59 protein-coding genes (2 of these 59 running past the window's edge) are annotated in these 54,446 nt (G+C 73.9%); 34 read left to right on the top strand and 25 right to left on the bottom strand.

Going from position 1 to position 54,446, the window contains the following annotated elements; all coding sequences use genetic code 11:
• Window positions 1-527 carry the 3' portion of a GNAT family N-acetyltransferase gene (locus IO39_RS22560; protein WP_043626619.1) on the top strand. The gene continues 4 nt to the left of window position 1, outside the view, so only the last 527 of its 531 coding nucleotides appear in the window; the start codon falls outside the window, past its left edge; its stop codon occupies window positions 525-527.
• Window positions 528-573: 46 nt separating this feature from the next.
• Here the strand turns inward: IO39_RS22560 and IO39_RS22555 are convergent, their stop codons facing one another.
• A complete protein-coding gene (locus IO39_RS22555) occupies window positions 574-1,038 on the bottom strand; it encodes a MarR family winged helix-turn-helix transcriptional regulator (RefSeq protein WP_211267114.1) in 465 nt (154 codons plus the stop codon).
• Window positions 1,035-1,712, bottom strand: coding sequence for a LysE family translocator (locus IO39_RS22550; RefSeq protein ID WP_043626893.1), 678 nt, complete (start codon window positions 1,710-1,712; stop codon window positions 1,035-1,037). The genes IO39_RS22555 and IO39_RS22550 overlap by 4 nt, the downstream gene beginning before the upstream one ends.
• 139 nt (window positions 1,713-1,851) lie before the next feature.
• Here IO39_RS22550 and IO39_RS22545 point away from each other — a divergent pair, with 139 nt between their 5' ends.
• Entirely contained in the window at window positions 1,852-3,189 is a 1,338-nt protein-coding gene (locus IO39_RS22545; protein WP_043626612.1) for an aminotransferase-like domain-containing protein, read from the top strand.
• 21 nt (window positions 3,190-3,210) lie between these two features.
• Here IO39_RS22545 and IO39_RS22540 read toward each other — a convergent pair whose 3' ends face one another.
• A complete protein-coding gene (locus IO39_RS22540) occupies window positions 3,211-4,209 on the bottom strand; it encodes a MurR/RpiR family transcriptional regulator (protein WP_043626610.1) in 999 nt (332 codons plus the stop codon).
• 65 nt (window positions 4,210-4,274) lie between these two features.
• Here IO39_RS22540 and thrC point away from each other — a divergent pair, with 65 nt between their 5' ends.
• The 9 genes from thrC (at window position 4,275) to IO39_RS22495 (ending at window position 11,835) form a co-directional block, all read left to right on the top strand.
• Window positions 4,275-5,339, top strand: coding sequence for a threonine synthase (thrC, locus tag IO39_RS22535; RefSeq protein ID WP_052423223.1), 1,065 nt, complete (start codon window positions 4,275-4,277; stop codon window positions 5,337-5,339).
• Between the two features lie 174 nt (window positions 5,340-5,513).
• Window positions 5,514-6,161, top strand: coding sequence for a DNA/RNA non-specific endonuclease (locus IO39_RS22530; RefSeq protein ID WP_043626604.1), 648 nt, complete (start codon window positions 5,514-5,516; stop codon window positions 6,159-6,161).
• A gap of 91 nt (window positions 6,162-6,252) precedes the next feature.
• On the top strand, window positions 6,253-6,861 hold the full coding sequence (locus tag IO39_RS22525; protein WP_043626601.1) for a biotin transporter BioY: 609 nt from the start codon (window positions 6,253-6,255) through the stop codon (window positions 6,859-6,861).
• Between the two features lie 7 nt (window positions 6,862-6,868).
• Window positions 6,869-8,242, top strand: a complete 1,374-nt coding sequence (locus IO39_RS22520; protein ID WP_052423222.1) for a class I adenylate-forming enzyme family protein — start codon at window positions 6,869-6,871, stop codon at window positions 8,240-8,242.
• Window positions 8,242-9,408, top strand: coding sequence for a thiolase family protein (locus tag IO39_RS22515; RefSeq protein WP_043626598.1), 1,167 nt, complete (start codon window positions 8,242-8,244; stop codon window positions 9,406-9,408). Before IO39_RS22520 ends, IO39_RS22515 begins: the two co-directional genes overlap by 1 nt.
• A gap of 43 nt (window positions 9,409-9,451) precedes the next feature.
• Window positions 9,452-10,123, top strand: a complete 672-nt coding sequence (locus IO39_RS22510) for an energy-coupling factor ABC transporter ATP-binding protein (RefSeq protein ID WP_043626887.1) — start codon at window positions 9,452-9,454, stop codon at window positions 10,121-10,123.
• Window positions 10,120-10,725: an energy-coupling factor transporter transmembrane component T family protein gene (locus tag IO39_RS22505; protein ID WP_052423221.1), complete on the top strand. Its 606-nt coding sequence runs from the start codon at window positions 10,120-10,122 to the stop codon at window positions 10,723-10,725. The genes IO39_RS22510 and IO39_RS22505 overlap by 4 nt, the downstream gene beginning before the upstream one ends.
• 139 nt (window positions 10,726-10,864) lie before the next feature.
• Window positions 10,865-11,218: an ArsR/SmtB family transcription factor gene (locus tag IO39_RS22500; protein ID WP_211267113.1), complete on the top strand. Its 354-nt coding sequence runs from the start codon at window positions 10,865-10,867 to the stop codon at window positions 11,216-11,218.
• Window positions 11,215-11,835 carry an SRPBCC family protein gene (locus tag IO39_RS22495; RefSeq protein ID WP_043626592.1) on the top strand — a complete coding sequence of 207 codons (621 nt, stop codon included), beginning with the start codon at window positions 11,215-11,217 and terminating at the stop codon, window positions 11,833-11,835. The genes IO39_RS22500 and IO39_RS22495 overlap by 4 nt, the downstream gene beginning before the upstream one ends.
• 24 nt (window positions 11,836-11,859) lie before the next feature.
• On the opposite strand, the gene IO39_RS22490 is transcribed toward IO39_RS22495, so the two are convergent.
• Window positions 11,860-12,645, bottom strand: a complete 786-nt coding sequence (locus IO39_RS22490; RefSeq protein WP_052423220.1) for an SDR family oxidoreductase — start codon at window positions 12,643-12,645, stop codon at window positions 11,860-11,862.
• Window positions 12,646-12,739: 94 nt separating this feature from the next.
• Between IO39_RS22490 and IO39_RS22485 the strand changes: the two genes are divergently transcribed.
• Complete coding sequence (locus IO39_RS22485; protein WP_043626589.1) at window positions 12,740-13,330, top strand: TetR/AcrR family transcriptional regulator; 591 nt, start codon at window positions 12,740-12,742, stop codon at window positions 13,328-13,330.
• Between the two features lie 310 nt (window positions 13,331-13,640).
• Here IO39_RS22485 and IO39_RS22480 read toward each other — a convergent pair whose 3' ends face one another.
• From IO39_RS22480 to IO39_RS22470, 3 genes are all read right to left on the bottom strand, one after another.
• Entirely contained in the window at window positions 13,641-13,877 is a 237-nt protein-coding gene (locus tag IO39_RS22480; protein ID WP_157548762.1) for a hypothetical protein, read from the bottom strand.
• Window positions 13,841-14,368, bottom strand: a complete 528-nt coding sequence (locus tag IO39_RS54665; protein WP_157548760.1) for a hypothetical protein — start codon at window positions 14,366-14,368, stop codon at window positions 13,841-13,843. Before IO39_RS54665 ends, IO39_RS22480 begins: the two co-directional genes overlap by 37 nt.
• Window positions 14,369-14,550: 182 nt before the next feature.
• Entirely contained in the window at window positions 14,551-16,038 is a 1,488-nt protein-coding gene (locus IO39_RS22470; RefSeq protein WP_043626580.1) for a cellulase family glycosylhydrolase, read from the bottom strand.
• A 214-nt stretch (window positions 16,039-16,252) separates the two neighbouring features.
• Between IO39_RS22470 and IO39_RS22465 the strand changes: the two genes are divergently transcribed.
• On the top strand, window positions 16,253-17,521 hold the full coding sequence (locus IO39_RS22465; protein WP_169789094.1) for an ROK family transcriptional regulator: 1,269 nt from the start codon (window positions 16,253-16,255) through the stop codon (window positions 17,519-17,521).
• 397 nt (window positions 17,522-17,918) lie between these two features.
• On the top strand, window positions 17,919-18,857 hold the full coding sequence (locus IO39_RS22460) for an RNA polymerase sigma-70 factor (RefSeq protein WP_043626577.1): 939 nt from the start codon (window positions 17,919-17,921) through the stop codon (window positions 18,855-18,857).
• 162 nt (window positions 18,858-19,019) lie between these two features.
• Here IO39_RS22460 and IO39_RS50860 read toward each other — a convergent pair whose 3' ends face one another.
• Window positions 19,020-21,365 carry a winged helix-turn-helix domain-containing protein gene (locus IO39_RS50860; RefSeq protein ID WP_084773280.1) on the bottom strand — a complete coding sequence of 782 codons (2,346 nt, stop codon included), beginning with the start codon at window positions 21,363-21,365 and terminating at the stop codon, window positions 19,020-19,022.
• Window positions 21,366-21,744: 379 nt separating this feature from the next.
• On the opposite strand from IO39_RS50860, the gene IO39_RS56815 reads away from it, so the two are divergent.
• Window positions 21,745-24,864 carry a hypothetical protein gene (locus IO39_RS56815; protein WP_211267112.1) on the top strand — a complete coding sequence of 1,040 codons (3,120 nt, stop codon included), beginning with the start codon at window positions 21,745-21,747 and terminating at the stop codon, window positions 24,862-24,864.
• Window positions 24,865-24,966: 102 nt separating this feature from the next.
• Here the strand turns inward: IO39_RS56815 and IO39_RS56085 are convergent, their stop codons facing one another.
• Both IO39_RS56085 and IO39_RS22445 read right to left on the bottom strand, forming a co-directional pair.
• A complete protein-coding gene (locus IO39_RS56085) occupies window positions 24,967-25,143 on the bottom strand; it encodes a hypothetical protein (protein ID WP_169789093.1) in 177 nt (58 codons plus the stop codon).
• Window positions 25,144-25,281: 138 nt separating this feature from the next.
• Window positions 25,282-25,758 carry a MarR family winged helix-turn-helix transcriptional regulator gene (locus IO39_RS22445; RefSeq protein WP_043626574.1) on the bottom strand — a complete coding sequence of 159 codons (477 nt, stop codon included), beginning with the start codon at window positions 25,756-25,758 and terminating at the stop codon, window positions 25,282-25,284.
• Window positions 25,759-26,001: 243 nt separating this feature from the next.
• Between IO39_RS22445 and IO39_RS22440 the strand changes: the two genes are divergently transcribed.
• Window positions 26,002-26,640 (top strand): NAD(P)-dependent oxidoreductase, encoded by a 639-nt coding sequence (locus IO39_RS22440; RefSeq protein ID WP_043626571.1) that lies wholly within the window; start codon window positions 26,002-26,004, stop codon window positions 26,638-26,640.
• A gap of 65 nt (window positions 26,641-26,705) precedes the next feature.
• Here IO39_RS22440 and IO39_RS22435 read toward each other — a convergent pair whose 3' ends face one another.
• Together IO39_RS22435 and IO39_RS22430 are read right to left on the bottom strand one after the other, a co-directional pair.
• Entirely contained in the window at window positions 26,706-27,818 is a 1,113-nt protein-coding gene (locus tag IO39_RS22435) for an SWIM zinc finger family protein (RefSeq protein ID WP_043626568.1), read from the bottom strand.
• A 61-nt stretch (window positions 27,819-27,879) separates the two neighbouring features.
• The gene (locus IO39_RS22430) at window positions 27,880-30,630 is read right to left on the bottom strand and encodes an SCO1167/SCO6262 family helicase (RefSeq protein WP_211267111.1); all 2,751 of its coding nucleotides are present in this window, start codon (window positions 30,628-30,630) and stop codon (window positions 27,880-27,882) included.
• Window positions 30,631-30,731: 101 nt separating this feature from the next.
• Between IO39_RS22430 and IO39_RS22425 the strand changes: the two genes are divergently transcribed.
• The 5 genes from IO39_RS22425 (at window position 30,732) to IO39_RS22405 (ending at window position 35,008) form a co-directional block, all read left to right on the top strand.
• Complete coding sequence (locus IO39_RS22425) at window positions 30,732-31,349, top strand: DedA family protein (protein ID WP_043626566.1); 618 nt, start codon at window positions 30,732-30,734, stop codon at window positions 31,347-31,349.
• On the top strand, window positions 31,333-32,526 hold the full coding sequence (locus tag IO39_RS22420; RefSeq protein ID WP_052423216.1) for a sensor histidine kinase: 1,194 nt from the start codon (window positions 31,333-31,335) through the stop codon (window positions 32,524-32,526). Before IO39_RS22425 ends, IO39_RS22420 begins: the two co-directional genes overlap by 17 nt.
• Window positions 32,517-33,161 (top strand): response regulator, encoded by a 645-nt coding sequence (locus IO39_RS22415; protein WP_043626563.1) that lies wholly within the window; start codon window positions 32,517-32,519, stop codon window positions 33,159-33,161. The genes IO39_RS22420 and IO39_RS22415 overlap by 10 nt, the downstream gene beginning before the upstream one ends.
• Before the next feature lie 132 nt (window positions 33,162-33,293).
• Window positions 33,294-34,073 (top strand): LLM class flavin-dependent oxidoreductase, encoded by a 780-nt coding sequence (locus IO39_RS22410; RefSeq protein WP_052423215.1) that lies wholly within the window; start codon window positions 33,294-33,296, stop codon window positions 34,071-34,073.
• Between the two features lie 23 nt (window positions 34,074-34,096).
• Window positions 34,097-35,008: a PHP domain-containing protein gene (locus IO39_RS22405; protein WP_043626862.1), complete on the top strand. Its 912-nt coding sequence runs from the start codon at window positions 34,097-34,099 to the stop codon at window positions 35,006-35,008.
• Window positions 35,009-35,103: 95 nt separating this feature from the next.
• Here IO39_RS22405 and IO39_RS22400 read toward each other — a convergent pair whose 3' ends face one another.
• Entirely contained in the window at window positions 35,104-36,096 is a 993-nt protein-coding gene (locus IO39_RS22400; RefSeq protein WP_043626561.1) for a S66 family peptidase, read from the bottom strand.
• 323 nt (window positions 36,097-36,419) lie between these two features.
• Between IO39_RS22400 and IO39_RS22395 the strand changes: the two genes are divergently transcribed.
• From IO39_RS22395 to IO39_RS54655, 3 genes are read left to right on the top strand one after another with little or no spacing between them, the layout of a single operon-like run.
• Window positions 36,420-36,962 carry a dihydrofolate reductase family protein gene (locus IO39_RS22395; protein WP_043626558.1) on the top strand — a complete coding sequence of 181 codons (543 nt, stop codon included), beginning with the start codon at window positions 36,420-36,422 and terminating at the stop codon, window positions 36,960-36,962.
• A 2-nt stretch (window positions 36,963-36,964) separates the two neighbouring features.
• Entirely contained in the window at window positions 36,965-37,366 is a 402-nt protein-coding gene (locus tag IO39_RS22390) for a hypothetical protein (RefSeq protein WP_043626556.1), read from the top strand.
• 33 nt (window positions 37,367-37,399) lie between these two features.
• Window positions 37,400-37,573: a hypothetical protein gene (locus IO39_RS54655; RefSeq protein ID WP_157548758.1), complete on the top strand. Its 174-nt coding sequence runs from the start codon at window positions 37,400-37,402 to the stop codon at window positions 37,571-37,573.
• A 145-nt stretch (window positions 37,574-37,718) separates the two neighbouring features.
• Here the strand turns inward: IO39_RS54655 and IO39_RS50855 are convergent, their stop codons facing one another.
• Window positions 37,719-38,468 (bottom strand): hypothetical protein, encoded by a 750-nt coding sequence (locus IO39_RS50855; protein WP_157548756.1) that lies wholly within the window; start codon window positions 38,466-38,468, stop codon window positions 37,719-37,721.
• Window positions 38,469-38,639: 171 nt separating this feature from the next.
• On the opposite strand from IO39_RS50855, the gene IO39_RS22380 reads away from it, so the two are divergent.
• From IO39_RS22380 to IO39_RS22355, 6 genes are all read left to right on the top strand, one after another.
• A complete protein-coding gene (locus IO39_RS22380) occupies window positions 38,640-38,942 on the top strand; it encodes an ArsR/SmtB family transcription factor (protein ID WP_043626553.1) in 303 nt (100 codons plus the stop codon).
• Window positions 38,939-39,493 (top strand): SRPBCC domain-containing protein, encoded by a 555-nt coding sequence (locus tag IO39_RS22375; RefSeq protein WP_043626550.1) that lies wholly within the window; start codon window positions 38,939-38,941, stop codon window positions 39,491-39,493. Before IO39_RS22380 ends, IO39_RS22375 begins: the two co-directional genes overlap by 4 nt.
• Before the next feature lie 88 nt (window positions 39,494-39,581).
• Complete coding sequence (locus IO39_RS22370) at window positions 39,582-40,466, top strand: DUF2268 domain-containing putative Zn-dependent protease (protein ID WP_043626548.1); 885 nt, start codon at window positions 39,582-39,584, stop codon at window positions 40,464-40,466.
• 10 nt (window positions 40,467-40,476) lie between these two features.
• Window positions 40,477-41,235, top strand: coding sequence for a MerR family transcriptional regulator (locus IO39_RS22365; RefSeq protein ID WP_043626546.1), 759 nt, complete (start codon window positions 40,477-40,479; stop codon window positions 41,233-41,235).
• 122 nt (window positions 41,236-41,357) lie between these two features.
• Complete coding sequence (locus tag IO39_RS22360; RefSeq protein WP_043626544.1) at window positions 41,358-42,101, top strand: TetR/AcrR family transcriptional regulator; 744 nt, start codon at window positions 41,358-41,360, stop codon at window positions 42,099-42,101.
• The gene (locus IO39_RS22355) at window positions 42,098-42,523 is read left to right on the top strand and encodes an SRPBCC family protein (protein ID WP_043626541.1); all 426 of its coding nucleotides are present in this window, start codon (window positions 42,098-42,100) and stop codon (window positions 42,521-42,523) included. The genes IO39_RS22360 and IO39_RS22355 overlap by 4 nt, the downstream gene beginning before the upstream one ends.
• A gap of 135 nt (window positions 42,524-42,658) precedes the next feature.
• Here IO39_RS22355 and IO39_RS22350 read toward each other — a convergent pair whose 3' ends face one another.
• On the bottom strand, window positions 42,659-43,369 hold the full coding sequence (locus tag IO39_RS22350; protein WP_157548755.1) for a CTP synthase C-terminal region-related (seleno)protein: 711 nt from the start codon (window positions 43,367-43,369) through the stop codon (window positions 42,659-42,661).
• 70 nt (window positions 43,370-43,439) lie between these two features.
• On the opposite strand from IO39_RS22350, the gene IO39_RS22345 reads away from it, so the two are divergent.
• Complete coding sequence (locus IO39_RS22345) at window positions 43,440-44,360, top strand: LysR family transcriptional regulator (RefSeq protein ID WP_043626535.1); 921 nt, start codon at window positions 43,440-43,442, stop codon at window positions 44,358-44,360.
• Window positions 44,361-44,498: 138 nt separating this feature from the next.
• On the opposite strand, the gene IO39_RS22340 is transcribed toward IO39_RS22345, so the two are convergent.
• From IO39_RS22340 to IO39_RS22320, 5 genes are read right to left on the bottom strand one after another with little or no spacing between them, the layout of a single operon-like run.
• The gene (locus IO39_RS22340; RefSeq protein WP_043626531.1) at window positions 44,499-45,830 is read right to left on the bottom strand and encodes a serine hydrolase domain-containing protein; all 1,332 of its coding nucleotides are present in this window, start codon (window positions 45,828-45,830) and stop codon (window positions 44,499-44,501) included.
• Window positions 45,831-45,890: 60 nt separating this feature from the next.
• Window positions 45,891-46,850, bottom strand: coding sequence for a CE1 family esterase (locus IO39_RS22335; RefSeq protein ID WP_052423213.1), 960 nt, complete (start codon window positions 46,848-46,850; stop codon window positions 45,891-45,893).
• Window positions 46,851-46,878: 28 nt separating this feature from the next.
• On the bottom strand, window positions 46,879-47,205 hold the full coding sequence (locus IO39_RS22330) for a DUF1048 domain-containing protein (protein WP_043626528.1): 327 nt from the start codon (window positions 47,203-47,205) through the stop codon (window positions 46,879-46,881).
• A gap of 1 nt (window position 47,206) precedes the next feature.
• A complete protein-coding gene (locus IO39_RS22325; protein ID WP_043626524.1) occupies window positions 47,207-47,563 on the bottom strand; it encodes a DUF1048 domain-containing protein in 357 nt (118 codons plus the stop codon).
• Window positions 47,560-47,886, bottom strand: a complete 327-nt coding sequence (locus IO39_RS22320) for a PadR family transcriptional regulator (RefSeq protein WP_043626521.1) — start codon at window positions 47,884-47,886, stop codon at window positions 47,560-47,562. The genes IO39_RS22325 and IO39_RS22320 overlap by 4 nt, the downstream gene beginning before the upstream one ends.
• Window positions 47,887-48,160: 274 nt before the next feature.
• On the opposite strand from IO39_RS22320, the gene IO39_RS22315 reads away from it, so the two are divergent.
• Window positions 48,161-48,565: a type II toxin-antitoxin system PemK/MazF family toxin gene (locus IO39_RS22315; RefSeq protein WP_043626518.1), complete on the top strand. Its 405-nt coding sequence runs from the start codon at window positions 48,161-48,163 to the stop codon at window positions 48,563-48,565.
• A gap of 203 nt (window positions 48,566-48,768) precedes the next feature.
• Here IO39_RS22315 and IO39_RS22310 read toward each other — a convergent pair whose 3' ends face one another.
• Window positions 48,769-49,476 carry an alpha/beta fold hydrolase gene (locus tag IO39_RS22310; RefSeq protein WP_245642139.1) on the bottom strand — a complete coding sequence of 236 codons (708 nt, stop codon included), beginning with the start codon at window positions 49,474-49,476 and terminating at the stop codon, window positions 48,769-48,771.
• Between the two features lie 58 nt (window positions 49,477-49,534).
• Between IO39_RS22310 and IO39_RS22305 the strand changes: the two genes are divergently transcribed.
• The gene (locus IO39_RS22305; protein ID WP_245642137.1) at window positions 49,535-50,482 is read left to right on the top strand and encodes a helix-turn-helix domain-containing protein; all 948 of its coding nucleotides are present in this window, start codon (window positions 49,535-49,537) and stop codon (window positions 50,480-50,482) included.
• Window positions 50,483-50,613: 131 nt separating this feature from the next.
• Here IO39_RS22305 and IO39_RS22300 read toward each other — a convergent pair whose 3' ends face one another.
• From IO39_RS22300 to IO39_RS22290, 3 genes are all read right to left on the bottom strand, one after another.
• On the bottom strand, window positions 50,614-51,186 hold the full coding sequence (locus IO39_RS22300) for a dihydrofolate reductase family protein (RefSeq protein ID WP_043626509.1): 573 nt from the start codon (window positions 51,184-51,186) through the stop codon (window positions 50,614-50,616).
• 141 nt (window positions 51,187-51,327) lie between these two features.
• Complete coding sequence (locus IO39_RS22295) at window positions 51,328-52,164, bottom strand: metalloregulator ArsR/SmtB family transcription factor (protein ID WP_043626507.1); 837 nt, start codon at window positions 52,162-52,164, stop codon at window positions 51,328-51,330.
• A 196-nt stretch (window positions 52,165-52,360) separates the two neighbouring features.
• Window positions 52,361-52,900 (bottom strand): PadR family transcriptional regulator, encoded by a 540-nt coding sequence (locus IO39_RS22290; protein WP_043626504.1) that lies wholly within the window; start codon window positions 52,898-52,900, stop codon window positions 52,361-52,363.
• 148 nt (window positions 52,901-53,048) lie between these two features.
• Here IO39_RS22290 and IO39_RS22285 point away from each other — a divergent pair, with 148 nt between their 5' ends.
• Entirely contained in the window at window positions 53,049-54,191 is a 1,143-nt protein-coding gene (locus IO39_RS22285; RefSeq protein WP_043626501.1) for a serine hydrolase domain-containing protein, read from the top strand.
• A gap of 48 nt (window positions 54,192-54,239) precedes the next feature.
• On the opposite strand, the gene IO39_RS22280 is transcribed toward IO39_RS22285, so the two are convergent.
• A protein-coding gene (locus IO39_RS22280; RefSeq protein WP_043626498.1) for a MerR family transcriptional regulator crosses the window boundary here: on the bottom strand, window positions 54,240-54,446 show its 3' portion. The gene runs 198 nt beyond the window's last position; the window shows 207 of its 405 coding nt (coding positions 199-405); its start codon lies beyond the right edge, outside the window; it ends in the stop codon at window positions 54,240-54,242.

Raw genomic sequence — 54,446 nt, 5'->3', positions numbered from 1 at the left:
ACCACACCATCGCCCGCCTGTCCGCCGAGGACTTCGAGCACCACGTCAAGGACCTGGCCGAGCTGCTGGCCGACGCGGTGGACGACGGAGCCTCGGTGGGATTCGTGGCGCCGTTCGGTCACGAGGCCGCCGAGGCGTGGTGGCGGGCCCAGGCCCCGGCGGTGGCCGCCGGCAGCCTCATCGTGTGGACCTGCCACCTGGACGGCGCCCTGGCCGGCACGATCAGCCTGTCGCTGCCGGCCAAGCCCGCCGCCCGGCACCGCGCCGAGGTCGTCAAGCTGATGGTGCACCGCGACGCCCGCGGGCGCGGCCTGTCGCGCGCGCTGCTGGCCACGGCCGAGCGGGCGGCCCTGGAGCTGGGGGCCGAGCTGCTGCTCCTGGACACCGAGACCGGCAGCACGGCCGAGCGCGTCTATCTCACCGGCGGCTGGACCCGCTTCGGCGTCGTCCCCGAGTACGCCGCCTCCCCGGACGGCGTGCTGCGCGACTGCAGCTTCTTCTACAAGCGGCTGACCGCCGCGGCCTGAGCCCGGACGGCGCGGTCCGGGCCGCGAACCACCGGCCTTCACGGGGTCAGCGCGGCTGGTCCGGCTCCAGGAAGACGGTGGGCACCTTGTGGTCGCTCACGATCCGGCCGAGCAGCCCCGCGAGGGTCTCACGCTCGCCGGGGGCGAAGCCGGCGGTCAGCTCCTCGACGCGGCGGCAGGTCTCGGCGTAGAACTTCTCGGCCAGCCCGGCCCCGCGCGGGGTCAGCGCCACCCGCACCGCGCGCGAGTCGTCGGGGTCGGGCGTGCGCTCGACCAGGCCGTTGCGCTCGGTCCGGTCCACCAGGCCGGTCAGGCTCGACTTGGCCAGGCCCAGCGTCGCGCCCAGCTCGCTCATGCCGTACGGCTGCGCCATCAGCACGCACAACAACTGGCCCTGCTGCTGGGTGAGGCCGTGCTCGCGGGCCGACTCGACGTAGACGGCATTCACCAGGAACGTCGAACGCACCAGCGCGGCCACCACTCCGATCGCACCGTCGGCTTGCTTGCTCACCCGCCCAGAGTAACAAATTCGTGGGACGAACTACCGGTCGGGCCGCCGGCGCTTCCCAGGGCCAGCGCGACGGCCAGGACGCCGAGCAGGCCGCCCATGACGATCCGCTGCGTACGCAGCCAGGAGGGGCGGGCCGCGAGGAAGCCCGCGACGGCCCCGGCGGCCAGCACGATCGACAGGTTCACCGAGACGGCCACCGCGATCTGCGCGCCGCCCAGGATGAGCCCCTGGCGCAGCACGTCGCCCCGGGACAGGTCGACGAACTGCGGGATGACCGAGACGTACAGGATGGCGATCTTGGGGTTGAGCACGTTCGTCATCAGCCCCATCGTGAACAGCCGGCGCGCGGAGTCGGCGGGCACGTCGCGTACGGCGAAGACCGACACGCCGCCGGGCCTGACCGTCTGCCAGGCCAGCCAGAGCAGGTAGAGCGCGCCAGCGATCCTGATGGCGGTGAGCAGCTCCGGCATGGCGGCGAACAGCAGCGCCAGCCCCAGGTTCGCGGCCACCAGGTAGACCAGGAACCCGGCGGCGACCCCGCCGAGCGCGACGGTCCCGGCCCGGCGGCCCTGGCTGATGCTCCTCGACACCAGGTACATCATGTTCGGGCCCGGGGACAGCACCATCCCCAGCGCCACCGACACCACCCCGAGCAGCGCGCTCTCCTCGACCATCGTCACCCCTCGTCTCCCGGCGGGAACGGCCCCGATCGCGCCGACAGGGGAAAGCTATTTCTTCACAGCAATTCGGTGCAATATGTGGAATTGAACTCGGAGCAATTCTGTGTTTGACTCGGGCCGGGAGGAGACATCCATGGACGACTACCGGCGGGTGGCCGACGACGTGGCGGCCGACATCGCGGCCGGGCGGCTGCGGCCGGGCGACCGGCTGCCCCCGCAGCGGCAGTTCGCGCGGCAGCGCGCCATCGCCCCGTCCACCGCCGCCCGCGTCTACAAGGAGCTGGTCCGCCGGGGCCTCACGGTCGGCGAGGTCGGGCGCGGCACGTTCGTCAGGGCCGCCGCCCCGCGCGCCGACCCCGCGCTCGCCGAACCGGCTGGCAGCAGGGTCGACCTGGAGCTCAACCACGCCTTCGTGCCCGAGCAGGCGGCCCTGCAGGCCGAGGGCCTGGCCCCGCTGCTGCGCCCCGACGTGCTCGCGGCGGCCATGGGCCCGGCCGGCGCGGCCGGCACCCCGGCGGCCCGGGCCCAGGTCGCCGCGCTGCTGGCCCGCGAGGAGTGGCGGCCGGAGCCCGAGCGCGTGCTGTTCGCCGGCAACGGCCGCCAGGCGATCGCCGCCGCCATGGCCGCGCTGGCCTCCCCCGGCTCCAGGGTCGGCGTGGAGGAGCTCACCTACCCCGTCGTCAAGGCCATCGCGAGCCGTCTCGGCGTCACGCTCGTGCCGCTGGCCGCCGACGCCGCCGGGCTGGTGCCCGCGGCCGTCGAGGACGCGATGCGCAAGACCCCGCTCGACGCCGTCTACCTCCAGCCCACCCTGCACAACCCGCTGTCGCTCACCATGCCCCTGGAGCGCCGGGCAGAGCTGGCCGGCGTCCTGGCGCGGCTGGACCTGCCCGCGATCGAGGACTCCGTCTGGTCCTTCCTCCGCCCCGAGCTGCCGCCGCTGGCCGCGCTGGCCCCCGAGCGCACGATCCTCGTCGACAGCCTCTCCAAGCGGCTCGCCCCCGGCCTGACGCTCGGGTTCGCCGTCGTTCCCGGCCCGCTCGGCGCGGGCGTCGCCGCCGCCCTGCGCTCCGGCGCGTGGACGCCGGCCCGGTTCGCGCTGGAGGCCGCCACCCGGTGGCTGAGCGACGGCGCGGTCGCCACGGTGGCCGGCGCCAAGCAGCGGCAGGCCGCCTCCCGGCAGCGGCTCGCCGGCCGGCTCCTGGGGGAGTTCGCGGTGCGTGCCGACCCGCACTCCTACTACTGCTGGTGGGAGCTGCCGCCGACGTGGCGGGCCGACACGTTCGTGGCCGCCGCCGCGCGCCAGGGCATCGCGGTCACGCCCGCCGCGGCGTTCGCCGTGGGCGCGCACCGCACCCCCAACGCCGTACGCCTCGGGCTGGCCTCCCCGCCCGACGAGATCCTCGCGCAGGCGTTGTCCACCCTCGCCGCCCTGGCCCGTTCCACCCCGGACGACCTGCTCACCGACTGACGAGCCGGGCCGTCCCCAGGGTCAGAGCGTCTGGGTGAGGGCGTCGAGGTCGGCCAGGCGGCCGGCCGGGGCCAGCCGGGCGGCCGTGGCGACCAGCAGCAGCTCGGTGACGGCGATCTCGTGGGCGAGCGGCGCGATCGGGCCCGCGGCCTCGCGCGGCAGGCTGATCAGCACCTCCGCCTCGGCGGCCAGCGGCGACCGCCAGGCGTCGGTGACCAGCACCAGGCGCGCGCCCCGGGCCCGGGCCGCCCGGACGAAGCGGGCGGTGCCGGGGGAGTAGCGGCGGAAGTCGTAGGCCACGACCACGTCGGAGGGGCCGAGGTCCAGCACGGCACGGGCGCGGGCGGGCGCGGACTCGGGCACGCGGTGCGCGCCCCTGCGCAGGCTGGCGAGCTGGCGGATCAGATATTCGGCGGCCAGCTCGCTCAGCGGGCCGCCCAGCGCCCACACCGTCCCCGCCTCGGCCAGCAGGGCGGCCACCTTCCGGTAGAGCGGCTCGGGAACGGCCGCCAGCGTGCCGTCGAGCCCGGCCCGCAGCTCCTCGGCGGCCCGCCCCAACGCGGCCCGGCCGCCCGGCCCCTCTGAGCCGCCCGTGGCGCCGGGGCCATGGTCCGTGGGGGCGGCTCCGGCCAGGGCGCCGGAGCCACGCTCTGCGGGGCCGGCTCCGTCCGGGGCATCGGAGGCCGCTCCTGCCGCGCCTGCTCCGTGCGGGCTGGGCGGGGCGTCGCGGGGCTCGCCGGCGGGCGGGCCGCTCTTGGTGACGTACTCCAGCAGGCGGGAGCGGTCCCGGGCCCCGTCCCGTACGGCGGCCTGGAAGTCGGCGAAGCCGGCGTAGCCGAGGCGGTCGAACAGGCGCGAGGCCGTCGGCGGGCTGACCCCGGCGCGCTCGGCCAGCGCCCGCAGCGAGCCCAGCGCCGCGAACGGATAGTCGTCGAGCAGCACCCGCACGACGGCCCGCTCGCCGGGCGGCAGCTCGGGGTAGACGGCGCCGAGCCGGGCCGCGATCGCATCGTTCTCCACAATGACAAATGTTACAGCAACCACCGTTTGACGAAATATCCGGAACAAGTGTTACGGTGCGGGGCATGACAACCTGGCACGGCCTCATCGACAGCCCCTACCGGCGCTGGTTGCCGGTCACCCCGGAGACCCCCGCCATCTCGCTCAACGAGGGCAACACGCCCCTGCTGCGCTCGGCGCACCTGTCCGGCCTCACCGGCTGCGAGGTCTGGCTCAAAGTCGAGGGCGCCAACCCGACGGGCTCGTTCAAGGACCGCGGCATGACGGTGGCGATCAGCCGGGCGGCCGAAGCCGGCGCCGAGGCCGTCATCTGCGCCTCCACCGGCAACACCAGCGCCTCGGCCGCCGCCTACGCCGCCCGCGCCGGCGTGACGGCCGCCGTCCTGGTGCCCAGGGGCCGCGTGGCGCTGGGCAAGCTGAGCCAGGCCGTGCGGTACGGCGCCGAGATCGTCGAGATCGACGGCACCTTCGACGATTGCCTGCGTGTGGCCCGCGAGCTGGCCGCCCACCACCCGATCGCGCTGGTCAACTCGGTCGGCAACGAGCTGCGCCTGGCCGGGCAGCGCACCGTGGCCTACGAGATCGCCGACGCCCTCGGCGGCGCACCCGACGTGCACTGCCTGCCCGTGGGCAACGGCGGCAACATCACCGCCACCTGGGGCGGCTACCGCACCTACCACGAGGCGGGCCTGTCGGCCACGCTGCCGCGCATGTGGGGCTTCCAGGCGGCCGGCGCGGCCCCGCTCGTGCACGGCGAGCCGGTCGCCGTGCCCCGCACGGACGCCACCGCGATCAGCGTCGGCCACCCCGCCACCTGGGACGGCGCCGTCGCGGCCCGCGACGAGTCGGGCGGGCTGATCGCCGCGGTGACCGACGAGCAGATCTTCGCGGCGTACCGGATGCTGGCCCGCCGCGACGGCGTCTTCGCCGAGCCGGCCTCGGCCGCCGGCGTGGCGGGGCTGCTCGACCGGCACGCCAGGGGAGAGCTGGAGCCGGGGCTGCGCGTCGTCATCACGCTCAGCGGCAACGGGCTGAAGGATCTCGACGCCTCCATGCGCGACGGCTACACCGCCACGGAGACCTCCGCCGCCACCGCGGACGTGGCCCGCGCCCTGCGCCTGGCCGCCTGACCTGCCGCCGACCTACCTGCGGCAACCACGAACAGTAACCATCAGGCAACGTTATGTGATTCGCGTCACGGGCACGAATATCGCGACAAAGCCGACGAGGCGGCCGATACGGCGATTTGCCGTCCCCTCCATCGGCTGGCGCCGGCGATCCCCCCATTCCGAGAGGAACGCCCCGTGCCCGCGACCGGAATCCTGCCTGCCCTGAGACGTGCGAGCGCCGCCGCCCTGCTGCTCACCGCAGGGGCGGCGGCCCCGCTGACCACGCACTCGACCGCGCCCGACGCCGCCCCCTGCGAGCGGCTCCTGAAGCCGGACCACACCTACCGCGCCAACCGCCAGACCTTCACCACCGACGACACCGGACGCCCCGTCGAGGCCCTGGCCGAGAACCTCGTGGACCGATCGGCCCCGCGCGGCGAGTGCCAGAGCACGGTCGGCAACTGGGCCGGTGCGGGCGACTGGAACGGTGGCCACCTCATCGCCGCCTCCTTCCACGGCGTCAGCATGCGTTACAACCTGGTCCCGCTGCGGGGCCGGCAGATCAACCAGGGCCTGATGAAGCAGGTCGAGGACGGCGCCCGCGCCTGCCTGGAGGGCGACGGCTCCGTGTCGGGCTACCGGGTGCGCCTGCACTACCCCGACCGCGAGGCGCTCGCGCCCGACCGGATCGAGATCACCCTGTCGCCCCGGGTGTCGGGCGTGTCCCGGCAGCTCACGTTCACCCTGCCGAACCAGGTACTGTCCGCATCAGACTTCAAGAACCGGCAGGAGCGGATAACCGAGACGTTCCGGGCGGCCCGTTGCGGCAGCAGCCGGTTGTGAAGGAGGTATCGATCGCTCGCAGATGATCGGGGGCAATGTTGTGGGATACCTCCATGCCTGAGCGTGGCCGTTCTGGTGTGGGATCGACCCCATGAAGGATGAAGGAAAACAGCGCCGCCTCGCGACGCAGACGCTGGCGAGGGTGGCCGTGTTCGCGGCGCTCATCGGGGTGCTCGGCCTGCCCGGCACGCTGAACGTCTTCGGCAACGTGGTCCCCATCACGCTGCAGACGCTGGGCGTCATGCTGGCCGGGGCGATCCTCGGCTCCTGGCGCGGCGCGCTGGCCGTCGTGGTGCTGCTGGTGCTGGTGGCCGCCGGGCTGCCGCTGCTGGCCGGGGGCCGGGGCGGGCTCGGCGTGTTCGCCGCGCCGTCGGCCGGGTTCCTGGCCGGGTGGGTGTTCGGGGCGGCGGCGACCGGCTGGCTGGTGGAGCGGGCCGGCCGCGACCCGTCCGCCGTCCGCCTGTTCGCGGCCTGCGTGGTCGGCGGCATCGGTGTGGTCTACCTGTTCGGCATCCCCGTGCAGTCCATGATCACCGGGCTCTCGCTGGGGAAGACGGCCCTGCTCAGCGCGGGCTTCCTGCCCGGCGACCTGATCAAGGCGGTGCTCGCGGCCGTCGTGGTCAGGGGCACCCAGCGGGCCTACCCGGACGCGGTGCCCGCCGTGCACCAGGAGCGCATGCGCGCCGCCAGGGGGCGTTGACCCCTCGATGCCCGTAGCACGACACGTGATGGCCCACGCCGCCGAACGCCCTGACCGGCCGGCGGTGTGCGGCCCCCGCAGCGAGCTGACGTACGCCGAGCTCGCCGACCGGATCCACGGCGCCGCCCGCCACCTGCTGCGACGGGGCATCGGCCCCGGCACGCTGGTGGCGGCCGGCCTGGCCGACCCCGCCGACCTGCTCGTCGCCGTGCTGGCCGCCGACCTGGCGGGCGCGACCCCGCTGGCCGGCGACCACTCCTGGGACCGCGAGCGGTGGGCCCTGCTCACCGGCCCGCTGCTCACCGGCCCGCTGAACGCCTTCCCGCTCGACGCGCCGCTGCCGTACGAGCCCGGCGACCCCGTGCCCGTCCGGGCCCGCCCCGATGACCTGGCCTGGGCCTGCTTCAGCTCGGGCAGCACCGGCAGGCCGCGCGCCATCGTGCGCACGCGCGCCTCCTGGACCGGCTCCTTCCCCCACCTGGACGAGCTGACCGGCATCGGCCCCGACGACGTGGTGCTCGTGCCCGGCCCGCTGGTCTCCTCCCTGTACGCCTTCGCCGCCCTGCACACCCTGGCCACCGGCGCGACCGCCGTCGTTCCCGGCCGCTGGCCGGGCGGCGCGCTGGCCGGGCACCTCGCCCGCGCCACGGTGGTGCACGTGGTGCCGCACCGGCTGCCCGACGTGCTGCGCCACCCGGGCGCGCTGCGCGTGGCCGTGGTCGGCGGCGCGGCGCTGGACCCCGGCGCGCGGGCCACGGCGGACGCGGCCGGGGTCCGGGTGGTGGCCTACTACGGTGCCACCGAGCTGTCGTTCGTGGCCGTGGACGCCGACGGCGGCGGGCTGCGCCCGTTCCCCGGGGTCGAGATCGAGGTGCGCCCCCGCGCCTCCGACGGGCTCGGCGAGGTGTGGGCGCGGTCGCCGTGGTCGGCCGAGGGCTACCTGGGCGGCGTGACCGGGCCGCTGCGCCGCGACGGCGACGGCTGGCTGACCGTGGGCGACCTGGCGGAGCCGTACCGGGCAGGGCAGGTGTTGCGGCTGCGCGGGCGCGGCGACGGCGCGATCCAGACCGGCGGCGCCACCGTCGTGCCCGAGGACGTCGAGGAGGTGCTGCGGAAGGTGCCCGGCGTGGGCGACATCGTGGTGATCGGATCGCCGCACCCGTCACTCGGCGCCGTGGTGACCGCGGTCGTCGAGGCCGAGCCGGCGCCGCCGCGCGCCCTGCTGGAGGCCGTGGCCAGGGGCGGGCTGGACGCGGCGCAGCGGCCCCGCCGCTGGTACACCGTGCCGAGCCTGCCGCGCACCCCGACGGGCAAGCCCGCGCGGGCCCTGGTCGCGGCCCGGTTGGCGGGCGGCGACCCCGGCATCAGGCGGCTGGTCTGATGGGCGAGGCGCCCGTGGTGGTGGCGGCGCGGCGCACGCCGATCGGCACGGCCGGCCACGCGTTCCGGGACCTGACCGTCGACCGGCTGGCCGCCCCCGTGATCGCCGCCGTGCTCGCGGACCTGGACGGGACGGCGGAGCCGGCGGGATCAGCCGGGCCGGCGGGCGCGCGGGTGGACGACGTGGTGCTGGGCAACTGCATGGGGCCCGGCGGGAACGTGGCCCGCGTGGCGGCGCTGCGTGCCGGGCTGGGGCACGAGGTGCCCGGGCTGACCGTGGACCGGCAGTGCGGCAGCGGCCTGGCCGCGATCCTGGTGGCCGGGCAGGCGGTGCGCGCGGGGGAGGCCGAGCTGGTGGTCGCCGGCGGGGCGGAGAGCGCCTCGACCGCGCCGCTGCGGACGTTCAGGGGAGCGGAGACGCCCTACCCCCGGGCGCCCTTCGCCCCCGACGGCCACCCCGACCCCGACATGGGGCCGGCGGCCGAGGCCCTGGCGGCGGCGTACGGCGTCGATCGCGAGCGGCAGGACGCCTACGCCCGCCGCAGCCACGCCCGCGCGCTGGCCGCCCGGCAGGCGGGCCGGTTCGCGGCGGAGATCGTGCCGATCGAGGGCCGCTCCGACGACCAGCGCCCGCGCCCGCTGCGGGCGGCGTCGCTGGCCCGCCTGCCTGCGGCGTTCGTGGCGGAAGGTACAGTGACGGCCGGTAATTCCTCCCCGGTCAGCGACGGCGCCGCGGCCGTGGCCATCGTGCCCGAGCGGCTGCGCGCGGGACGTCCGGGGCTGCGGCTGGTCGCCGGGGCCGTCGTCGGGTGCGATCCCGCGCTGCCCGGGTGGGGGCCGGTGCCCGCGATCCGGCGGGTTCTGTCACGTACGGGGGTGGACTTGGAGCGGGTCGCGGCGGTGGAGATCGTGGAGGCGTTCGCGGCGCAGGTGCTGGCGGTGACCGACGCGCTCGGGCTCGATCCGCTGGGCGCCGACGACGGGCGCGTGTGCGCGGACGGCGGGGCGCTGGCGCTGGGCCACCCGTGGGGCGCCACCGGCGCGGTCGTGGTCACCCGGCTGTTCGGCCGGCTCGTCCGCGCCGCCGCCCCGCCCGGCACGCTGGGCCTGGCGGCGGCCGCGGTCGGCGGCGGGCTGGGCGTGGCCGCGCTGTTCGAGGTGGCCTGAGGTGAGCATCGACCCTGAGGTGCGCATCGACCCCGAAGTGCGCATCGACTTCGCCGACGTGCACGTACGCCTCGGCACGCGCGACGTGCTGCGCGGCGTCACCGCGTCACTGCCCGAGCGGCGCGTCGGCGTGGTGGGCGCCAACGGCTCGGGCAAGAGCACGCTCGCCCGACTGATCAACGGCCTGGCGCTGCCCACGTTCGGCAGCGTCACCGTGCTCGGCCTGGACACCCGCCGCCAAGCCGCCAGGATCAGGCGCCGCGTCGGGTTCCTGTTCACCGATCCCGACGCGCAGATCGTCATGCCGACGGTGGCCGAGGACGTCGCGTTCTCGCTGCGCCGCAAGGGCCTGGCCCGCGAGGAGGTCGACCGGCGGGTGACGGAGGTGCTGTCCCGGTACGGCCTGGCCGGCCACGCCGACCATCCCGCCCACCACCTGTCGGGAGGCCAGAAGCAGCTTCTGGCGCTGTGCGCGGTGATGGTGCTGGAGCCGGACATCCTGGTCATGGACGAGCCCACCACGCTGCTGGACCTGCGCCACTCCCGCCAGGTCGCGGCCCTGCTGCGCGACATGCCGCAGCAGGTGGTGGTGGTCACCCACGACCTGCCGCTGCTGGCGGACTTCGACCGGGTGCTGGTGCTCGACGAGGGCCGCGTCGTCGCCGACGGCTCCCCGCAGGAGGCCATCGGCCACTACCGGAAGCTCATGGCGTGAACGGCCTGACCGGCGCGTACGTCCCCGGCTCCTCGGTCCTGCACCGGCTGCCCGCCGGGGTCAAGCTGGCCGGGCTGGCCCTGGCCTGCACGGCCCTGGTGCTGCTGCGCACGCCCCTGGCGCTGGCCGCGGCGGCCGTGGTGGCGGCGGCCCTGTACGCGCTGGCGCGGGTGGGCGTGGCCGCCGCGTGGGCGCAGATCAGACCGGTGCGCTGGTTCGCGGTGGCGCTGTTCGTGATGCAACTGATCTTCGCCGGCCTCGACGGGGCGATCTCGACGACGCTGCGGGTGGTGCTGGCCGTGGCGCTGGCCGGGCTGGTCACGCTCACGACCCGCACCGGGGCCATGATGGCGGCGCTGGAGCGCTGCCTGTCGCCGGCCAGGTTCGTGGGGCTGGACCCGTTCCGGCTGTCGTTGCTGCTGTCGCTGACCGTGCGGAGCGTGCCGGTGGTGGCGGGGCTGGCCGCCCGCGTACGGGAGGCGCAGCGGGCCCGGGGCGTGGAGCGCAGCCTGCGGGCCTTCGCGGTGCCGCTGGTGGTCAGCTCGTTGCGGCACGCCGACGCGCTGGGGGAGGCGCTGAGCGCGCGCGGCCTGGACGACTGACCCGTCACGGCCCGAACCACCCACCCCGCCGGACTCGCACGGCCGGACCCGCACGGCCGGCCCTGCCGGGGCCCGTCGGGCGGCGCCTCCCTTTCTTCAGGCTTGACTTATATAAGCCATGACTGAAACACTCCGGTTCGTGCACGCATTCGACGTCCTCGGAGATCCGGTGCGCCGCCGGATCCTGGAGCTGCTCGCGGGCGGTGAGCGCAGCTCCGGAGAGGTCACCGCCGTGATACAGCGCGAGTTCGGCATCTCCCAGCCGGCCGTCTCCCAGCACCTGCGGGTGCTGCGCGACAACGGCTTCGCCAGCGTGCGGGCCGAGGGCACCCGGCGGCTCTACGCCGTCGAGCCCGAGCCGCTGCGGGAGGTCGACCTCTGGCTGGAGCGCTTCCGCGGTTTCTGGGACCAGCGCCTGGACGCGCTGGGCACGGAGCTGGCCCGCGGCAAGCGGGAACGCCGCATGACAACCGAGAGGGAGAACACCCCATGACCTTCGTCGACGATCTCAACCGCGCCCACCGGGAGCTGCTCGACGGCACGCGTAAGACCGTGGTGCTGCGCCGCCACTACGACGCCGAGGTGGAGGACGTCTGGCAGGCCTGCACCGACGCCGAGCGGCTGGGCCGCTGGTTCATGCCCGTCTCCGGCGACCTGCGGCAGGGCGGCACGTACCAGCTCGAAGGCAACGCGGGCGGGGAGATCCTGCGCTGCGAGCCGCCGAGCCTGCTGAAGGTCACCTGGCTGTTCGGCCCCGACCCCGGCTTCTCCGAGGTCGAGGTGCGCCTGGCCGCCAAGGACGGCGGCACGCTGTTCGAGCTGACCCACACGGCTGAGGTGCCGCCGGAGTTCTGGTCGCAGTTCGGCCCCGGCGCGACCGGTGTGGGCTGGGACCTGGCGCTGCTCGGCCTGGGCCTGCACCTGGCGGGCGGGGAGAAGGGCGTCGACGAGGCCGGGTTCCACCTGACCGAGGAGGGCCGCGCCTTCATCACGGGCAGCAGCCGGGCGTGGGGCGAGGCGTACCTGGCGGCGGGCGGCGACCCGGACGCGGTGGCCGCCGCCGTCGCCGCCACCAGCGGCTTCTACGCCCCCCAGGAGGAGACCTCCTGACCCGGGCCGGAGGCCGGGGCCTCGTCAGGCGAGGCTCTGGCCGCCGTCCACGGTGATCACCGACCCGGTCACGTAGCCGTTGGCCATGAGGAACAGCGCGGCCGAGGCCGCCTCCTCCGCCGTGGCGAAGCGGCCGAGCGGCGCCCCCTGACCGGCCGCCGCCATGGCCGCGTCGTCGGCCAGGCCGAAGGCGCCGCGCGCCAGCGGCGTGTCCACGACGCCGTACCTGATCGCGTTGACCCGCAGCCGGCGCGGCGCCAGCTCCACCGCCAGCGCCTTCGTGAGCCCCTCGACGGCGCCGATGGCCGCGATGGAGGCCGAGGCGCCGGGGATGGGGCGGCTCAGGTAGACCCCCGAGCTGAACGTGAGCGAACCGCCCGCGGGCAGGCGGCCGGCGGCGGCGCGGGCGGCCGCGTACGCGCCCCAGATCCGCCCGTCCACGGCCTGGCCGACCCGCTCGCGCGGCGTCTCCAGCAGCGGCCCGGCGGCGAACCCGCCCGCCGTCACCAGCACGTGGTCCACCTGGCCGAGCCGGTCGAACGCCCCCTCCAGGGCGCCCTCGTCGGTCCCGTCACCCGCCAGCTCGATCACGGGGGCGGAAGTGGTTTCGCGGATGCCGCCGGCCGCGGCCGACAGGCGGGCCGCGTCGCGCGCCATGAGCGCGACCCGGGCCCCGACGGAGGCCAGCAGCGCGCCGGCGGCCAGGCCGATGCCGGAGCTGCCCCCGACGATCAGCACGGTGCGGCCCTCCAGCGCGGCGGGCATGGGCGAGGCGACCGGGACCGGGGCGAGCGGGGTGGTCAAGGACATGACGGATCTCTCCTCAGAACAAATAAACCATCTGGTTGGTTTAGAACGATGGCGTGATTCGGCCAATAAGTCAACTGGATGGTTTAATCGGCCCATGACGTACGACGCGGAGGCGACCCGGCAGCGGATCTTCGAGGCCGCCACCGCCGAGTTCGCCCGCCACGGCCTGGCCGGCGCCAGGATCGACCGCATCGCCACCGCCGCCAAGGCCAACAAGCAGGCCATCTACCTCTACTTCGGGGGCAAGGAGAAGCTGTTCGGCCAGGTCGTGCGGGCCAAGGTGGACGAGATCTGCCACGCGGTCGACCTGGACCCGCGCACGCTGCCGGAGGCGGTCGGGCAGCTCTTCGACTGGTACCACGAGCACCCGGAGCTGATCCGCCTGCTGCTGTGGGAGGCGCTGGAGGTCGACGGGGGCCGGGTCGAGGGCGAAGAGGAGCGCAAGGAGGGCTACCGCGGTCACGTGGACGGCCTGGTGGCGGCGGGCGTGCCGGGGCGGGCGGCGGCGCAGGACTGGCTGTTCACCATCCTGGGGCTGGTGGCCTGGAACTTCTCGGTGCCCCAGTTGCGCCGGCTCATCCTCGACGAGCCCGACCCCGAGCGCGCCATCGCCCGCCGCCGCGAGGTCGTGGTGGAGCTGGCCCGCGCCCTGGCCGAACGCGCCGCCCCGGCCCCACACCCCTGATCGCCCGCACCGTACGGGGAGGCCCGCACCACCGGGGCGCACGCCCATCGCCGCGACCGCCGGGCGGCCCGCCGGCACCGCCGTCCCGGGGCTGCGCGCGGGCGCTCGTCGCCTGGTCCGGCACCCCGTGACCCGCCCGCGCGTACCCATAGCGACAAATCCCCCAAATGGGACGAATGCATACAAGTCGGGCGCACTGGGTAGGAGACCTGGTCCATAGGGGATCGATTGCCTCGGCCCTAGGAACCGGCGCCCCGGCTCAAGCAGCCGGGGCGTCGCCCGCGCCACGGGGATCCGGCCCGTGCGCGGGTCAGAGCTCGCAGGAGACCTCGGCGTCCTCGGTGCCGCCCGTGCAGGTGTCGGCGCCGGCGCGGCCGTCGAGGCGGTGCGCCACCGCGTCGGCGGGGGCGGTCAGGGTGTCGTCCGCCTTGCCGCCGATGATGTTCTCCACGTCGGCGGCGATGTTGTCATCCTCGCCGGCCAGGCCGTCGTCCGCGATGCCGTCGAGGGTCACCGACAGCCTGCCGATGCGCGAGGTGTAGTCCACGGCGTCCACGCCGCCCCGGCCGATGAGGGTGTCCCTGCCGTCGGCCAGGAGCTCGGCCTGCAGCACGTCGTCGCCCTGGCCCCGTTGAGCGTGTCGTCGCCGGGCCCGCCGCGGAACCGCGTGTCGCCGGCGCCGCCGTTGACGTGGTCGTTCCCGTCCCCGCCGGTCACCCGGACGGGGATGGTGCTCAGGTTCGTGACGAAGTCATCCCTGTCGCCCAGGGAGATCTGGATGTACTGGGCGAACCCGCTGCAGCGCACGCCGCCGCCGTGGGCCACGCAGTTGTGGCCGGGCGTGACGACGTCGCCGGAGTCCCTGATGATGACGTCCGCGCCGGGGTCGGCGGGGTCCAGCGGGGTGATCGTGATGTTGTTGACCTTGCCGGGATTGGCGGACACGCTGATGTAGCCGGTCGGGTTCTCGACGCGGGTGTCGGCGTACGAGGGCAGCGCCAGGGCTAACTGGGCGCCGACTCCCCTGATCCGCGGCATCGGGTCATCCCCCTGGCCGGCCGCGGTCACCGGCGTGCCTGCTCGGCGGCCAGGGCGGCGCTCGACAGGTGACCCCGGCCGCCGGACGGTGGTGGGGTGACCGGGCAAAGACGGCGGGGCGGGCGCGGTGGTGAACAGCGCCCGCCCCGCCGGGGCCGCCGGCCGCCCGGGCCGGGCGTCGGTCACGAGGTCGGGTAGGGGCTCTGGGTGAGCAGGTGGGCCTTGTAGCCTTCGCCGATGCCGGGTTCGGGGGTGCCGCTCCAGTCCTTGATCAGGACGCCGCCGGTGCTGCAGCCCCAGGGGTTCCAGGTCCATGCCAGATGGGACAGGCCGTGTGCGGTGGCCCAGTCCATCAGCGTGTCCATGTAGTCGTAGCCGCAGTTGTCCTGGCCGAACTCGCCGAGCACGATGGGGACCTGCTGGGCGAGCGGGGCGATCTGGGCGTCCCAGCAGGACGTGCTGGCGCAGGCGTTGAAGCTGTAGGCGTGCCAGGACGCGGCGATGTTGTTCAGCGGGTCGTTCGGCTTGTACGCCAGCCACTCCCGCATGTCGTTGGCCCACTCCAGGCCGCCCACCATGAGGACGTTGGTCGCCCCGGTCGCCCGGACCGCGTCGACCAGGTCCTGCATGCCGGCCACCTCGTAGGGAATGCCGGTGCAGGTGCCGCCGTCTCGCAGGCACTGCCAGCCCAGGGTCTTGTTCCAGTTGCCGGCGATCTCCGGGTACGGCTCGTTGAACAGGTCGAAGACGACGGCGTCGTTGCCCTTGAAGGTGTTCGCGACGCCGGTCCAGAACCGGGGGGCGTGCTGCGCGTCCGGCATCGGCTTCTGGCACGTCGCGGTGGCGTCCTTGCAGTGCCAGTCCGGCCCGTCGCTGTAGGCGCCCGAGGTCCAGTGCAGGTCGAGGATCGGGGTGATGCCGTTGGCGACCAGCAGGTCGACGTAGGACTTCACGCCCTGCTGGTAGGTGGCGCCGCTGGGCGAGCCGTTGACGCCGAGCCAGCATTCCTCGTTCAGCGGCAGCCGCACCGCGTGGATGTTCCAGCTCTTCATGGCATCGACCGAGGCCTGGTCGACCGGGCCGCCGTCCCATTGGCCCTTGCCCTGCACGCAGGCGTACTCGCCGCTTGAGCGGTCCACGCCGAGCAGGCGGTAAGGCCTGCCGTCCGAGGTGACGATCTTGTTGCCGGACACGCGCAGGCGCGGCGCCGGGCCATCGGGGTCGGGGGTGACAGTGGGGGTCGGCGAAATCACCGAGCCGGTGCAGGTGGTGCCGTTGAGCGCGAACGAGGCGGGTACGGGGTTGGCGCCCTTCCAGGCTCCGGCGAAGCCGATGGAGGTGGACGCGCCGGTGCCCAGCGCCTCGTTCCAGCTCAGGCCGGCCGCGGATACGCGCGTCCCGGACTGCGTCCAGGTGGCGCTCCAGCCGTGGGAGACCCTCTGATCGGCGCCGGGAAAGTCGAACGTCAAGGTCCACCCCTTGACGGCGGAGCCGAGGTTGGTGATGGCGACGCCGGCGGTGAAGCCGCCGGACCACTCGCTCTGGACGGTGTACGTGACGGAGCAGCCCGTGGTGGTGGCGGCCGATGAGGGGAGCGTGGCCGCCGCCATGCTGCCCAGTGCCAGGGCTCCGACGGCGCCGAACGTGAGCAGCGCATGACGATGTTTCATCCGATCCCTCTGTTCGAGCAGATAGGAGACAGCTGCTCCAGCATGCTTGGTTAGGAAAGTTGTGAAAGTCAATGGCGGCAGGGGTGCCCAGGGAGAACGGCTCTGGAGGCCCGGGATAGGATCCCAGCTCAAGGGCCCCGGGGCGGAGCTGCTCGCCTGGCGGATGGCTGAAAATAAGGTAGCTTTTGCATACCGGGGTGTGGGAGGTGGCGCGGTGACGAGCCCGATCTGGGCCGGCCGGACGAAGACCCGTGGCATGGTGCTGGACATGATCCGGGCGGCGCGGGCGATCAGCCGGGTGGAGCTCGTGGCGGCGACCGGTCTGACCGCACCGACGATCTCCGAGGTCGTCCGTGAGCTCATGGCCGACGGTCTCGTCGCCGAGGCGGGGCTGGGGGCCTCGACGGGTGGCAAGCGGCCGATGCTGGTCCAGCTCGATCCTTCGGCCCGCTACAGCGTCGGCGTGCAGCTGGAACGCAATACCTGCGTGATCGTCGTGGTCGACCTGGCCGGCCGGCCGATCGCGAGGATGTCGTTCAGCGGAGTGTCGTCCATGCCGCCGGAACGCGGGCTGTCGTCGGTGGCCGCGCAGGTGAACGCGTTGCTGGACACGGCGGCCGTCGATCGTGACAAGGTGCTGGGCGTCGGCCTGGTCAGCTACGGGCCGCAGGATCGGCGGGCCGGTGTGCTGCTGACCCCGCAGCCCACCGAGGAGTGGTTCGGCCACCCCATCGCCGACCGTCTCGCCGAGAGCCTCGGCCTGCCGGTCCTGCTGGACAACGACGCGGCGGCGGCCGCGATCGGCGAGTACTGGATGGGGGCGGTGGAGCCGCGCAGCACCTACGGCTGCATCTACATGGCCACGGGGATCGGCGGTGGCGTGGTGGTCGCCGGCGAGGTGTATCGCGGCAGCTCGTCCAACAGCGTGGAGATCGGCCACATCTCCATCGACGTCAACGGGGACGAATGTCCGTGCGGCAACCGTGGTTGCCTGGAAAACTACGCCGGCCCGGCCGCGCTGGTCAGGGAGGCGCTGACGACGCCCGGGCTGGGCCAGCGGCTGGCGCTCGACCCGACCGGAGACGACTTCCTCACCGACTTCGCGCGCCTCGCGGCCGCGGCCAACGCCGGCGACCCGGCCGCCCGTGGCCTGGTCGAGCGGTCGGCCCGCTATCTGGGCAGTGCCGCGGTGACCATGGCCACCCTGTTCGACCTCGACACGGTCGTCCTCGCCGGGCCGAGCTTCGCGGTCGCCGGCTCGATCTACCAGTCGGTGATCCAGGAGGAGGTGGACCGCCGTACGTTCGCCCGGCGGGCCCACCGGGTGCGGGTCGTGCCATCGGTCAGCGGTTCGGACGCCGCGGCGATCGGCGGTGCGGTCCTCGTCCTGCAGAGCGAGCTGGTCCTCGGCCGCGGCCGTCCGGCGGACGGCGCCCCACCACCGTCTCCCGAGGGCGAGGCGGAGGCCGCGACCGCCGTGTGACGCGCGCCTTGTTCGGAGATCTTCCCAAGTGGCGCCAGACTCTGCGCTCAACATCGGAGCAGCTCAGCGGCCTGACGGGGGCCGGAGACAGGCCGGACCGGAACGCGTCGCCGTGCGCTGCTCCTCCGCCGGCCGAGCTCCCGAGGCATCGCGGTATCGACTTAGTTAAATTGCTCACGTAAGCCCGGCGCCTGCGTGGTCCTGCACCGGCGACCGATCGGAGCATTCCGATGATGCGTACCACGGTCCACGACGGGTGGCGCCTGGCCGCGGTGGGCGGGCCGTGACAGCGCCGTGGCGTGACGTGGATCACTGGCCGCGGCTGTTATGGAACGGCCGGTGGCGGCGTCTCGTGCGTGTGGTGGTAGAGCTGAGTCGGGACAGGCAGGAGCCGGGCATGAGTGAGAGCAGCGGACGGACGACGGGCACACCGCGGGCGCCCGGCCGGGCCCGGCGCGCGGACCCCGCGACCGAGGCGTTCGTCACCCATCGCAACCTGCTCTTCACCGTCGCCTACGAGCTGCTCGGCTCCGCCGCCGACGCCGAGGACGTCCTTCAGGAGACCTGGCTGCGATGGGCGGCCATCGACCTCGACGGCGTCCGGGAGAAGCGCGCCTACCTGGTACGGATCGTCACCCGGCAGGCGCTCGACCGGCTGCGCGCGCTGGGCCGGCGCAAGGAGTCCTACGTCGGGCCGTGGCTGCCGGAGCCGTTGCTGACGACGCCCGACGTGGCCGAGGACGTGGAGCTGGCCGACAGCGTCTCGATGGCGATGCTGCTGGTGCTGGAGACGCTCCAGCCGGTCGAGCGGGCGGTGTTCGTGCTGCGCGAGGTGTTCGCCCTGGACTACGACGAGATCGCCGAGGCCGTCGGCAAGAGCCCGGCCGCGGTGCGCCAGATCGCCTACCGGGCCCGGGCGCACGTCGCCGAGCGCCGGCCGCGCGGCTCCGGCTCCCCGGCCGAGCACCGGGCCGCCCTGCGGGCCTTCCAGCGCGCGGTCGAGACCGGCGAGCTGCAGAGCCTGCTCGACGTCCTCGCGCCGGACGTCGTCGCCCTGAGCGACGGGGGCGGGGTCAAGCACGCCCTGCTGCGGCCCGTCGTGGGTGCCGGCAACGTGGCGCGCCTGCTGGCCGTCGGCTGGTGGAAGCGCGACGGGGAGAGGTCCGTCGAGCTGGTGCAGATCAACGGCGGCCCGGGGCTGCTCGTCCGGGTCGACGGCGAGATCGACGGCGTGGTGGCGGTACGCGTGGAGCACGGCCGCGTCACCGGCGCCTACCACGTGCGCAACCCCGAGAAGCTGTCGCGCGTCCACCGGCAGACCGCCATGACCCGCTGAGAAGGGGGCAGCGCGCCGTGGCCGCCAGGCTCGCCCGGCCCCCGGCCTGCCATGGAGGCGTACCGACCGGCGACCGGCTTGAGATGACCCGGGAACCGACCGGCGACCGGCTTGGGGCGGCCCGGGAACCGGTCGGGGCAACCGGCTTGGGGCGGCCCGGGCCTACGCCGGTGCGTCCCGGTGCGGGCCGGTCGGCGGAGCGGTTCCGGGGTCGCCGGGGGCCGGCACGAGCCCGTGGTGGCGGGCCCGCTCCACGGCGGCCTGGCGGGAGGAGACGGCGAGCTTGCGGTAGACGGCCCGCACGTGCGTCCTGACGGTGTTCACCGACAGGTGCAGGTGGGCGGCGATCTGGGGAATGCTCAGCGGGCCGGGCAGCAGGCCGAGCACCACCCGTTCCTGCCCCGTCAAGCTCTGCGGCCGCGCCAGCGCGGCGGCGCCCACCGGCGCCGCCGCGCCGCCCGCCGGTGGCCGCGCACCGCCGGGGACGGCGCCGCGGAGGACGTGGCGGAACTCCTGGATCCGCCGGGCCAGGTGGCCGCCGTCGGCGAGGCCGGCCAGCAGGTCGTCGGCCTGGTCGCAGGCCGCGCGGGCGGCGTCATGGTCGCCGGCGGCCAGGCACCAGCGGGCCAGCTCGGTCACGTTCACCACCGCCGACCAGCGCGACAGGCCGGGCACGCGGGCGCGCAGGCCGGCGGCGTGGTCGAGCTCGCGGCGCGCCTCGGCCAGCCGGTCACGGCCGGTCAGGACGGCGGCGTGGGCGGTGAAGGCGATGCTGGCCTGCGCCGAACCGGTCAGGTGGTGCCTGCGCACCAGGTCCCGGCCGAGCGCGGCCAAGGTGGCGGCCTGGTCGTGGCGGCCGAGCGCCGTGCAGGTCAGCGACTGCACCGCCAGCGCGTTGATCGTGAACAGCGACGTGCTGGCCCGGTTGCGCGCCGCCTGCTCCAGCACCGTGACCGCCTCGCGGTGCCGCCCGCTCAGGTACAGGTTCGCGCCGTGGCTGAAGCGGGCCATCGCGTACCAGGGCGAGGCGGTGTCGTCCTCCAGCTCGGCGGCGAGGCGGGACTCGGCCAGGCGCTGCGGCAGGTCGTCGATCAGGAACATGCCGCGCAGCAGCGCGGCGGCGGACTTCAGCGAGGCCGTGCCGTCCGGCAGGGGCCCGTCGTGACCGAGGCTCTCGGCCGCGTCCAGCCAGGCGATCGCCCCGGGAAGGTCGCCGGTGACGGTGCTGGCCCAGGCCGCGCTGACCGAGGCCGCGGCGTCCCGGCCGATCGCCCCGGCCCCGATGGCCTCGATCAGCGCGAGCAGGGTCGCGCTGCGGCCGGTGGTGACGTAGCCGAGCCAGGACGAGGCCAGCAGCGCGGTCGCCCGCCCGTGGTCGCCGGCCGCGACGGCGTGGCCGATGGCCTGCTCGACGTGTCCGTGCTCGTGCAGCCAGGCCCCTGCCCGGCGATGCAGGCGGACGGGCAGCTCGGGGTGGGCCCGGCTCAGGATGGCGCGCAGGCACTGGCCGAACAGGTGGTGATAGCGGTACCACTGCCGCTGCTCGTCCAGCGGGATCACGAACAGGTTGGTGGCGGCCAGGTGGGCCAGCACGCGTTCGGCCCGGGCGGGGGAGAGGCCGCACAGGTGCGCGGCCAGCGGCGCGGTGAACCGGTCCAGGACCGCCGTGCGCAACAGGAAGCGGCGCTCGTGCGGCGTGCAACCGGCCAGCACCTCCTCGGTCAGGTAGTCGCTGATGTGCCGATGGTCGCCGGTGAAGGAGGCCAGGAACGTTCCCGTGTCGGCCCGGCCGCGCAGCGACAGCGCGGCCAGGTAGATGCCCGCCGGCCAGCCCTCGGTCCGCGCCACCAGGTCGTACACCTGCCCGCCGTCCAGCCCGGCGGTCACGATGTCCGGCAGGGTCCGCACCTGCGCGGCCGAGAAGCGCAGGTCCCCGGCGCCCAGCTCGACCAGTTGCCCGGCGGCGCGCAGCCGGGCCAGCGGCAGCGCCGGCCGGTGCCGCGAGCTGAGCACCAGCTGATGTCCCGGCCCCAGCGCGCTCAGCAGCAGGCGCAGCTGATCCAGCGCGGCCGCGTCGGTCAGCAGGTGGAAGTCGTCCAGCACCAGCACCACCGGCCGGGCCGCCCGGGCCAGGCGCCGCAGCAGCATCGGCAGCACCACGCCGGCGATGTCCGGGCCCTGCACGCACAGCATGGCCACCAGGTCGTCCACGGGCACCCGGGCGCCGGCCGCGCCGATCGCCCGCAGGATCCCGGTCCACAGCCGTACCGGGTCGTTGTCCTGGCCGCCGACGGAGAGCCAGGCCATCGCCCGCCGCTCACGCGCGTCGGCCCGCCACTGCGCCAGCAGGGTGGACTTGCCGTACCCGCCCGGAGCCGCGATCACCACCAGCCGCGCCTCGCGTGCCGCCAGCAGCCGCCCCACCAGGCGCGGCCGCCGGATCCAGCGCGGCGACACGGGCGGCGTCTGCCCCGTGCCGCCGGTCACGACGGGATCGGCTCCACGCATAGTGCTCCTCGGACCGGCTCTGTGGGGGCGTTGTGCATATCGCCGGAGGCGGCCACGTAGTTACCGACCGGGAGGCCCGCGTCTCGGGCCCCGGGCGGCCGGCCTCCGCGCCGAATCTCACCTAGGTGAGATTCGGCGCGGACGGGTCTCACCAGGGCGTGCCGGTTGGGGCTCCATCTCCCCGCTCCGCCGGTGACCCGACCGAGGGGAACGCTCCAGCTCAGCCGCGGGTCGACGGCTTGTCACGGGCTTCTTGACCGCAGGCCTGCCGGAGGTTCGGAGCCGAGGAGTCTGTCCGTATTGGGGTGTTGTGTCGGCATTGACGGTGAGTGTCGGCCGGATCAATGTGAGTGGGCCTCAGCACACGGGGAGGAACGCGATGAGTAGTCCAGATCCGAAGAAGCCGGCGGCCCCTGCCGCCGCCAAACCCGCCACGTCCACCAAACCCGCCACGTCCACCAAACCCGCCACGTCCACCACACCCGCCGCGAGCACCGGGCTCGACGGCCCGACTCCGAAAGACCTGTTGCCGGCCAGCGGCGACCACCCGGTGGAGATCGTCCGGTATCAGACCGTCGTGCTCACCGACATTCCGGGGGCGAAGACGTACCGGAAGCTGACCGGCGCGATCGATCTCGGCGAGGAGAACCTGCCGTTCTACGACCGCCCGGCCGAGGGCATGATCGTCACCACCGAGCAGACGTGGGCGGTGGAGGGCGTGACCCTGGGCAGGCTGCTCCACAGCCTGCCGCTGGCGCCGGGCGAGAGCACGAAGGTCGCGGTCATCGACTGGGAGCGGCGCACGTCCGGCACCGGCACGGAGACGACGGGCGAGAAGGACACGCTCACCAGCCAGACGCTCCAGGACCGGTCGATCACCGAGCTGGCCAACGCCATCGCCCGGGAGGAGCAGCACGGCTCGTCCGAGATGTTCGAATTCGGGATGTCGGAGAGCAAGGGCGGCAGCGGCGGCTTCGCGTTCCTGGGCATCGGCGGCGGCGGCTCGTCGAGCAAGTCGAAGAACATGGGCTTCGCCACGTCGGTGGGCCGCTCCACCGGGGTGAGGTCGGTCGCCTCGGAGGCCGCCCAGCGGATCGACGCGCGCACCCAGCAGCTGGCGACCGCGGCGCGCAGCCGGCACATGACCGTGGTGCGGGAGACCTCGCAGGCGGAGAGCGAGAAGGTGCTCACCCGCGTGGTCACGAACTACAACCACATGCACGCGCTGTCGGTGCAGTACTACGAGGTCGTCCAGGTCTACAAGGTGACGACCAAGCCGACGCGGGTGGAACGGTGCCTGTTCATCCCGCTGGAGGATCTCAACTTCACCCACAACAACTTCCAGCGCTACAAGGAGGTGCTGGCCGCGGCGGCGCCCCCGGACTGGGCCAAGCTGATGCGCGAGGCGAAGCCGTTCAACACCTCGGGCCGCAAGCTCGGCGGCTGCACGGCCGTGACGGCGCCGGAGAAGCAGGCCTTCGACGGCGTGGTGCTGCTCGACCTCGCCGGGTCGGGCATGGGCGTCTACGGCGTGCGGAAGACCGACGGAGCCCCGGTCCGGTTCGACCCGGTCGCCCAGCGGTGGAACCCGATGCCGACCACCGGGCTGACCGGCGGCCTGAAGTGCATCGCGCCGGGCAGGAACCTGGTCTGGGCGGTCCAGTCCGACGGCAAGGTCATGGTGTTCGACGGGACGACCTGGAAGCGCGACCCGGGCAACGCCCTCGCGCGCCGCATCTCCTGCGGCGCCGACGGCACCCCGTACCTCACCGCCACGAACGGCATGATCCACGAACAGGTCGGCACCGGCTGGCAGGACATGAAGGTCGAGGCGGACGACCTCGCCGTCCTCGGCCGCGACCGGCTCTGGTACTGCCGCCAGGGCAAGGCGTACGAGCGCAGCGGCACCACCTGGGTGGAGCGCACCTCCGCAGCCGCCATCGCCACTCTGGCAGCGGCGCCGGACGGTGCGATGTGGGCCCTCGGCCATGTCCAGAACCTGGTCCCGGGCCTGATCAAGTTCGAGCCCGACGCTTCGACCGGGACCACGACCGCCACCTCAATGGCGCCGGGCCCCCTGAGCACGCCCGAGCTGCTGAAGACCGTGCCCCCGCCGGACAAGATCGTCGATGTCCTGCCCGCGGCCAACGGCGAGTTCTGGCTGCGGTCCGCCAACGGTCAGCTGATCCGCCTGCTGACCGCGCCCCGCAGCGCGCCCACCCCGTTCGACAGCCAGTCCAGCCTCGGCTGGGCCTCCAAGATCGACGTCTGGTGGGACGACGCCGGCATCCGCAGCATCATGCTCGTCGTGTCCGGCCAGACCTTCCGCTGCGGCGACACCAGCGGCTCGGGGGTCCAGCAGCACGCGGCGTACACCTTCGAGGCCGGCGACAAGCTGCTGTCCGTGGACTACTGGACCGGCACCGCGGCGCGTGGCAGCATGTCCGGGCTGCGGCTGACCATGCAGTCCGGCGTGCTCGACTTCGGAAGCGCGGTGGGCTCGACCGCCCCTCCGGATCTCACCGAGGAGGCCGGGGGCACCGCGCTGTACGGCCTGCACGGGTCGACGGTGACCACCGGCAGCCGCACCTACGTGGCCTCGCTCGGCTTCTACGTGCGCGGCGGGCAGGTGCCCCAGCACATCCTGGACCACCTCAACGACAACCGCCGCCACTACAGCCAGGCGGTCTGGGCCAACATCGACGAGCTGACGCTGAGCCGGATCCTGGCCAACTACACGTACACGCCGCCGGGCGGGAAGAGCAACGCGCTGCCGCTCGGGGTGCAGCTCGACCCCAAGCCGATCGCCGCGACCGGCAACTACCTCGGCTTCCGCTGGAACTTCGCCAGTGAGCAGGAGCGCGAGGACTGGGTCAAGGCCCGCCGGGTGGACGACACCAGGCTCGGCAAGGAGGTGACGAGCATCGTCGGGGTCGCCACCAACGGCGTCTTCGCCGAGGCCGTGCTCGGCCGGGCCAACGCCGCCGAGAAGATCGACCTCACCCGGTTCTGGAACTGGAAGGACTCGCCGATCCCCATCCTGCCCACCGACATCGCACCGGTGGCCACCGGCGGCCGCTCCCGCGAGGTCGACGTCAAGGTCGCCCCGCTCGCCCCGAGCGAGGCCAGGTTCCAGGCGATCCAGGCCCTTCCCGCCCCGACCGGCACGGACGCGACGCTGCGCACCGTGGCCACCGCCAACCTGTTCCGTGACATGAGCGGGATGGCGGAGGTCGGCAAGCTCCTCGGCAAGGGCCTGGAGCTGGCGGCCGGCAACGACCAGGAGGCCGCCCAGCGTGCCAACGAGGCCATGAAGACGGCCACCGAGCACATGCAGAAGATGGCTCAGATCGCCCTCGAAGCCGTGTCGAAGGCCGTGCCCGCCGGTCAGGCCTCCGGCAGCCTCAGCGCCCTCGGCGGCATGCTCAACCAGTCGCAGAACGGCTCCGGTGACGGCAAGGCCGCCGCCGGCGACGGTGACGGGAAGGCCGACTCGTAGCCCGGAAGGGGACGGCCCCTGAGGGCTGATGGGCTCGGGCCGCGGGTCCCGGGAAGGAGGGTTTCCGGGACCCGCTCCCTCTTCGCCGCGAGCCGGGCGGGCTCAGCTGAAGTGCATGACGACGGCCAGGCCGACGAAGTGCATGAGGGCCACCGCGACGAGCAGCGTGACGAAGATGAACTTGGCGGGGGCGTGCTCGAAGTGCTTGCCCTCCTTCAGCGGGGGCAGCTTGGCCACGCGCTCGGCGATGCGTTCCTCGATCGGCTTGCGGCGAAACATGAGGGTGTCCCTCCCCGGGGCCGGTCCACGAGAGCGGTGCGTGGCTTCTGTTGGCAGGCTAACGATTCGTACACTAACTAATGTAGCGGGGCGCGCGGAGGCGAGCGAGCGGGACCCGGCTCCAGCGCCTGCCCGGCTCTAGCGCCTGGCGGCGAGGTGGGCCTCGGTGGCGGCGGCGATCACCCGGGTCAGCGCCTGGTGCAGGTCCCGCAGCTCGGCCAGGTCCATGCCGAGGCGTTCGACGATCGTGGCGGGGATCTTCAGGGCCTCGGCGCGCAGGGCGCGCCCGCGCTCGGTCAGCGTCACCGCCAGCGAGCGCTCGTCGGTGCTGGCGCGCCTGCGCTCCACGAGCCCGGCCGCCTCCAGGCGCTTGAGCAGCGGCGACAGCGTGGCGGGCTCCAGTTGCAGCAGGCCGCTCAGGTCCTTGACCGACAGCGGCGCGTGCTGCCACAGGGCCAGCATCACCAGGTACTGCGGATGGGTCAGCCCCATCGGCTCCAGCACCGGCCGGTAGAGCGCGATCACCGATCGCGAGGCGACCGCCAGGGCGAAGCAGACCTGGTTCTCCAGGGACAGCGGATCGACGGCGTCGTCCCGGTCACCCACGTCACTCATGCGAACCTCCCTCGGCGGCTGTCGTCACCATCGTCGGCTCACTGAATAGTAGGGGGCCACGCTCCACGCCGGGCCGGGTCCCGCCGCCGGGACGGGTGCCGCGCGCCGCGGCCGAGCCGAACGACCGCTACCCGCGCAACGGGCCCTGATCGGATCCGGCTCCGCCCCGTCCGGGAGGCCGGCGGGCTCCGGAGGTAGGGTGAGTGAATACTCACCCTCATCCTGTCACGGAGGGAGCCGACCATGAGGCTCACGGTCTTCGGCGCCACCGGCGGCACCGGCCTGGAGCTCCTGCGCCAGAGCCTCGACCTGGCCCACCAGGTCACCGCCGTCGTGCGCGACGCCACCCGCCTGCCCGCCGGCCTGCGCGACCGCCTCACCGTCGTCGAGGCCGACGTGATGGACCCCGACGCCATCGCCCCGGCCGTCAAGGGCAGCGACGCCGTGCTCAGCGCGATGGGCGCGCGCGGCAGGGGCCCCACCACCGTCTGCTCCGACAGCGCCGCCGCCATCCTGGCCGCCATGGAACGCGTGGGCGCGCGCCGCCTGCTGATGGTCAGCGCCGGCGGCCTGGAGGCCGACGCGGGCGACGGCCCGTTCACCCGGTACGTGCTCAAGCCCCTCATCGTCCAGCGCCTGTTCCGCCACCACTACGAGGACCTGGCCAGGGCGGAGAGCCTGCTGCGGGCCAGCGGCACGGACTGGACGATCGTGCGGCCGGGACGCCTGACCGACGCCGGCCGCACCAGCCGCTACCGCACCGCCAGGGACCTCGCCGTACGGGGCGGGACGAGCACCACCCGCGCCGACCTGGCCGACTGCATGCTGGAGCTGATCGGCGACCGCTCCTCGATCCGGCACGTCATCTCCGTCGCCTCCTGACCCGGGCCCCGCCGGAGGCCCCGGACCACCGGCGGCGGAAACGGTCGGCCGATGAACGGGGACGGTCAGCCGATGAGCGCGGACGGGTCGCGTTCCGGCGGGCCGGCGGGCCACCACTCGCCCTCCCGCAGCGTGAAGGGGTACCAGCGGCCGTCCCGCCCGTAGCGCAGCTGCAGGGGGCCGAGGGTCCAGCGGTTGCGCCACGCCTCCAGCGGCGGCGGGTGCTCGCCCTCCCAGCCGGACTCCAGCAGTGCCTGCGCCCTGGCCAGGTCCCTGCGGGGCGGCGTCCAGGCGCGTTCGAGGGCGTCCAGTCCGTCGGCGCCGCCGTACCGCCACGCCTGCACGGCGGGGGCGAGCCGGTCGTCGCGGCCGAGGTCGTGCTCGGCGGCCAGCCGCACGTGGTCCTGGTGCTCGGTCAGCTCCGGCAGCTCGCCGTGCAGCAGCAGCTCGCGGGCGCGGGCGGCGGCGGAGGCGGCCAGCGCCGCCAGCGCCGCGACGTCCACGCCGGGGGCCGGCTCCAGGGCGGGCGCGCGATAGCCGGCGTCGTACGGCGGCGGCTCCGGCAGCGGCGGCACCCCCGCCGCGTACGCCCGCGCCACGGGCACCCCGGACGGCTCCACGGCGGGCGCCTCCCGCTCCTGCAACGCGTCGATGAGGTCGCGCTCGCCGCGCCCGCGCATCAGCAGCAGCATGAACGGGTCGGCGTCCAGCAGCCAGGACGCCTGGTAGCACAGGGCGGCGGCGTGCTGGCAGGGATGCCCCCAGTCGGGGCAGGAGCACTCGGGCTCCAGGTCGCCGACGGCCGGCAGCAGCGGCACCGCCGCGTCCTCGGCCGCCTCGACCAGGTCGTGCGGCATGTCGCGGTCGAGCAGCGCGGCGATGTGCCCGGCCTTGGCGGCGACCTGGTCGAGGAAGCGTTCCCAGGCCGCGTCGGTGAGCTGTTCGACGCGGACGACGACGTCGTACTCGCTCTCGGCGACGGCTGCGATCCGGCCGGGGCTGACGGTGATGGGGCCGAGCTGCCCGGTCTTGGCGTACGCGCGGCCCTTGCGCAGCAGGCCGTGGTCCAGGGAGGTGTCCTCCAGCGCCTGGATCCAGGCGCGCCCCCACCAGGAGGTGGCGAAGCGGGCGCCGGCGCGCTGCGGGGGGAAGGCGGCGAACCCGCGGGCGTCGGTCATCGGCCCTCCACAGCGGTCGTCCGGGCCTGGGAGGTGGTCGGGGGGACGGGCAGGGCGTGGGTCATCTCAGCTCCACCAGGGCGGCGAGTTCGGCGTCGGTCAGCTCGGTGAAGGCGGCCTCGCCGGAGGCCAGCACGGCCTCGGCGAGCGAGCGCTTGGCGGCCAGCATCCGGGCGATGCGGTCCTCGATCGTGCCTTCGGTGATGAGGCGGTGCACCTGCACCGGCCTGGTCTGGCCGATGCGGTAGGCGCGGTCGGTGGCCTGGTCCTCCACGGCGGGGTTCCACCAGCGGTCGTAGTGGATGACGTGGTCGGCGCGGGTGAGGTTCAGCCCGGTGCCGGCGGCCTTGAGCGAGAGCAGGAACACCGGGGCCTGGCCGTCCTGGAAGCGCCGGACCATCTCCTCGCGGCGGGCGACGGGCGTGCCGCCGTGCAGGAGCTGGGTGGCCACGCCGCGGCCGGTGAGGTGGCGCTCCAGCAGCCGGGCCATGGCGACGTACTGGGTGAAGACGAGCACCGCGCCGTCCTCGGCGACGATGGTGTCGACCAGCTCGTCGAGCAGCTCCAGCTTGCCGGAGCGGCCGGGCAGGCGCGGGGTGGCCTCGTGCAGGTACTGGGCGGGGTGGTTGCAGATCTGCTTGAGCCCGGTGAGCAGCTTGACGATGAGCCCGCGCCTGGCCATGCCGGCGGAGTCGGCGATCTGGGCCATGATCTCGCGCACGACGGCCTCGTACAGGCCGGCCTGCTCGGTGGTGAGCGCCACGGGCCGGTCGGTCTCCGTCTTGGGCGGCAGCTCGGGCGCGATGCCGGGGTCGCTCTTGCGGCGGCGCAGCAGGAACGGGCCGACCAGCCGCGACAGCCGCTCGGCCGTGGCGGTGTCGCCGGACTCGACGGGCTTGGCCCACCGGGCGCGGAACCGGCCGAGCGGGCCGAGCAGGCCCGGCGTGGTCCAGTCGAGGATGGCCCACAGCTCCGACAGGTTGTTCTCCACCGGCGTGCCGGTCAGGGCGACGCGGGCGGCCGCGGGGATCTCGCGCAGCGCCTTGGCGGTGCCGGAGGCGGGGTTCTTGACGTGCTGGGCCTCGTCGGCGACGAGCAGGCCCCACGGGTGGGCGGCCAGGCGGGCCGCGTCGAGGCGCATGGTGGCGTACGTGGTGAGCACGAACCCCTCGCCGGCCAGCTCGCGGCTGCTGCCGTGGTAGCGGCGCACCGGCACGCCCGGCGCGAACCGGGTGATCTCGCGCTCCCAGTTGCCCAGCAGCGAGGCGGGGCAGACCACGAGCGTGGGGCCGGCGCCCTCGGCGGCGCGGTGCAGGTGCAGCGCGATGAGCGTGATCGTCTTGCCCAGGCCCATGTCGTCGGCCAGGCAGGCGCCCAGCCCGAGGGAGGTCATCCTGGCCAGCCAGCGCAGCCCGGCGAGCTGGTAGTCGCGCAGGGTGGCGGCCAGCCCCTCGGGGGCGGCGACGTCGGCGGGCTCGGCCAGGCGCTCGCGCAGCTCGGTGAGCCAGTCGGAGGGCTCGACGGGCACCTGCTCGCCCTCGACCTCGACCGAGCCGGTCAGGGCCGCGCCGAGCGCCTCGATGCCGGTCAGCGGCTTGAGGTCGCGCTGGCGGGCCTTGCGGGCCAGGTCGGGGTCGATGAGCACCCACTGGTCGCGCAGCCGCACGACGGGGCGGTGGGCCTCGGCGAGCCGGTCCATCTCGGCGGCGGTCAGGCGCTCGCCGCCGAGGGCGAGCTGCCAGTCGAAGCTGGTCAGGTGGTGGCCGCCGAGGAAGGAGGGCAGGTCGGACGGGGCGCCGTCGCGGGCGCCGATGACGGCGCGGGCGCTGAGGCCGCGTACGAGCGATCTGGGCCAGTGCACGTCCACGCCGGCCGCGGCCAGCCGGTCGGCGGCCCCGGCCAGGAGCTCTTCGACGTCGCCGTCGGAGAGGGCGAGCTCGTCGGGCACGGCGGCGTCGAGCAGGCGTTCCAGCCGGGGCCAGGCGCGGGCGGCGCGGCGCACGGCGAGGGTGGCCTCGATCCTGGCACGGGCGCCGAGGCCGGGGGCGCGGCCCTGCCACAGGTCGGCGGCGTCCACCACGAGGGAGGGGTCGGCCAGGCTGTGGAGCTGGGCCACGGCGCGGAAGTCGGCGGTGGCGGGGTCGTCGGCCTCGACGCGCAGCGACAGCCGCACCCCGGCGTCGAGGCCCGCCGAGACCTCCTCGGCCCAGTGGCGCAGGTGGGGGACCTTGACGGGCTTGACGGCGGCGAAGGCGGGCGTGCCGGTGGCGCGCACGGCGCCGGGCGAGCGCGGCATGGCGTCGGCGACCGCGTCGAGGAAGGCCCGCAGCAGCGGCTCGGCCTCCGGCAGCAGCGGCTCGCCGGCCGCGCCGGCGGCGGGCGGGGCGTCCAGGGGGATGGCGCGGGCGGTGGCGGGCATGGCGGCGGCCAGCTCGTGCACGCGCCGCAGGTCGGCGGCGTCCAGCGGGCCCGCCCGCCAGGAGTCGTGCCCGCCCGGCGTCACGCCCGGCAGGATGCGGCCCCGGGTGAGGAGCTGCAGCGCGACGAGCGCCGCCGCGCCCCAGAAGCGGGCCGCCGGGTGCGCGGCGGGGTCGGTGCGGGCCCTGGCCAGCGCCGCCACGGCCTGCGCGACGGGGACGAGGGTGGCGGCGGCGGTACGCAACTGTGGCGCTCCGTCCTGCCCGTCGGGTGGTTCCGCCACGGTGACGCGGTCGTCGCCGCCGGGGGCGAGAAAGGCGATGTGCCCGGACCTGGGAGGGTCGCCGGGTTGGAACACTGCCGCGTGCCGTACCAGATCCGAAAGAGAGCTCACGGCCGTACAGTGTACGGTACAAAGAGACTGTGGTTTACCTCAGAAGGAATCGGGCAGGATCTTCATTCCGCGTTTTCCCGGATCTTCCATAGCCTTGACCCATGACTGATTGGCTAGTTGGACTCATGGAGAGCCTCGGAGCGCCAGGGGCGGGGCTCGCGATAGCCTTGGAGAATCTCTTCCCGCCCCTGCCCAGCGAGGTGATCCTGCCGCTCGCCGGCTTCACCTCGAGCAGGGGCGAGATGGACCTGCTCGCTGTGCTGCTGTTCACGACCCTGGGCTCGGTGCTCGGGGCGCTGGCCCTCTACTGGGTGGGAGCCCTGCTGGGCCGCGAGCGGACGCTGGCCATCGCCGCCAAGCTCCCCCTCGTCAAGATCTCCGACATCGAGAAGACCGAGGCGTTCTTCCAGCGCCACGGGCGCAAGACCGTCTTCTTCGGCCGGATGATCCCGATCTTCCGCAGCCTCATCTCCATCCCCGCCGGCGTCGAGCGCATGCCGCTGCTCGTCTTCACGCTCCTCACCACCGCCGGCAGCGCGATCTGGAACACCATCTTCGTGATGGCCGGCTACCTGCTGGGGGAGAACTGGCACATCGTCGAGACCTACGTCGGCATCGGCAGCAACGTGGTCATCGGCCTGGTCGCGCTCGCGATCGTGATCTTCATCGTGGTCCGGCTGGCCGAGCGGCGCAAGGGGAGGCATGCGAGCCGCCGCTGAGGGCCTGCGGGTGGCCGGCGCGGTGGCGCTGGGCGGTGTCACCGCGCTGGCCGAGCTGGTGTTCCTGCTGCTGACGCTGCCGTTCCTGGGCAACCCGAACGTACGCGCCGCGGCCCGGCGGCTGGCCCGGCTGGAGGCGCGCCGGCTGCGCCTGGACCCCGGCCTGCTGGACGCCCTCGACACCCGCGAGTCCCGCGAGCCCCAGGACGGTCAGGGCGCCCCGGACGGCGACGGCGACGGCGACGGTGGTGGGGGCGGGGGCGGCAGGAACGAGGGCCGGGGCGGCAGGGCCACCGGCTACCTCGCCGCCCGGGCCCCGGTCGGGCTGCTGGGCGGAGTGGTGTTCGCGCTGCTGCTGATCGGCCTGTGGATCGGCGTGCGGCTCGCGGCGGCGTGGGTGCGGGGCGAGCCCTTCGACGGCATGCTGCCCACCGCGCCGCTGGTCGCCTACCTCGGCGGCGCGGGCATCGTGCTGCTGTTCCTGGACCTGTCGGGCCTGGTGGGGGTGCACGCGCTGGAGCGCCGCCTGGCGCTGCGGATGCTCGGCCCCGACCCGACCGAGGCGCTGCAGCGCCGCATCGCCGAGCTGGCCGAGAGCCGGGCCGGGATCGTCGCCGCCGTGGACTCCGAGCGGCGCCGGATCGAGCGCGACCTGCACGACGGGCTGCAGCAGCGCCTGGTGGCCCTGTCGATGCTGATCGGCCGCTCCCGGCGGGGCCGCCCCGAGCTGCTGGAGCAGGCGCACCAGGAGGCGCAGCAGGCGCTGACCGAGCTGCGCGAGGTGGCCTGGCGCGTCTATCCCAGCGGGCTCGACTCGCTCGGGCTGGGCGAGGCGCTCGCGGGGGTCGCCGAACGGTCGAGCGTCCCGGTCAAGGTAGATTGCCGCCTGGACCGGCGGCCGCCGATGGCGGTGGAGACGGCGGCGTACTTCGTGGTGTGCGAGGCCGTGACCAACGCCGCCAAGCACGCCGGCGCCGGCTTGATCACGGTCGAGGTGCACGAGGAGGACGACGCGGTGCTCGTACGAGTGCGCGACGACGGCATGGGCGGCGCGCGCGAGAGCGGCGGCGGCCTGTCGGGGCTGGCCCGCCGGGTGGCGGCGCTCGACGGCCGGTTCGCGGTCGACAGCCCCGCGGGCGGGCCGACCACGATCACGGCGGTGCTGCCGTGCGGGTGATCCTGGCCGAGGACTCCACGCTGCTGCGCGAGGGCCTCGTACGCCTGCTGCTGGAGGAGGGCCACGAGGTGCCGGCCGCCGTCAGCGACGGGCAGGCGCTGGTCGAGGCGGTCGCCGCGCACCTGCCCGACATCGTGGTGGTCGACGTGCGCATGCCGCCGACCCACACCGACGAGGGGCTGCGGGCGGCGCTGGAGATCCGGCGCCGCTGGCCGTCGGTCAAGGTGCTGGTGCTGTCGCAGTACGTCGAGAAGCGCTACGCCACCGAGCTGATGAGCTCCGACGTCGAAGGCGTCGGCTACCTGCTCAAGGACCGCGTCGGCCAGGTCGGCGACTTCCTCGACGCGCTGGAGCGGGTGGCCGCGGGCGGGGCGGCGTTCGACCCGGAGGTGGTGCGGCAGCTGCTGGCGCGCACCACGCAGGTGGACCCGCTGGCCCGGCTCACCGTCCGCGAGCGCGAGGTGCTGGAGCGCATGGCGCAGGGGCTGACCAACGCCTCGATCGCGCAGGCGCTGCACGTGTCGCAGAGCGCGGTGGAAAAGCACGTCAACTCGCTGTTCGACAAGCTGAGCCTGTCGCACACGACCGGCTACAGCCGCCGGGTGCTGGCCGTGCTGCACTTCCTGGAGTCCTGACCGGGCCGCGCGGTCAGCCGCACCTCCCGGAGCCTGACCGGCCGGCCGGGCCGCGCGGTGAGCCGCACCTCCCGGGGCCCTGACGGGCCCGGCGGGTCGTACGATGATCGGCGACGGCATACCCTGATCCGCATGGTGCGCTTCGCGGTCGGCCTGCCCAACGTCGGCGAGTTCGGCGATCCCGCGCTGCTGGTCGAGCTGGCCGTGGCCGCGGAGGAGCACGGCTGGGACGGCGTCTACCTGTGGGACCACCTGCTCTACCACGATCCCGGCTGGCCGGTGGTGAGCCCCACCGTGGTGCTGTCGGCGATCGCGGCCCGCACCCGCCGCATCCGGCTGGGGGTGCTGATGGCGGCCCTGCCCAGGCGGCGCGTGCAGATCGTGGCCAAGGAGACGGCGACGCTCGACCTGCTGTCCGGCGGGCGGCTGGTCTTCGGCGCGGGGCTCGGGTCGATGGACGCCGAATACACCGAGTTCGGCGAGGACCCCGACCTGAAGGCGCGCGCCGCCCGGCTGGACGACGGGCTGCTGGAGCTGACCCGCCTGTGGGAGCGGCTGCCGCCGGGGCCGGTGCAGCGCCCGCGCATCCCCGTCTGGTGTCCCGGCAGGTGGCCGACGCGGGCGGGGTTCCGCCGCGCGGCCCGCTGGGACGGCGCGATGCCCACCTTCCACGACCACGGCCGGGACCGGCCGGTGCCGGTCGAGGAGTTCGCCCGGGTGGTCGGCTTCCTGGCCGGGCGGCGCGGCTCGCTGGACGGCTTCGACATCGCGCTGGAGGGGCGGGCCGCGGACGGCCTGGTCGCGGAATACGCCGAGGCCGGCATGACGTGGTGGGTGGAGGCGATGGGCTGGTGGCGCGGCGGCGCCGCGGAGGCCCGTACGACGATCGCCGCCGGGCCGCCGCGCCTGTGAGCCTCCCGGACACGGGGGAGGCCGTGACGTTACCGCCCGACGGCCACGTGCACAGCGAGTGGTCCTGGGACGCGCCGCTCGGCGCGATGGAGCGCTCCTGCGCGCGGGCGGCCGAGCTGGGGCTGCCGTCGATCGCCTTCACCGAGCACGTGGACCACACGGCCTGGACCGTGACCCCCGGCTCCCTCGACGGCGACGGCCACCTGGCGGGCCTGGTCACGCCAGAGGGGCGGCTGACGCCTCCGGCGTTCGACGCCGCCGGCTACCTGGCCGCGATCGACAGGTGCCGTGAGCGCTTCCCCGGCCTGCGCATCCTGAGCGGGATGGAGGTGGGCGAGCCCCACTGGCACGCCGAGGCCGTCGCCGGGCTGCTCGGCGCGGGCCGCTTCGACCGCGTGCTCGGCTCCCTGCACTGCCTGCCGCTGCGCTCCGGAGACGGCCTCGGCGAGCCGCTGCGTGCCGGAGACGGCCTCGGCGAGCCGCTGCGTGCCGGAGACGGCTTCGCCGAGCCGCCGGAACACTACGGCCGGCGGGCCGCCGCCGAGGTCGTCCGGCACTACCTGGCCGAGGTCGTCACCCTGGTCACCGAGAGCGCGGCGTTCGCCGTCCTGGCCCACATCGACTACCCGATCAGGTCCTGGCCGGTGCGGACGGCCGGGCCGTTCGATCCGCGGGCGTTCGAGGAGGAGTTCCGGCACGCGCTGCGGGCCACCGCCCGGTCGGGCCGGGCGCTGGAGATCAACACGCGGCTGCCGCTGGACCCGCTCCTCCTGCGGTGGTGGCACGAGGAGGGCGGCGACGCGGTCGCGTTCGGCAGCGACGCCCACGAGCCATCGAAGATCGCCCACGGGCTCCGGGAGGCGGCGGCCATGGCCCGGGCCCACGGGTTCCGGCCGGGCGCGGACCCGTACGACCTCTGGTCCCGCGCCGGCTGAACGGCGGGACGGCCGCGAAGACGCGATGCTCCGCCGTCCTCAACGAATGCCTCTGAGCGGTCGCATCTGCCCTGGCGCCGCGCGTCAGGAGGGCGTCAGTGGCGCAGCAGCCGCAGGCGGGACGGGCCCTCCTGGGAGACCGTGAGCTCGGCCCGGCCGCCGATCGGGACGGTGGCCAGCGGATAGGTGTGGCCGACGTCGATGCCGGCCAGCACCGGCACGCCCGCCAGCGCCGGCTGCGTGGCGACGATGCGCTCCAGCAGGTCGCGGGTCATGCCGGTGGCGGCCTGGAAGCGGCCGATCGCCAGCCCGCGCACGCCGGCGGCGTCGGGGAGCTGCAGCAGCGAGGTCAGGTTCCTGGCGAAGTCCACCGGGGAGGACTCGAAGTCGTCCTCCAGGATCAGGATCGCGCCGTCGAGCGAGGGCATGTACGGGGTGCCCTGCAGCAGGTTGAGCGTGGCGAGGTTGCCGCCGACGATCCTGCCCTCGGCGGCGCCCGGCCGCATCGGCCACCATCCCTCGTTGCGGATCAGCTCGCGCTTGTCCTGGTCGAGGAACCACAGGTCGTCGCTCCAGGTGTCCGCCGGGGCCAGCTCCACCGGGCCGGTGCCGAACATGACCGCGGTGAACCAGCTCAGGGTCCGCTCGAAGTGGTCGCGAATCCCGAACGTCGACCAGTGCGGCCCCGAGTACGTCACCAGCCCCGCCCGGGCCAGGATGGCGCCCTGCAGCGCGGTGATGTCGGAGTAGCCGCACAGGATCTTCGGGTTGGCCCGGATCAGCTCCCAGTCCAGGTACGGCAGCAGCTCGTTGCTGTTGTAGCCGCCGATGACCGTCATGATCGCGGCCACCGAGGGGTCGGCGAAGGCGTCGTGCAGGTCGGCGACGCGGGAGGCGATGGCGGAGGAGTCGAAGGCGTCGCGCTCGTCGACGTGGCGGCCGTAGGTGAGCGTGAGGCCGAGCTCGGCGAAACGGGCGTCGATGACGGAGGTGTGATCGTGCTCCGTCACCATCGCGCGGGATCTGGACGGAGCCACGACGCGTACGACGTCGCCCCTGGTCAGCTTAGGGGGAAAGATGATGTCCACCGTGGGAGGTTACCGATGCCCGCACCTCCACGCCGCACCCCGTCCCGCCCGGGCCCGCTCGGCACCCCGCCTCGCCCTGACCCGGCCGGCACCCCTTCCCCCGCCTGCACCCTCCATTCCGCCCTTCCGCGCCGCCCTTCCGCGCCGCCCTTCCGCGCTGACCCGCCCGCGCCCGCTTTCCCGCCACGTCATCGCGCCCCGCCTCACCCCTCCACCGACCAATTCGGCTTCCTTGACAATTCTATTTGTCGGTGAGAGGGTGAAGCCACCTCGAAGAGCACCTCTGAGAGCACCTGTCGCAGACCGCAAGGAGCCGTGAAGTCATGAGAAAGATCGTCGCGGGGCTGTTCATCTCGCTCGACGGCGTCGTCGAGGCGCCGGAGACCTGGCACTTCCCCTACCTCAACGAGGAGATGGAGCAGGCGGTCGCCGCCCAGATGCAGGCCGCCGACGTCCTGCTGCTGGGCCGGCGCACCTACGACGTGTTCGCCGCCCACTGGCCCCACCAGGACGCGAGCGCCGACCCGCTGGCCGAGACCATGAACGCCACGCCCAAATACGTGGTCTCGACCACCCTGACCGACCCCACGTGGAAGAACACCACCGTGCTGCGCGACCCCCGCGCCGACCTGCCTCGACTCAAGGAGCTGCCCGGCAAGGACATCGGCATGAGCGGCAGCCCGGCCCTGGTGTCCTGGCTGCTGCGCGAGGGCCTGCTCGACGAGCTCAACCTGCTGGTGCACCCGATCGTGCTCGGCGCCGGCCGGCGCCTGTTCGAGGAGGGGATCGGCCAGATCCCGCTGACGCTCACCAAGTCCGCCACGTTCAGCACCGGCGTGCTGAACCTCACCTACACGAGGGCCTGACCATGCCGGCCAAGACCGTCGCCGACAAGCTGCTCATCAAGCCGGGCGCCGCCGTGTGGATCTCCGAGCCCGGCCACCGCCCGCTGGTGGAGCCGCTGCCCGAGGGCGCCCGCCACACCGAGGAGCTGAAGGAGGCGGCCGTGGCGGTGTTCTTCGCCGCCGACGCCGCCGCGGCCCGGCGGCTGCTGGACGAGCACCGCGCCCTGCTCACCGAGCCGGCCGTCGTCTGGGTCGCCTACCCCAAGGGCAACAAGTCCGACATCAACCGTGACACGCTCTGGCCGATCGTGGGGGAGTACGGGCTGCGCCCCAACGGCCAGGTGGCCGTGGACGAGGTGTGGTCGGCCCTGCGCTTCCGGCCGCTGAAGGAGGGCGAGCCCCCGTTCACCGGCGGGCGCGGCTGACCGACGGCCGGCCTGACCGGACCGGCATCGGCCATGCTGGCGCTGACCCTGCAGGCGCCCGCGACCGCCGCCGGGCAGGCCGGGCTGGGAGACGTCCAGCGGGCGGTGGCGAACGTGGCGAGGACCCCCGTCGTGGTGGGCGCCATCGGCGAGGTGTACGCCGACGGCAAGCGGGTGGGGACGGCGGGCTCGCGCCCCCGGCCTTGACCCTCATCCGACGGTTCACGTCGACGAGGAGACCTTCATGAGACGACCGGTCCGCAGCGCGCTGGTCACGGCTCCGCTCGCGCTCGCCCTGCTCCTGACGGCCCCGGCCGTCACCGGCGGCCTGCCGCTCCGGTGACCACCGCCGTCACCGGCCGTTGCGCGGGAGGGAGGTGGCGGGGACCGGCGTGGTCGACAGGCCGGGGGTGGGGCGGAAGGCGCGGGCCTGGGCGGAGGCGCGGCGGGCCGCGGCGCGGGAGTCGGCCAGGCCCGCCGAGCGCCAGATCTCCCAGTCGCTGTAGGAGGAGCCGCCGATGGCGTCGGTGGCGATCAGGCCGCTGATGCGGGTGATGTCGGAGGAGGCGACGAGGTCGAGCCCGGCGCGCTGGAGGATGGCCAGCGACATGCGGGCCGCGAGCACGCCCGCGCCGTCGGGGGCGCGGGTGGGCAGGGGGGCGTGGAAGACGTCGGTGGTGCCGTGGTCGGTGCGCCCGATGTTCTCCGCGGCGATCCAGCTCAGCTCCTGGGAGATCGCGGTGGCCTCGGCGCGCAGCCAGCCCAGCTCCTCCAGGTCGGCGGGCGTGATCCACACGCGGCCGTAGACGGCGGCGAAGTGCGGGCTGCGGGCCAGGGCGGCGAAGCCGGGGTCGGACCAGATCGTCAGGCAGTCGTTCCAGCCCAGGTCGACCGCGGCGTGGAAGTGCTGCATCCCGCCCGGCACGTCCCCGGTCCTGCCGTGCAGGTCGGCGAGCATCGCGTGGATCATCGCCAGCCCCCAGCGCGGCCCCCGCCGCCACGCCTCGGGCAGCAGCGCCGTCAGCGCGTGCCGCCCGCGCGCGAGATCTCCGTGGACGAGCGGCCTGCAGGCCGCGTACAACTCGTCGAACCCGACTTCCATCCCCACCCCAAACCACCCGGGCGCCGACATTACGGATCTTGAATAACACGTACGGGGGCCGCCGCGACAGCCGTCGCCGGCAAGTCCCCCGAGGGTCTCCCGGGCCCTGCCGGGCGGGATCACGCCGGCCCCGGGTTGCGATTTCATATTTCCATATGGAAATATGAGCACGTGAGCGCCTACGCAGCCCTGGCCGAGCCGCACCGCAGGCAGATTCTCGACTTGCTGCGCGAGGGCGAGCGGCCTGTGACGGAGCTGGTGAAACGTCTCGACCTCAGCCAGCCCGGCGTGTCCAAACACCTCAAGGTTCTCCGCGAGGCCGGGCTCGTCGTGGTGCGCACGGAGGGCAAGCAGCGCGTCTACGCACTGCGCCCCGATCCGCTGGCCGAGGTCGACCAGTGGCTGGAGCCCTACCGCAGGCTCTGGTCGAGCCGTCTGGACGCCCTGGAACGACACCTTGAGGAGAACCCATGACCCACGGAACCCTGGAGACCATCGACGGCCGCCCGGCGCTGCGCTTCGAGCGCACGCTCGCCTTCCCGGTCGAGCGCGTGTGGCGGGCCGTCAGCGTGCCGGCCGAGCTGGAGCGCTGGTTTCCCGCGGCCGCCGACTGGACGCCCGCGGCGGGCGAGATCATCGAGGCCGGCGGCGCGACCGGTGAGGTGCTCGAGGTCGCTCCGCCCCGCCGCCTGGCCTGGACCTTCGCCGGGCAGTTCTACAGCTTCGACCTGACCCCCGAGGGGGACGGCTGCCGCCTGGTCTTCACCCACGTCATCGACGACCGCGGCCTGTCCGCGCAGACCGCCACCGGCTGGGAGGCCTACCTGTCCCGGCTGGAGCCCCTCCTGCGCGGCGAGGAGCTCTCCGAGCAGGACGCCCACGCCGGGTGGGAGGAGACCCACGAACGCTACGCCGAGCTCTTCGGCGTCGACCCGGCCCCCGGCCGGCGCTTCGCCGCGGCCCTGCGCGGAAACAGCGGGGACAGCGGCAGCGGGGACAGCGGGGCGAACGGAGTGGGCGCGTAGACCACGGTGCCGCCGGGGGCCGTGATCGTGGTGGGGGCCGGGCCGCCGGTTTGACCTTGACGCTGCGTCAACTTCTAGCATCGCCGCCATGTCGATCACCGTTCTTGACACCTGCTCCGCCATGAAGAAGATCCTGCTGGCCCCGGTCGCGGACCGCCCGGACCTGCTGCGCCAGATGCTGGAGCCCAACCGGGGCATGTACCGCTACCACCCCGGCGAGGTGGACATGGCGGCCATGCACCTGGCGACCTGCGGGTTCCCCATCGACCGCGACGAGGAGCGTTGCCTCGACGCGCTCGAAACCCTGGCGGCGGCCGGGGCGTGGGAGCGGATGCGGCGGGCGCTGGACGACGCTCTGGCCGTGCTGCTGGAGGCGAAGCCGGGGCTGCGGGTTCCGGACATCACCGTGCTGTTCGTCCTCGGCGATCCGGGTGACGAGCACTTCATGGGGCCCTGCAAGGGAATGATCGGGTTCGGCGGCATCTCGGGCGACATCGCCATCACCATGTGGCCCTACCCCGAGAACGTGGCACGCCTGGAGGCCACCGCCGTGCACGAGCTCCACCACAACGTGCGCTTCAGCCCGGGCGGGGCCGCGTGGGACCCGATGACCGTCACGGTCGGCGACGCCGTCGTCAGCGAGGGCCTGGCCGACGCCTTCGCCCGCCAGCTCTACGGCGACGAGCTCGGCCACGCCCGCATCGGCGTGCCGTACCTGCACGACGACGAGGTCTTCGCCAAGGTGCTCACCGGGCTCGACGTGACGGGCATGGAGAACTTCACCGCCTGGCTGCACGGCGACCCCAGCGCCGAGCGCTTCGGCCTCACCCCGGTGGGGCTGCCGATGGGCGCCGGGTACGCCGCCGGCAACCGGCTCGTCGACACCTATCTGGCGGCGACCGGGCAGACGGCGGCGCAGGCCCTGCACGCCGACAGCTCGGAGGTCATCGCAGCCACCCTCCGCCGGAGGTGACACTGGGACGATGGAGTGGACGATCCAGGAGCTCGCGGCGCGGGCCGGCATCAGCAGCCGGACCTTGCGTCACTACGACAGCGTCGGGCTCTTGGCCCCGTCCCGGGTCGGCGCGAACGGCTACCGCTACTACGACCTGGGCGCGGTCGCCCGGCTGCAGCGGATCCTGCTCATGCGCCGGCTCGGCATGGGCCTGCCGGCCATCGCCGAGGTCCTGGCCGACGAGGTGGACACGTTGGACGGGCTCCGCGCCCACATCGCCGCGCTGGAGGCCGAGCGGGACCGCATCGACGACCGGATCCGGTCCGTGCGCCACATGCTCCAGGCGCTGGAGGCGGGGGCGGAGCCGCGCAGGGACGTCATGCTGGCGGGGTTCAACGAGCACTACAAGGACGAGGTGACCGCACGCTGGGGCGAGCGCGCGTACCAGGTGAGCAACGACTGGTGGCACGGCAAGACCCTCGACCAGCAGCGGGCCTGGAAGCGGGACACCGAGGACCTCGTGGCCGCGTGGACCGCCGCGGCCAAGGCGGGGGTCCGCCCGGACTCCGAGCGCGCGCAGTCCCTGGCCGCCCGGCACGTGCGGTGGCTGAGCCGGATCCCGGGCACCCCGACGGCCGACGGCGACCGGGAGCGCGCGATCGAGATGGTGCGCTGCCTGGGCGACATGTACGTCGACGACCCCCGATTCGCCGGCATGTACGACGACGCGGCGGGGGCGGTGTTCGTCCGCGACGCGCTGCAGACGTACGCGCGGACCCGGATGTAGCCCGTGCGCTCCGGCGCCGGGAGCGGTCAGCGGCCCTTGCGCGGGCAAGCGCGCAGTTGTCCGCGGTTGCGGCAGCCAGAGGAGGTTACTGAGCACCATGTACGCACCAAGGAGGTGAGGCGGTGGCCGACGCCGAGCACGTGACCATCTGGATGCGCCCCGAGCGCCCCGCCCGGGGGCCGAGACCGGTCTACAGCCGCGCGCAGATCACCGAGGCGGCGATCCGGATCGCCGACGCCGAAGGGCTGGAGGCGGCCACCATGCGGCGCATCGCCGCCGAGATCGGCGCCGGCGCGATGTCCCTCTACCGCTACGTCCCCAGCCGCGACGACCTCATCGACCTCGTCAGCGACCACCTGCTGGGCGAGATCGACGTCGAGGGCATGCCCTCCGGCGACTGGCGGGCCGACCTGAGGCGCTACGCCGAGGGGATGCGGGCGATGTGGCTGCGGCACCCCTGGATCATCACCGTGCGGCGGCCGCTGCCCAGCTTCGGCCCCAACCAGCTGTGCCTGATCGAGCGGGTGATGGGCGCCCTCGACCCGCACGTCCCCATCGACGCGAACCTCACCCTGATGGCCGTGCTGAACGGCTACGTCGAGGGCGCCGCCCGCGAGGAGGTCGGCTGGGCCGAGGAGGCCCGCCGCAGCGGGCTCAGCGAGCCGGAGTGGATGGTGCGCAACTCCGCGCGCGTCAACCAGCTGCTGGAGAGCGGGGACTACCCGATCTTCAGTAAGGTCGTGACGGAGGCGCGCCGGCCGCACCTGAGCCGCGACGACCAGTTCCGCTCCGGGCTGGAGCACGTCCTCGACTGCATCGCCGCGGCCCTTCCACCGGCGGCCGACCGAAGGGAGAGCCCTGCATGAGACCCGTGTACGCGGCCGCCGCCGTGCACGTCCCCGCGCCGCCGGAGCAGGTGTTCGCGCTGATCACCGACTGGCCCCGGCACCGGGAGTGGATGTTCATGACCAGCGCCCGCCGCACGGGGGAGCGCACCCTGGAGGCGTACACCGGGGTGTGGCCGCTCGGCTTCCTGGACACGATGACGATCACCCACTGGGAGCCGCCGGCGCTGATGCGCGTCACGCACACCGGCCGCGTGGTGCGCGGGCGCGGCGCCATCCGGGTGAGCCCGCAGGGCGACGGCAGCCGCGTGGTGTGGGCCGAGGAGCTGGAGCTGCCGTTCGGCGTGCTGGGCCAGGCGGGCTGGGCGCTGGCGCGCCCGCTCGTCCTGGCCCTCGCCCGCCGCTCCCTGCGCACCCTCGCCTCCCTCCTGCCCGCCACCTGAGCCCGCGCGCCCCCGCGACCGGCCGCGCCCTGGCGTCAGGCCTCGGGGCGTCCCTTCCCGGCGCCTCCGCGACCGGCGGCGCTGGGGCGTCAGGGTCTCGGGGCGTGCTTTCCGCCGGCGCCCTGGCGTCAGGTCTCAGAGCGTGCTTTCCACGGGCGCGGCCCGCGAGGTCGCGTGGTGGTGGGCGGCGGCGGCGAACGCCGAGATCACCGGGTGCGGCAGCCGCCCGTCCCCGGCCAGTTCCGGCTGGAACAGCGTGGCCAGGAAGAACGGGTGCCCGGGCAGCTCGGCCACCCGCACGCCCCCGTCCTCGCCGTGCCCGGAGAACACCAGCCCGTGCCCGGCCAGCGCCTGCTTGTAGGTCTCGTTGAGGCCGTAGGAGCAGATGTAGGACTCCACGGTGCCGGGCGCGCCGACGATCCGCTCGATCAGGGTGCCGGGCGACAGGCGTACCAGGCCCTCGTGCCCGGCCAGGGAGCACGCCAGCGGCGTCAGCAGGAAGTCGCGCGCGCCCGGCTCGTTCTCGGCGTGGGCCACGTCCAGCCCGCACACGTGCCGCGCGTACTCCAGGAGCATGTGCTGGAAGCCCGCGCACGTGCCCAGGAACGGGATGCGCCGCTCGCGCGCCACCCGGGCCGCCTCGACCGCGCCGGCCTCGTCACGGTACGGGCTGCCGGGCAGCAACCAGATCCCGTCGAACCCCTCCAGCCCGGACACGTCATCGGTGGGCATCCAGTACGGGTCGGGCGCGATGCCGTCCCGCTCGCGCAATGCCTCCATCAGCGACGGGATCCGGACATGGGAGCGGACACTGGGGGAGCGGTCCCCCACAAGGGCGATTCTCATGCCCCCATCGTGACCGGCCAGCCCCATCAAGCGCCAACGATCGTTGCTGCACCTGCTATAAGAAACGCTAATGGACCCGCATCTGCTGACCACGTTCGTCACCGTCGCCAGGCACGGCTCGTTCTCGGCCGCCGCCTCCGAGCTCGGCTACACCCAGTCGGCGATCTCGCAGCAGATCGCCGCGCTGGAGACCGACCTGGGCCTGCCGCTGCTGCGCCGCCGCCCGGTCGAGCCCACCCCGGCGGGGCGGCGGCTGCTGGAGCACGCCGGGCCGCTGCTGCTGCGGCTGCGGGCCGCCCGCGCCGACGTGCTGCGCGCCGCCGCCGGGCCGCGTCACCGGCTGCGGCTGGCCGCGACGCCGCTCGCGCTCGGCCCCGCGGTGGCCGCCCGGCTGGCGGCGGCGCGCTCCCGTGAGCCGCGCCTGGACCTGCGCCTGCACACGTGCCGGCGCGACCAGGTGGCCGCGATGGTGGCCGAGGGGCGGGCCGAGCTGGGCCTGATCGACGGTCTGGTCGCGCCGAACGACCCGCTGCGCCTGCCCGACGCCGGCCCGATGTCCGCCACCGGCGTGACGGAGGAGGAGCTCGTGGTGGTGCTGCCCGCCGGGCACCCGCTGGCCGGGCGGGCGGCGCTGCGGCTGGCCGACCTGGTGGACGCCCGCTGGCTGCAGACGCCGCTGTGCCCGCTCGCCCGGCTGCGCGACCTGGTGGGGGAGGGGTTCGCGGCGGGGATGGAGTACGACGGCGACGACGTGCACACGGTGCTCAACCTGGCCGCGGCCGGCCACGGCCTGACCCTGCTGCCCGCCTCCGCCGTGCGGCCGGCGGGCGGGGAGTCGCGGGGTGCGGGGGTGCGGGGCGTGGCGGTGGCCGCGCCCCGGCTGGTGCACCGGGTCGAGCTGCTGCACGCCGCCCTGCCCCCGGGCCCGGCGGCCGGCCTGGCCGCCGCCCTGGCGGGCCGGGAGGAGGAAGGGGCGAGTCACCCGGCCTGAGAGCACCGGGTGACCCCGTCTGAGAGCACCGGGTCACCCGGTCTGCGAGCCTGGGCCTTCCGGTGCTGCTCTCCGGCGTCCCGGCATTTCCCCCAGGCCCGGTGTTCTCCTCGGCCCCGCCGGTCCGGGACGTGCCCGTCAGGCGTGCCAGTCGGTGGCGCCGCCCGGGACGGGCGCGGCCGGGTCGTACGGCTCGCGGGTGAAGATGAACGTGTTGAGGTCGAGGTGGTCGGCCGCCACGCGCAGCGTCTCCCCGGCGTAGTAGCCGTCCAGCCCCAGCCAGGTGCCGTCGTCCTGCGGCACGAAGCGCGAGGCCCGCCCGGCCCCGGCGACCGGCTCCAGCGACAGCCCCCGCTCCGGCAGCAGCCGCAGCGTGTACGGCGTGGGCCCCCAGTGCCACAGCCCGGTCAGCGCCAGCAGGTCCGGATCGGCCGGCACCGGATGCCACTCGTCGGGCAGGCGCGGCTCGTGCTCGGCCAGGATGTCCAGCAGGTCGGTCAGGAGCGTGCCGGACATCCCGGAGGTGGTGTTGGCCATGAACAGCACGCCTACCCCGTCACCGGGGTCGGCCCACACCGTGGCCAGGAAGCCGGGCATCGACCCGGTGTGGCCGGCCAGGCGGCGCCCGCCCGTCCTGGCCAGCTGCAAACCCAGCCCCATCCCGGCGGTCCAGGCGTCGCCGTCGGCCACCCCGGCCGGCTCGCGCATCTCGGCCAGCGTGTCGGGGGACAGCACGCCGCCGGTCTCGCCGCCCAGGAACGCCGCCCACCGGGCCAGGTCGTAGGGGGTGGACCACAGCTGCCCGGCCGGGCCCATCGCGTCGGCGTCGTGCTCCGGCTCGATCTGCACCACGTCGGCGTACGGGTGCACCGCGTAGCCCGTGGCGTGCGGGGCGCGCGGCCGGGCGGTGGTGCCGCGCATGCCGAGCGGGTCGAGCACCTCGGCCCCCAGCGCCTTGAGCCAGGTCGTGCCCCGCAGCCGCGCCACCAGCTCGCCGAGCAGCGCGAACCCGACGTTGGAGTAGTGGAAGCGCCGCCCCGGCCGGTGCTTGAGCTCGCCGGGCCCGAGCCTGTCCAGCAGTTCGCCGGCCGGGATGCCGGCGGTGCGCTCCCACCAGGCGGTCGGCGGCTCGGCGGTCAGGCCGGAGGTGTGCGACAACAGCTGCGCGATCGTCAGATGGCCGAGCGGGGTGCCGGGCAGGTGCCGTTCCAGCGGGTCGGTCAGCGCGAGCAGCCCCTCGTCGCGCAGCCGCATCACCACGACGGCCACCATGCTCTTGGTGATCGACCCGATGCGGTACTGGGTGGCGGCGGTGGGCGCGCCGTCCCCGACCCGGCCCCGCCCGCCGAACCACGCCAGCCGCCCGTCGCGCACGATCGCGGCCGTCAGCGACGGCACCCTGCACTCGGCCTGCTCGACGGCGAGCCTGCGCAGCAAGGCGCGTGCCGTTTCATGTCCCACCTGCGTCATGACCGACAAGGGTAGCGGCTCGTACGCAGGCGTCCGGCTCGCCCCGGATCTCAGCGGATCTCAGCGGGAGGGGGCCCGGTCGAAGGTGTCGAGGATCAGCTCGGTGGCGTCCACCTCGCGGGTGGTGCTGCCCAGCCAGGGCACCTCCAGGGTGCCCGGCCAGGTGTGCCCGCCCCCGTCGATCGTGTACAGGCGCAGGGTGACGCCGCCGGGGCACCTCCTCCAGTCGCTCAGGCGCACCTGGCGGGTCAGGGTGGCGCTGGTACGGCCGGTGCAGCCGAGCAGGGCCGCCCAGCCGGTCGCGGCCCGCTCCACCGGGTCGAGCACGACCAGGTCGGCCAGCCGCCGCAGGTCGCCGGTGGCGTCCTGGAAGGGGTGGCCGCCGCGATAGGGGACGATGCGGTCGGCGGTGCCGTGGAAGGCGACGATCGTGGTGGGGGCGGCGCCCGGGCAGGGGCGCACGATGTTGAGCCCGGCCACGGCGGCCACGGCCGACAGCCGGCCCCCCAGCCCGCAGACCAGTGACAGCGCCATCGCGGCCCCGTACGACATGCCGGCGGCGAACTGGCGGCGCGCGTCGACGCACAGGTTGCGGGCGAGGTGGTCGAGGAGCGCGGCCAGGAAGGCGGTGTCGTCGGGGCCGGTGGTGTGCGGCAGGGTCCAGCCCATGCGGCCCTCGGCGGCCTGGGGGGTGGCCACGACGTAGCCGCGCCGCGCGCCCCGTTCGGGCAAGCGGCCGTAGGCGGCCTGGCGGGCGGCGGTGGAGTTCAGGCCGTGCAGGTCGAGGATGACCGGGTGCGGGCCGGCGCCGGCGGGCACCGACAGCAGGAAGCGGCGCTCGATCCCGCCGGAGCGGAGCCGGTGCGTGCCCGGCTCCAGCGGCCGCTCGGCCCGGCAGCCGTCGGCGGGGCCGGCCCGGGCGCTCGCGCCGGGCGGGGCGGGCGGGGGCTGCGCGGCGCAGCGGGGGGCGGCCAGCAGCAGGGCCGCGATCCCGATGAGCAGGGTGGTGCGTGCGGGCATCGCCTGCCTCCCGTCGCCCGGCCGGGTGTCACTTCCCGGTGGTGCCGGGTTTCCCGCTGATGGACTCCTGATAGACCTCCGCGTACGTGCGCGAGTCCTTGATCAGGTCGTCGGCGAAGGCGGCGACGTCGTCACCGATGAGCTCCAGGACCCCCTTGCCGGCCGCGACTCCTTCCTCGAAGAAGTCGGCGATCCCGGTGAGCAGGGACCCGTCGGTCAGCCCGACCGGCCCGACCTTGAAGTAGTAGCGCTGGATCTCCTTGTAGACGATCTGGTAGTCGGGCGGGAGCGCCTTGATGCGCGCCATGTGCGCCCGCCACTGCCTCTTGCCCTCGATGATGTCACGGATCCCCATGTCAGCCTCCCAACCGGCGCAATTTCCTGGCGACGTTCCTGTTCAGCTGCTCGCGCCAGCGGTCGCGGAAGTTCCGGGCGCCCTCGCCGCCGGCCAGCGCCGCGCAGAAGCCCGCGATGTCGTCGCCCAGCACCTCGTGGACGCTCTGCCCGTCGGCCGCCGTCTCCTCCAGCAGCCCCAGGACGCCGTCGAGGATCGGCATCAGGTTCCGGCCGGTGAAGTCCCCGTACAGGAACAGGTTCCCCTTGATCTGCTCCCACGCCGCCCGGTAGTCGGCCGGCAGCTGCGCGGCCCGGGCCTCGAACGCCTTGTACTCCCTGGTGAGATCGCTGCCGGTGATGGTCTCCCAGAAGGTCATCTCCCGCCCTCCTTCAGCTTGTCGATCCGCGACGTGATGTACTCCCATTTCGCCCAGAACGTCGCCAGCTCTTCGCGCCCGGCCTCGTTGAGCGCGTAGAACTTGCGCGGCGGGCCCACCCCGGACGGCCGTTTGGTCACCTCGACGAGCCCGTTGCGCTCCAGCCGCAGCAGGATGGTGTAAACGGTGCCCTCCACGACGTCGGCGAAGCCGAGCTCGTTCAACCGGCGCGTGATGGCGTACCCGTAGGTCTCCTCGCTGCCGATGATGTGCAGCACACAGCCTTCGAGCGTGCCCTTCAGCATCTCTGTCAGGTCGTCCATCGTGGTCCTCTTCGGCGGTTCTGGTACTCAGCGAGACCGAGTACCGCTACAAAGTACCACAAGGTAGTGCGAGCGCGCGGCCGGCGGCGAGCAGGGTCTACGCTGTGACTCGCGGCCACCGCATGATCTTCGGGCTTCACGCACCGATGATCAACGATGGCCGCGCCCGTCTTCACGGCCCCTCGGTCACGACGCGCGAAGACGGGGCCGCATCCCTTCCGTGTCCCGCATGGGGCACGCAGCGTTCGCCCGCCGTCTCGTGCCAGGAGGACACATGCAACGCGGTGAAGTGTGGTGGGTCGACTTCGATGAGCGACGCCCGGTCGTGCTGCTCTCGGATGAGGAGTCATCCGGGTTTCAGGCGATGCAGGTCGTTGCACCGGCGGGCGTCGACATGAGCGGCCTGGGCGTTGAGGTGGCCGTAGGAGCCCCGGAAGGGCTGCCCTTCGACGGCGTGCTGCGGTTCGCGTTCCCGCGTCCAGGCTTTACTCCGTGCACATGGCTGACCACCGTGGGCCGGGACGACCTGATCGAGCGGGCGGGCGTGTTGTCCTCCGTGAAGCTCAGCGAGGTCGGAGAAGCCCTCCGTGCCGCCGGACAGAGGAGGGAGTGGACCCCGATGACGGCGGCCAGGTTCAGCGAGATCAAAGATGCCCGCCGTCTCGAAGGACGTGAGTAGCGCGGGCCCGGCCGCCCAGCTCGACCCCGGCGACGGCTGACCGCGGCCCCCTCTCCACCCCTCTCCACCGCGCTCCAGCGACAAGATCACGATCTACGGCTGGAGCACTGAGAGGTTGCGCATCACCGCGGGAGGGTCGGGCCCCGGCCTCGCGCTGTGACGCGGCGGGGCGTCCCGCGGGTGATCGTGGGCGAAGCCGATTTTCAGGCTGGCGCGAAGGCCGTGATCGCGTCGACGAGGCCGGCCGGGGCTTCCAGCGGGATCAGGTGACCCGTGTTCGGAATCACCGTGAAGTCGACTCGGGAGAGGTAGGGCACCAGGTTACCGGCGAGCACGTCGACGGGCTCGACCTGGTCGTTCTCTCCGGCGACGACGAGGGCGGGGACGTTGATCATGCGGGTGTGCTCGCAGACGTCCTCCGCGATGCCGCGCAGCGGCCACTCCGTGCGGGCGGCGTCGGTGCCGGCCCGCGAGTCGGTCACGATCTGCGACTTGATCGCTTCGGGCAGCTCTGTCGCGGTCAGGATGTGATCCCGTGCGCCGGCGACGGACTCGTCGGAGTCGTAGGCGTGGGAAAGGCCTTCCCGGTACTCGGGAGTGATCTCCGCGGCGGGCTTCGCCGGAGCGGAGCCGACGAGGATGATCCCGCGAAGGCCGGCGGGCCGGGTCGCCGCCACGAGCTGCGCGACCTTGCCACCCATGGAATGTCCGACGAGGACGTACTCGGTGACGCCCGCGTCGGCGATCACGGCGAGCGTGTCGTCGGCGAGTTGGCGGAGGGTGTAGGGGCCGGCCAGGTTGCTCGAGCGGCTCCACCCGCGGAAGTCGACAGTGAGCATGTCGCGTCCCGCGAGGCGGTCGACGACGAGGTCCCAGGTGCGGGCGGATCCGCCCCAGTAGTGCAGGAACACCAGGGTCGGTCCGGTCCCCGGCCGGTGGTCATAAACGGGCAGTGGCGGCTGCTGCGTCGTGGTCATCGAAACTCTCTCGATCAAGGTTATGAGGCGGTTGTCCCGTGTGTTCATCCAATCCCTTCCGCTGTGCCGGGGCATCGGCACGACTGGTCACCCGATGGTGAAAACTGGACAGATGACCGGGATCCGGCAGATGACCTACCAGCCCGCCGGGCGCCGTGCCGCCACTGTCGAAACCATGACGTTCGACCGCCTTCGCGAGCTGAATGACGGCGGGACACAGCGTGCCGACTTCCACGTCCTGGCCGTCCTCGATGCCGGGCACGGATCCGTCACCGTGGACTTCCTCCGGCACCCGCTCCAGGAGCGGTCCGCGGTGTGGATCGCTCCTGGAGCTGTGCACCGATGGGATGACATCGCCGGCGTGGCTGGGCACGTCGTGCTGTTCGTGCCGACCGCGCCGGTCACCCCCGCCACCCGGGAGCTCGTCGCGTCCCCGGACCTGGTCGCGCACTGGCGCATCTCCGACGCGGACTGGCCGTTCGTCGACACCGCGCGCCACCATCTCCTCCTCGAAGCGTCCGCCCCGCCCGGGGATACCTCGACGGAGCTGCCCGAGATCCTGCTCTCCGCGCTCATCGCCCGGCTACGGCCTCCCCACGCCGAAGCGCGGTCGATCAATCCGGTGTTCCGGCTGTTCCGGTCCAGCGTCGACGCGCACTTCCGGGAACATCACGACGCCGGCTACTACGCCCGGACACTGGGATACGCGCCCCGCACCCTCACCAGAGCGGTGCAGCAGGTCACCGGCCGCAGCGCGAAGGCGTACATCGTCGATCGGATCGTCCTGGAAGCCAAGCGGCTCCTCGCACACGACCGCCTCACCGCGGCCGCCTGCGCCAGCACGCTCGGCTTCTCCGACGCGTCCAACTTCTCGGTGTTCTTCCGGAAGGCGACAGGCATGCGCCCGGGCGCGTGGCAGGCGACGGTGGCCGCCGAGTGAGCGGGTGTCCTTGAGAAAGGCGTCATCCGTGATCAAAGAGCGTCGCGACTCCATGATCGTCAGGGCTCTGCACCTGCCTCGCCGCCTGGGTATCACCGTGCCTATCTGCGCGACCTCTCAAGCCTCCCGCCTCACTCGCCGGAAGAAGCCGGGGCGGGCCGGTAGCACAGGCGGACCACGCCCGAGGGGAAGGTCGTGGTGCTGAGCAGTTCGAGCCGGACGGGGCCGAGGTCGTCGAAGATCCGCGGCCCGTCCGACCACAGGTAGGGGCTGACGGTGAACCACAGCTCGTCGACGAGGCCGTGGGCGATGAGGGCGCGGGTCAGCTCGCCGGCGCAGGGGACGATGAGGTTGCCGTCGTGCTCGTCCTTCAGGCGGCTCACGCTCTTGGCGAGGTCGCCGTCGAGCAGGGTGGCGTTCCACTCCAGGGGGCCGGTCAGCGAGCGGGACGCGACGTACTTGGGCATGCCGTTCATCCGGGCCGCGTACGCCTCGAAACCGGGGACGCCGGCGAGCCGGGGCCAGACGGCGGACAGCCCTTCGTAGGTCCTGCGGCCGAGCACCATGGCGTCGGCCGCCTGCCACATCTCCAGCCCGGCCCGCATGCTGCCGGGGTCGGTGACCAGCCAGCCCTGCGGCTCGGGGGCGGGTGCCTGGAAAGCGCCGTCGACGGTGATGGCGACGTTGACGATCAGTCGTGCCATGGGAAGCTCCTTGGTTCAGGTGTCGTACGGGAAGTCATGCGGGACGCGATGGCCCGGCGTCCCCTGCGCCCGCGCGGTCCCACGCATCGGCGCGCCACGCGCGGGCCCGTTACGCGCTGGGCCCGTTACGCGCTGGGCGTGTTACGCCTCGGCGTTCTCCGCGCCGGCGGCCAGGACCGCCGCGAGGTTGTCGAGGCTCTGGCCGAAGCCGATCTCGATGCCGGCGATGGAGTCGGCGGACTGGACGGTGCTGTCGGTGAGCCGCCAGCGGGCGTCCAGGCGCGTGCCGGCGCCGGCGGACGTCAGGTCGTAGGTGATGTGGGCGGTGAAGGCGGGGCCGCCGCCGGGCAGCAGCGGGGACATCCGGTAGCCGAGGCGCTGCCCGGGCAGCAGCTCCTCGACGGCGCCCTCCGCGCGTCCCACGACGAGGTCCGAGCCGTCGGCGTCCTCGGCGTCGCGGTAGGCCAGCACGATCCGCCCGCCGGGCCGCGCCTCGAAGACGAGCTCGCAGACGCGCAGCCCGTCGGGCGCCCACCAGCGGGCCAGCAGGGGCTCCTCGGTGAGGTGCCGCCAGACCAGCTCGCCCGGGGCGGCCAGCGACCGGGCGAACCCGAACGAACGGCCGTCGGCCCACCTGTCCGCCTCCGCGGCGCGCCGCTCGGCCTCCAGGCTGGCCCCGTAGCGGTCGAAGGTCTCCTTGGGGCCTCCGGCCCGGTCCGCGGTGTCGGCGAGCCGGTTGAGCGCCAGCGCCAGCTCCCGCAGCGGACCGGGCCGGAGCGCGTAGATGCGGTGCTGGCCGGAGCGCTGGGAGGTGACGACGCCGGCGCGTTCGAGGGTCTGCAGGTGCTTGGTCGTCTGGGGCTGGCGCGCCCTGGCGAGCCGGGCCAGGACGCCGACGGGGCGGGGGCGCTCGGCCAGCAGGCTCACGAGCCGCCAGCGGGCCGGATCGGCCAGTGCGGTGAGGAGGGGTGCGTCCACGGCGAGAAGTATTCTCCACAGAGAATATTCCTGTCAACGAATATCTCGCGTCCGTGGACGCGGAACCGCCTGGCGCGCACATCCCGGGGTACGGGCGGGCCCCGGCAGGCCACGATCGCGCCGCCGGCGGCGGTGCGGGCGATCGGGCGCCTGAGCCCGGGCCGCCCGGGCCGCCCGGCTGGCGCGTCCGCGCGTGTCAGCGGTCCGGCTGCTCGTGGCGCTCGATGCGATCGCGGAACCAGTCGAGCATGAAGCGCAGGGAGGCCATGCCGTAGTCGAGGGTCGCGCGCTGATGGGCGGCGATGTCGCGCTGCTCCTCGGGGACCTCCAGGGTGTCGAGGCGCTGGTCGAGGGCCGAGAACGCGGCGAGGTCGGTTTCGATGCGCGCCACGACGCGGTGGAGCACCCGTACGCGCTCGCCGGGCTCCACCAGGCCGAGGAAGTAGAGCCGCGACAGGGCCGTCTTCTCCACGTCGAGCCCGGCCGGCTCCCCTGTCATCCACGCGTGGAACTCCGCGCGGCCGGCGTCGGTCACGCGGTACACCTTCCGCCCCCGGCCGCCGGTCTCGGTGCTGGCGACCTCGATGAGCCCGCGCGCGAGCAGGGTGTCCAGCGCGCGTTTGATGCTGCCGCTGCTGGCGCTGTAGAACAGCGCCACGCCGGCCTCGAAGCCTTTGATGAGGTCGTAGAAGGTCTGCGGGGCGATCAGGAGCAGACCGAGGATCACATGGGCCACGCCGGCCAGTCTAGCCCGTTGACTCTCATAGACATGTCCACTAGACATATAGCTCCCTTGGGGCCCGCCCCGCCCGCCGGCGCCGGCCGTGCCGGTGCGATCGAAGGCGACGGGTCCGACCGGGGGAACGCAGACGAGGAGCACTCACGTGACATCACCGCCGGCCACGGCCCATGCCCAGGACAACCACGTTCCCGCCGGCATCGACGAGCGGCTGACGAGCCTGCTGGAGAAGCTCGTCGCGCGAGGCGGGACACACCACGCCAACCTTGCCGCCACCAGCGGCGACGGGAAACACCGCTGGGCCGCCGCCACCGGCCCGGCCGGCGCCGGCGAGCGCCCGCTGTCCCCCGGCACCCCGTTCTTCATCGCCAGCGTCACCAAGCGGTTCATCGTCACGCTGGTGCTGCAGGCGCACGAGCGCGGCGAGCTCGACCTGGCCGCGCCGATCGGCCGCTTCCTGCCGGGGGAGACGATCGCCGGACTCCACGTGCTCAGAGGGGTCGACCGGACGTCCGCGATCACGGTGGGCCACCTCGCGAGTCACACCTCCGGCCTGCCCGACCAGTTCGAGAAGCGCCGTGACGGCCCCAGCCTGTACGACCGCCTCGCCGCCGGCCAGGACGTGGCCTGGACCTTCGAGGACACGATCCGGACGACGCGCGAGCAGCAGCGCCCGCACTTCGCGCCGCAGGACCTCGACGCCCCCCGGCAACGGGCCCGCTACTCCGACACCGGCTTCCAGCTGCTCATCCGCATCCTGGAGACGGTGACCGGGCGGTCCTTCGCCGAGCTGCTGACCGAGCGGATCCTCGCTCCGCTCGGCCTGCGACACACCTGGCTCCCCGGGCACCGCCCACCGGATCCGGCGACCCCGGAGCCCTCGCCGCTTCATGCCCGGCAGCGCCGCGTGGAGCTGACCTCGCTGATCGAGTCGAGCAACGACCTGTTCAGCACCACCGCGGACCTGCTCACCTTCCAGCGTGCGCTGCTCGCCGGCGAGCTCTTCGGCGACGCCCGCACCCAGGCGCTGCTCACCGCGCGGCGCAACCGGCTGTGCAACATCCCCATCCTCCGGTACGGGCTGGGCACCATGATCTTCACGGTCGGCCGGCTCATGTCGCCGGTGCGCGGCCCGGTCACGCTCGTCGGCCACTCGGGAGCCACCGGGACGTGGCTCTTCCACTGTCCCGAGCTCGACCTGCATCTGGCCGGCACCGTCGACCAGACCAAGGGGCAGGCCATCCCCTTCCGGCTCATGACGCGGTGCCTGGCCGCCTGGCGCGCGTGAAGGGCGCACGCCCGTGGCCACGGGGCCTGCCGCTGCCGTGGCCGCTGATCAGCCGAGTGGAGCCGCCACGGCTCGGCAGGCCGCCGGGTCGGCGGGTTCGAGCGGCGCCGTGGCCTCGATGAGCGTGTCCAGCGCGGCGCGCGCGGCCAGGAGCTCGGCCACCGCGCCGCTGAGCCGTTCACGTTCCCTGCGCAGGTCGGGCAGCATGCCGGAGCAGGCCGGCGTCAAGGTCTGGCCGTCGTCGGCCATGCAGGG

The sequence above is a fragment of the Nonomuraea candida genome (assembly GCF_000725485.1).
Lineage (GTDB): Bacteria > Actinomycetota > Actinomycetes > Streptosporangiales > Streptosporangiaceae > Nonomuraea > Nonomuraea candida.
This window is presented reverse-complemented; position numbering and strand designations above follow the sequence as displayed.

Excerpts from the sequence above, each read along its gene's own strand:
- IO39_RS22460 (WP_043626577.1), top strand. The coding sequence starts at position 17,919 with ATGAGTGAGAGCAGCGGACGGACGACGGGCACACCGCGGGCGCCCGGC.
- IO39_RS22345 (WP_043626535.1), top strand. The coding sequence starts at position 43,440 with ATGGACCCGCATCTGCTGACCACGTTCGTCACCGTCGCCAGGCACGGC.
- IO39_RS22425 (WP_043626566.1), top strand. The coding sequence starts at position 30,732 with ATGACTGATTGGCTAGTTGGACTCATGGAGAGCCTCGGAGCGCCAGGG.
- IO39_RS22420 (WP_052423216.1), top strand. The coding sequence starts at position 31,333 with ATGCGAGCCGCCGCTGAGGGCCTGCGGGTGGCCGGCGCGGTGGCGCTG.
- IO39_RS22515 (WP_043626598.1), top strand. The coding sequence starts at position 8,242 with ATGGGCGAGGCGCCCGTGGTGGTGGCGGCGCGGCGCACGCCGATCGGC.
- IO39_RS22330 (WP_043626528.1), bottom strand. The coding sequence starts at position 47,205 with ATGGGGATCCGTGACATCATCGAGGGCAAGAGGCAGTGGCGGGCGCAC.
- IO39_RS54655 (WP_157548758.1), top strand. The coding sequence starts at position 37,400 with ATGCTGGCGCTGACCCTGCAGGCGCCCGCGACCGCCGCCGGGCAGGCC.
- IO39_RS56085 (WP_169789093.1), bottom strand. The coding sequence starts at position 25,143 with ATGTTTCGCCGCAAGCCGATCGAGGAACGCATCGCCGAGCGCGTGGCC.
- IO39_RS22485 (WP_043626589.1), top strand. The coding sequence starts at position 12,740 with ATGACGTACGACGCGGAGGCGACCCGGCAGCGGATCTTCGAGGCCGCC.
- IO39_RS22320 (WP_043626521.1), bottom strand. The coding sequence starts at position 47,886 with ATGGACGACCTGACAGAGATGCTGAAGGGCACGCTCGAAGGCTGTGTG.
- IO39_RS22410 (WP_052423215.1), top strand. The coding sequence starts at position 33,294 with ATGGTGCGCTTCGCGGTCGGCCTGCCCAACGTCGGCGAGTTCGGCGAT.
- IO39_RS22395 (WP_043626558.1), top strand. The coding sequence starts at position 36,420 with ATGAGAAAGATCGTCGCGGGGCTGTTCATCTCGCTCGACGGCGTCGTC.
- IO39_RS22375 (WP_043626550.1), top strand. The coding sequence starts at position 38,939 with ATGACCCACGGAACCCTGGAGACCATCGACGGCCGCCCGGCGCTGCGC.
- IO39_RS22525 (WP_043626601.1), top strand. The coding sequence starts at position 6,253 with ATGAAGGATGAAGGAAAACAGCGCCGCCTCGCGACGCAGACGCTGGCG.
- IO39_RS22390 (WP_043626556.1), top strand. The coding sequence starts at position 36,965 with ATGCCGGCCAAGACCGTCGCCGACAAGCTGCTCATCAAGCCGGGCGCC.
- thrC (WP_052423223.1), top strand. The coding sequence starts at position 4,275 with ATGACAACCTGGCACGGCCTCATCGACAGCCCCTACCGGCGCTGGTTG.
- IO39_RS22440 (WP_043626571.1), top strand. The coding sequence starts at position 26,002 with ATGAGGCTCACGGTCTTCGGCGCCACCGGCGGCACCGGCCTGGAGCTC.
- IO39_RS22550 (WP_043626893.1), bottom strand. The coding sequence starts at position 1,712 with ATGGTCGAGGAGAGCGCGCTGCTCGGGGTGGTGTCGGTGGCGCTGGGG.
- IO39_RS22335 (WP_052423213.1), bottom strand. The coding sequence starts at position 46,850 with ATGCCCGCACGCACCACCCTGCTCATCGGGATCGCGGCCCTGCTGCTG.
- IO39_RS22350 (WP_157548755.1), bottom strand. The coding sequence starts at position 43,369 with ATGAGAATCGCCCTTGTGGGGGACCGCTCCCCCAGTGTCCGCTCCCAT.
- IO39_RS22495 (WP_043626592.1), top strand. The coding sequence starts at position 11,215 with ATGACCTTCGTCGACGATCTCAACCGCGCCCACCGGGAGCTGCTCGAC.
- IO39_RS22490 (WP_052423220.1), bottom strand. The coding sequence starts at position 12,645 with ATGTCCTTGACCACCCCGCTCGCCCCGGTCCCGGTCGCCTCGCCCATG.
- IO39_RS22520 (WP_052423222.1), top strand. The coding sequence starts at position 6,869 with ATGCCCGTAGCACGACACGTGATGGCCCACGCCGCCGAACGCCCTGAC.
- IO39_RS56815 (WP_211267112.1), top strand. The coding sequence starts at position 21,745 with ATGAGTAGTCCAGATCCGAAGAAGCCGGCGGCCCCTGCCGCCGCCAAA.
- IO39_RS22340 (WP_043626531.1), bottom strand. The coding sequence starts at position 45,830 with ATGACGCAGGTGGGACATGAAACGGCACGCGCCTTGCTGCGCAGGCTC.
- IO39_RS50860 (WP_084773280.1), bottom strand. The coding sequence starts at position 21,365 with ATGCGTGGAGCCGATCCCGTCGTGACCGGCGGCACGGGGCAGACGCCG.
- IO39_RS22315 (WP_043626518.1), top strand. The coding sequence starts at position 48,161 with ATGCAACGCGGTGAAGTGTGGTGGGTCGACTTCGATGAGCGACGCCCG.
- IO39_RS22435 (WP_043626568.1), bottom strand. The coding sequence starts at position 27,818 with ATGACCGACGCCCGCGGGTTCGCCGCCTTCCCCCCGCAGCGCGCCGGC.
- IO39_RS22545 (WP_043626612.1), top strand. The coding sequence starts at position 1,852 with ATGGACGACTACCGGCGGGTGGCCGACGACGTGGCGGCCGACATCGCG.
- IO39_RS50855 (WP_157548756.1), bottom strand. The coding sequence starts at position 38,468 with ATGGAAGTCGGGTTCGACGAGTTGTACGCGGCCTGCAGGCCGCTCGTC.
- IO39_RS22445 (WP_043626574.1), bottom strand. The coding sequence starts at position 25,758 with ATGAGTGACGTGGGTGACCGGGACGACGCCGTCGATCCGCTGTCCCTG.
- IO39_RS22365 (WP_043626546.1), top strand. The coding sequence starts at position 40,477 with ATGGAGTGGACGATCCAGGAGCTCGCGGCGCGGGCCGGCATCAGCAGC.
- IO39_RS22370 (WP_043626548.1), top strand. The coding sequence starts at position 39,582 with ATGTCGATCACCGTTCTTGACACCTGCTCCGCCATGAAGAAGATCCTG.
- IO39_RS22300 (WP_043626509.1), bottom strand. The coding sequence starts at position 51,186 with ATGGCACGACTGATCGTCAACGTCGCCATCACCGTCGACGGCGCTTTC.
- IO39_RS22470 (WP_043626580.1), bottom strand. The coding sequence starts at position 16,038 with ATGAAACATCGTCATGCGCTGCTCACGTTCGGCGCCGTCGGAGCCCTG.
- IO39_RS54665 (WP_157548760.1), bottom strand. The coding sequence starts at position 14,368 with ATGCCGCGGATCAGGGGAGTCGGCGCCCAGTTAGCCCTGGCGCTGCCC.
- IO39_RS22325 (WP_043626524.1), bottom strand. The coding sequence starts at position 47,563 with ATGACCTTCTGGGAGACCATCACCGGCAGCGATCTCACCAGGGAGTAC.
- IO39_RS22355 (WP_043626541.1), top strand. The coding sequence starts at position 42,098 with ATGAGACCCGTGTACGCGGCCGCCGCCGTGCACGTCCCCGCGCCGCCG.